Annotated in this window: 61 protein-coding genes and 2 pseudogenes (1 of these 63 running past the window's edge); 21 read left to right on the forward strand and 42 right to left on the reverse strand. The window is 62.6% G+C overall.

Going from position 1 to position 55,060, the window contains the following annotated elements; genetic code table 11:
• Window positions 1-45: 45 nt before the first annotated feature.
• The 4 genes from MAB_RS12810 to MAB_RS12825 all read right to left on the reverse strand — a co-directional run bounded on the left by MAB_RS12810 (window position 46) and on the right by MAB_RS12825 (window position 2,480).
• Window positions 46-810 carry a metallophosphoesterase family protein gene (locus MAB_RS12810; RefSeq protein ID WP_005111034.1) on the reverse strand — a complete coding sequence of 255 codons (765 nt, stop codon included), beginning with the start codon at window positions 808-810 and terminating at the stop codon, window positions 46-48.
• Entirely contained in the window at window positions 807-1,613 is an 807-nt protein-coding gene (locus tag MAB_RS12815; RefSeq protein WP_005111037.1) for a nucleotidyltransferase, read from the reverse strand. The genes MAB_RS12810 and MAB_RS12815 overlap by 4 nt, the downstream gene beginning before the upstream one ends.
• A 32-nt stretch (window positions 1,614-1,645) precedes the next feature.
• Window positions 1,646-1,945 carry a low affinity iron permease family protein gene (locus tag MAB_RS12820; protein WP_005111039.1) on the reverse strand — a complete coding sequence of 100 codons (300 nt, stop codon included), beginning with the start codon at window positions 1,943-1,945 and terminating at the stop codon, window positions 1,646-1,648.
• A gap of 100 nt (window positions 1,946-2,045) precedes the next feature.
• Window positions 2,046-2,480 (reverse strand): low affinity iron permease family protein, encoded by a 435-nt coding sequence (locus MAB_RS12825; protein ID WP_005111041.1) that lies wholly within the window; start codon window positions 2,478-2,480, stop codon window positions 2,046-2,048.
• A gap of 194 nt (window positions 2,481-2,674) precedes the next feature.
• On the opposite strand from MAB_RS12825, the gene mbp1 reads away from it, so the two are divergent.
• Window positions 2,675-2,911, forward strand: coding sequence for a microaggregate-binding protein 1 (gene mbp1 / locus MAB_RS12830; RefSeq protein WP_005058264.1), 237 nt, complete (start codon window positions 2,675-2,677; stop codon window positions 2,909-2,911).
• Between the two features lie 58 nt (window positions 2,912-2,969).
• Here mbp1 and usfY read toward each other — a convergent pair whose 3' ends face one another.
• The 5 genes and pseudogenes from usfY to MAB_RS12855 all read right to left on the reverse strand — a co-directional run bounded on the left by usfY (window position 2,970) and on the right by MAB_RS12855 (window position 5,305).
• On the reverse strand, window positions 2,970-3,269 hold the full coding sequence (gene usfY, locus MAB_RS12835) for a protein UsfY (RefSeq protein WP_005079565.1): 300 nt from the start codon (window positions 3,267-3,269) through the stop codon (window positions 2,970-2,972).
• Between the two features lie 8 nt (window positions 3,270-3,277).
• Window positions 3,278-3,900 (reverse strand): annotated as a pseudogene (locus MAB_RS12840) (flavodoxin family protein).
• Between the two features lie 46 nt (window positions 3,901-3,946).
• Window positions 3,947-4,312, reverse strand: coding sequence for a hypothetical protein (locus tag MAB_RS12845; protein WP_005093379.1), 366 nt, complete (start codon window positions 4,310-4,312; stop codon window positions 3,947-3,949).
• Between the two features lie 10 nt (window positions 4,313-4,322).
• Window positions 4,323-4,562 carry a hypothetical protein gene (locus MAB_RS12850; protein ID WP_005088225.1) on the reverse strand — a complete coding sequence of 80 codons (240 nt, stop codon included), beginning with the start codon at window positions 4,560-4,562 and terminating at the stop codon, window positions 4,323-4,325.
• A 62-nt stretch (window positions 4,563-4,624) separates the two neighbouring features.
• The gene (locus MAB_RS12855; protein ID WP_005088224.1) at window positions 4,625-5,305 is read right to left on the reverse strand and encodes a PAS and ANTAR domain-containing protein; all 681 of its coding nucleotides are present in this window, start codon (window positions 5,303-5,305) and stop codon (window positions 4,625-4,627) included.
• 289 nt (window positions 5,306-5,594) lie between these two features.
• Between MAB_RS12855 and MAB_RS12860 the strand changes: the two genes are divergently transcribed.
• Complete coding sequence (locus tag MAB_RS12860; protein WP_005111050.1) at window positions 5,595-7,061, forward strand: aminotransferase class I/II-fold pyridoxal phosphate-dependent enzyme; 1,467 nt, start codon at window positions 5,595-5,597, stop codon at window positions 7,059-7,061.
• 4 nt (window positions 7,062-7,065) lie between these two features.
• On the opposite strand, the gene MAB_RS12865 is transcribed toward MAB_RS12860, so the two are convergent.
• On the reverse strand, window positions 7,066-7,674 hold the full coding sequence (locus MAB_RS12865; RefSeq protein ID WP_021269121.1) for a phosphate signaling complex PhoU family protein: 609 nt from the start codon (window positions 7,672-7,674) through the stop codon (window positions 7,066-7,068).
• Window positions 7,675-7,797: 123 nt separating this feature from the next.
• Window positions 7,798-8,025: a hypothetical protein gene (locus MAB_RS12870; protein WP_005058245.1), complete on the reverse strand. Its 228-nt coding sequence runs from the start codon at window positions 8,023-8,025 to the stop codon at window positions 7,798-7,800.
• A 193-nt stretch (window positions 8,026-8,218) separates the two neighbouring features.
• Here MAB_RS12870 and MAB_RS12875 point away from each other — a divergent pair, with 193 nt between their 5' ends.
• Window positions 8,219-8,776: an LGFP repeat-containing protein gene (locus MAB_RS12875; protein ID WP_005111052.1), complete on the forward strand. Its 558-nt coding sequence runs from the start codon at window positions 8,219-8,221 to the stop codon at window positions 8,774-8,776.
• 85 nt (window positions 8,777-8,861) lie between these two features.
• Here the strand turns inward: MAB_RS12875 and MAB_RS12880 are convergent, their stop codons facing one another.
• The 4 genes from MAB_RS12880 to MAB_RS12895 all read right to left on the reverse strand — a co-directional run bounded on the left by MAB_RS12880 (window position 8,862) and on the right by MAB_RS12895 (window position 12,361).
• Complete coding sequence (locus MAB_RS12880; protein WP_005079526.1) at window positions 8,862-9,278, reverse strand: ChaB family protein; 417 nt, start codon at window positions 9,276-9,278, stop codon at window positions 8,862-8,864.
• A 30-nt stretch (window positions 9,279-9,308) separates the two neighbouring features.
• Window positions 9,309-9,575 carry a hypothetical protein gene (locus MAB_RS12885; RefSeq protein WP_005079524.1) on the reverse strand — a complete coding sequence of 89 codons (267 nt, stop codon included), beginning with the start codon at window positions 9,573-9,575 and terminating at the stop codon, window positions 9,309-9,311.
• 34 nt (window positions 9,576-9,609) lie between these two features.
• On the reverse strand, window positions 9,610-11,718 hold the full coding sequence (locus tag MAB_RS12890; RefSeq protein ID WP_005111053.1) for a catalase: 2,109 nt from the start codon (window positions 11,716-11,718) through the stop codon (window positions 9,610-9,612).
• 94 nt (window positions 11,719-11,812) lie between these two features.
• The gene (locus tag MAB_RS12895) at window positions 11,813-12,361 is read right to left on the reverse strand and encodes a DUF6328 family protein (RefSeq protein ID WP_005079520.1); all 549 of its coding nucleotides are present in this window, start codon (window positions 12,359-12,361) and stop codon (window positions 11,813-11,815) included.
• 51 nt (window positions 12,362-12,412) lie between these two features.
• Here MAB_RS12895 and MAB_RS25400 point away from each other — a divergent pair, with 51 nt between their 5' ends.
• Together MAB_RS25400 and MAB_RS12900 are read left to right on the forward strand one after the other, a co-directional pair.
• A complete protein-coding gene (locus MAB_RS25400; RefSeq protein WP_005079518.1) occupies window positions 12,413-12,748 on the forward strand; it encodes a hypothetical protein in 336 nt (111 codons plus the stop codon).
• A 22-nt stretch (window positions 12,749-12,770) separates the two neighbouring features.
• Window positions 12,771-13,091 (forward strand): hemophore-related protein, encoded by a 321-nt coding sequence (locus tag MAB_RS12900; RefSeq protein WP_005111055.1) that lies wholly within the window; start codon window positions 12,771-12,773, stop codon window positions 13,089-13,091.
• A gap of 8 nt (window positions 13,092-13,099) precedes the next feature.
• Here the strand turns inward: MAB_RS12900 and MAB_RS12905 are convergent, their stop codons facing one another.
• Window positions 13,100-13,795 (reverse strand): GAF and ANTAR domain-containing protein, encoded by a 696-nt coding sequence (locus tag MAB_RS12905; protein ID WP_005079514.1) that lies wholly within the window; start codon window positions 13,793-13,795, stop codon window positions 13,100-13,102.
• 153 nt (window positions 13,796-13,948) lie between these two features.
• Here MAB_RS12905 and MAB_RS12910 point away from each other — a divergent pair, with 153 nt between their 5' ends.
• Window positions 13,949-15,304 carry an amino acid permease gene (locus MAB_RS12910; RefSeq protein ID WP_005079512.1) on the forward strand — a complete coding sequence of 452 codons (1,356 nt, stop codon included), beginning with the start codon at window positions 13,949-13,951 and terminating at the stop codon, window positions 15,302-15,304.
• Window positions 15,305-15,612: 308 nt separating this feature from the next.
• Here the strand turns inward: MAB_RS12910 and MAB_RS12915 are convergent, their stop codons facing one another.
• The 5 genes from MAB_RS12915 to MAB_RS12935 all read right to left on the reverse strand — a co-directional run bounded on the left by MAB_RS12915 (window position 15,613) and on the right by MAB_RS12935 (window position 22,126).
• Window positions 15,613-17,412 carry a thiamine pyrophosphate-requiring protein gene (locus tag MAB_RS12915; RefSeq protein ID WP_012296561.1) on the reverse strand — a complete coding sequence of 600 codons (1,800 nt, stop codon included), beginning with the start codon at window positions 17,410-17,412 and terminating at the stop codon, window positions 15,613-15,615.
• Between the two features lie 219 nt (window positions 17,413-17,631).
• Window positions 17,632-18,792, reverse strand: coding sequence for a lipase family protein (locus tag MAB_RS12920; protein ID WP_005079507.1), 1,161 nt, complete (start codon window positions 18,790-18,792; stop codon window positions 17,632-17,634).
• A gap of 25 nt (window positions 18,793-18,817) precedes the next feature.
• A complete protein-coding gene (locus MAB_RS12925) occupies window positions 18,818-20,464 on the reverse strand; it encodes an AMP-binding protein (protein ID WP_005111060.1) in 1,647 nt (548 codons plus the stop codon).
• Window positions 20,454-21,431, reverse strand: a complete 978-nt coding sequence (locus MAB_RS12930; protein WP_005111061.1) for an SDR family NAD(P)-dependent oxidoreductase — start codon at window positions 21,429-21,431, stop codon at window positions 20,454-20,456. The genes MAB_RS12925 and MAB_RS12930 overlap by 11 nt, the downstream gene beginning before the upstream one ends.
• 14 nt (window positions 21,432-21,445) lie before the next feature.
• Entirely contained in the window at window positions 21,446-22,126 is a 681-nt protein-coding gene (locus MAB_RS12935) for a TetR/AcrR family transcriptional regulator (protein WP_005111063.1), read from the reverse strand.
• Window positions 22,127-22,284: 158 nt separating this feature from the next.
• Here MAB_RS12935 and MAB_RS12940 point away from each other — a divergent pair, with 158 nt between their 5' ends.
• The gene (locus MAB_RS12940) at window positions 22,285-22,737 is read left to right on the forward strand and encodes a TIGR03618 family F420-dependent PPOX class oxidoreductase (protein ID WP_005079498.1); all 453 of its coding nucleotides are present in this window, start codon (window positions 22,285-22,287) and stop codon (window positions 22,735-22,737) included.
• Here the strand turns inward: MAB_RS12940 and MAB_RS12945 are convergent.
• The 3 genes from MAB_RS12945 to MAB_RS12955 form a co-directional block, all read right to left on the reverse strand.
• A complete protein-coding gene (locus MAB_RS12945) occupies window positions 22,734-23,342 on the reverse strand; it encodes a TetR/AcrR family transcriptional regulator (protein WP_005079497.1) in 609 nt (202 codons plus the stop codon). The two genes, MAB_RS12940 and MAB_RS12945, sit on opposite strands and share 4 nt — an antisense overlap.
• Window positions 23,343-23,422: 80 nt before the next feature.
• The gene (locus tag MAB_RS12950; protein WP_005079496.1) at window positions 23,423-24,445 is read right to left on the reverse strand and encodes an agmatine deiminase family protein; all 1,023 of its coding nucleotides are present in this window, start codon (window positions 24,443-24,445) and stop codon (window positions 23,423-23,425) included.
• Window positions 24,442-25,425: a nitrilase-related carbon-nitrogen hydrolase gene (locus MAB_RS12955; RefSeq protein WP_005079494.1), complete on the reverse strand. Its 984-nt coding sequence runs from the start codon at window positions 25,423-25,425 to the stop codon at window positions 24,442-24,444. The genes MAB_RS12950 and MAB_RS12955 overlap by 4 nt, the downstream gene beginning before the upstream one ends.
• A 128-nt stretch (window positions 25,426-25,553) precedes the next feature.
• Here MAB_RS12955 and MAB_RS12960 point away from each other — a divergent pair, with 128 nt between their 5' ends.
• Window positions 25,554-27,380 carry an amidohydrolase gene (locus tag MAB_RS12960; RefSeq protein ID WP_005111066.1) on the forward strand — a complete coding sequence of 609 codons (1,827 nt, stop codon included), beginning with the start codon at window positions 25,554-25,556 and terminating at the stop codon, window positions 27,378-27,380.
• A 37-nt stretch (window positions 27,381-27,417) separates the two neighbouring features.
• On the opposite strand, the gene MAB_RS12965 is transcribed toward MAB_RS12960, so the two are convergent.
• Window positions 27,418-27,831 carry a cupin domain-containing protein gene (locus tag MAB_RS12965; protein WP_005111067.1) on the reverse strand — a complete coding sequence of 138 codons (414 nt, stop codon included), beginning with the start codon at window positions 27,829-27,831 and terminating at the stop codon, window positions 27,418-27,420.
• Window positions 27,832-27,854: 23 nt separating this feature from the next.
• Window positions 27,855-28,472: a class I SAM-dependent methyltransferase gene (locus MAB_RS12970; RefSeq protein WP_005079489.1), complete on the reverse strand. Its 618-nt coding sequence runs from the start codon at window positions 28,470-28,472 to the stop codon at window positions 27,855-27,857.
• A 137-nt stretch (window positions 28,473-28,609) separates the two neighbouring features.
• On the opposite strand from MAB_RS12970, the gene MAB_RS12975 reads away from it, so the two are divergent.
• The gene (locus MAB_RS12975; RefSeq protein WP_005111069.1) at window positions 28,610-28,819 is read left to right on the forward strand and encodes a hypothetical protein; all 210 of its coding nucleotides are present in this window, start codon (window positions 28,610-28,612) and stop codon (window positions 28,817-28,819) included.
• On the opposite strand, the gene MAB_RS12980 is transcribed toward MAB_RS12975, so the two are convergent.
• Window positions 28,816-29,799 (reverse strand): acyl-ACP desaturase, encoded by a 984-nt coding sequence (locus MAB_RS12980; protein ID WP_005093403.1) that lies wholly within the window; start codon window positions 29,797-29,799, stop codon window positions 28,816-28,818. The two genes, MAB_RS12975 and MAB_RS12980, sit on opposite strands and share 4 nt — an antisense overlap.
• A gap of 323 nt (window positions 29,800-30,122) precedes the next feature.
• Window positions 30,123-30,347, reverse strand: a complete 225-nt coding sequence (locus MAB_RS25410; RefSeq protein WP_306372185.1) for a hypothetical protein — start codon at window positions 30,345-30,347, stop codon at window positions 30,123-30,125.
• Between MAB_RS25410 and MAB_RS12985 the strand changes: the two genes are divergently transcribed.
• A complete protein-coding gene (locus MAB_RS12985) occupies window positions 30,238-30,597 on the forward strand; it encodes a DUF5994 family protein (protein WP_005082047.1) in 360 nt (119 codons plus the stop codon). The genes MAB_RS25410 and MAB_RS12985 overlap by 110 nt on opposite strands.
• A 42-nt stretch (window positions 30,598-30,639) precedes the next feature.
• On the opposite strand, the gene MAB_RS12990 is transcribed toward MAB_RS12985, so the two are convergent.
• Entirely contained in the window at window positions 30,640-31,692 is a 1,053-nt protein-coding gene (locus tag MAB_RS12990) for an acyltransferase family protein (protein ID WP_005093406.1), read from the reverse strand.
• A 612-nt stretch (window positions 31,693-32,304) separates the two neighbouring features.
• Here MAB_RS12990 and MAB_RS12995 point away from each other — a divergent pair.
• From MAB_RS12995 to MAB_RS13005, 3 genes are all read left to right on the forward strand, one after another.
• Complete coding sequence (locus tag MAB_RS12995) at window positions 32,305-33,186, forward strand: membrane protein (RefSeq protein ID WP_005111078.1); 882 nt, start codon at window positions 32,305-32,307, stop codon at window positions 33,184-33,186.
• Window positions 33,187-33,498: 312 nt separating this feature from the next.
• Window positions 33,499-33,687 carry a hypothetical protein gene (locus MAB_RS13000; protein ID WP_005093407.1) on the forward strand — a complete coding sequence of 63 codons (189 nt, stop codon included), beginning with the start codon at window positions 33,499-33,501 and terminating at the stop codon, window positions 33,685-33,687.
• Between the two features lie 207 nt (window positions 33,688-33,894).
• Window positions 33,895-34,323, forward strand: coding sequence for a cellulose-binding domain-containing protein (locus MAB_RS13005; protein WP_005082057.1), 429 nt, complete (start codon window positions 33,895-33,897; stop codon window positions 34,321-34,323).
• Window positions 34,324-34,342: 19 nt separating this feature from the next.
• On the opposite strand, the gene MAB_RS13010 is transcribed toward MAB_RS13005, so the two are convergent.
• Both MAB_RS13010 and MAB_RS13015 read right to left on the reverse strand, forming a co-directional pair.
• Entirely contained in the window at window positions 34,343-34,798 is a 456-nt protein-coding gene (locus MAB_RS13010) for a DUF1942 domain-containing protein (protein ID WP_005082059.1), read from the reverse strand.
• 122 nt (window positions 34,799-34,920) lie between these two features.
• Window positions 34,921-35,460, reverse strand: coding sequence for a cysteine hydrolase family protein (locus MAB_RS13015; RefSeq protein WP_005082061.1), 540 nt, complete (start codon window positions 35,458-35,460; stop codon window positions 34,921-34,923).
• 124 nt (window positions 35,461-35,584) lie between these two features.
• Between MAB_RS13015 and MAB_RS13020 the strand changes: the two genes are divergently transcribed.
• Complete coding sequence (locus MAB_RS13020) at window positions 35,585-36,685, forward strand: glutamate--cysteine ligase 2 (protein ID WP_005115262.1); 1,101 nt, start codon at window positions 35,585-35,587, stop codon at window positions 36,683-36,685.
• A 52-nt stretch (window positions 36,686-36,737) separates the two neighbouring features.
• On the opposite strand, the gene MAB_RS13025 is transcribed toward MAB_RS13020, so the two are convergent.
• Complete coding sequence (locus tag MAB_RS13025; RefSeq protein WP_005114376.1) at window positions 36,738-37,268, reverse strand: FKBP-type peptidyl-prolyl cis-trans isomerase; 531 nt, start codon at window positions 37,266-37,268, stop codon at window positions 36,738-36,740.
• 247 nt (window positions 37,269-37,515) lie between these two features.
• Between MAB_RS13025 and MAB_RS13030 the strand changes: the two genes are divergently transcribed.
• A complete protein-coding gene (locus MAB_RS13030) occupies window positions 37,516-38,121 on the forward strand; it encodes an LGFP repeat-containing protein (protein ID WP_005086809.1) in 606 nt (201 codons plus the stop codon).
• On the opposite strand, the gene MAB_RS13035 is transcribed toward MAB_RS13030, so the two are convergent.
• Window positions 38,116-39,963, reverse strand: a complete 1,848-nt coding sequence (locus tag MAB_RS13035) for a phosphoenolpyruvate carboxykinase (GTP) (protein WP_005111082.1) — start codon at window positions 39,961-39,963, stop codon at window positions 38,116-38,118. The genes MAB_RS13030 and MAB_RS13035 overlap by 6 nt on opposite strands.
• Window positions 39,964-40,087: 124 nt before the next feature.
• Window positions 40,088-40,456, reverse strand: coding sequence for an ArsR/SmtB family transcription factor (locus tag MAB_RS13040; protein ID WP_005082073.1), 369 nt, complete (start codon window positions 40,454-40,456; stop codon window positions 40,088-40,090).
• Between the two features lie 231 nt (window positions 40,457-40,687).
• Here MAB_RS13040 and MAB_RS13045 point away from each other — a divergent pair, with 231 nt between their 5' ends.
• Together MAB_RS13045 and MAB_RS13050 are read left to right on the forward strand one after the other, a co-directional pair.
• Window positions 40,688-41,104, forward strand: a complete 417-nt coding sequence (locus MAB_RS13045) for a DUF5313 domain-containing protein (RefSeq protein ID WP_005058165.1) — start codon at window positions 40,688-40,690, stop codon at window positions 41,102-41,104.
• A gap of 16 nt (window positions 41,105-41,120) precedes the next feature.
• Window positions 41,121-41,804 carry a carbonic anhydrase gene (locus MAB_RS13050; protein ID WP_005082077.1) on the forward strand — a complete coding sequence of 228 codons (684 nt, stop codon included), beginning with the start codon at window positions 41,121-41,123 and terminating at the stop codon, window positions 41,802-41,804.
• Between the two features lie 25 nt (window positions 41,805-41,829).
• Here the strand turns inward: MAB_RS13050 and MAB_RS13055 are convergent, their stop codons facing one another.
• Window positions 41,830-42,189 carry an Rv2640c family ArsR-like transcriptional regulator gene (locus MAB_RS13055; protein WP_005086804.1) on the reverse strand — a complete coding sequence of 120 codons (360 nt, stop codon included), beginning with the start codon at window positions 42,187-42,189 and terminating at the stop codon, window positions 41,830-41,832.
• 102 nt (window positions 42,190-42,291) lie between these two features.
• On the opposite strand from MAB_RS13055, the gene MAB_RS13060 reads away from it, so the two are divergent.
• From MAB_RS13060 to MAB_RS13070, 3 genes are read left to right on the forward strand one after another with little or no spacing between them, the layout of a single operon-like run.
• Window positions 42,292-42,735 (forward strand): ArsI/CadI family heavy metal resistance metalloenzyme, encoded by a 444-nt coding sequence (locus MAB_RS13060; protein WP_005111086.1) that lies wholly within the window; start codon window positions 42,292-42,294, stop codon window positions 42,733-42,735.
• A complete protein-coding gene (arsB, locus tag MAB_RS13065; protein ID WP_005111087.1) occupies window positions 42,732-43,847 on the forward strand; it encodes an ACR3 family arsenite efflux transporter in 1,116 nt (371 codons plus the stop codon). The genes MAB_RS13060 and arsB overlap by 4 nt, the downstream gene beginning before the upstream one ends.
• A complete protein-coding gene (locus MAB_RS13070) occupies window positions 43,837-44,256 on the forward strand; it encodes an arsenate reductase ArsC (RefSeq protein WP_012296564.1) in 420 nt (139 codons plus the stop codon). The genes arsB and MAB_RS13070 overlap by 11 nt, the downstream gene beginning before the upstream one ends.
• Before the next feature lie 329 nt (window positions 44,257-44,585).
• On the opposite strand, the gene MAB_RS13075 is transcribed toward MAB_RS13070, so the two are convergent.
• From MAB_RS13075 to MAB_RS13105, 7 genes and pseudogenes are all read right to left on the reverse strand, one after another.
• Window positions 44,586-45,344 carry an ABC transporter permease gene (locus tag MAB_RS13075; RefSeq protein WP_005082087.1) on the reverse strand — a complete coding sequence of 253 codons (759 nt, stop codon included), beginning with the start codon at window positions 45,342-45,344 and terminating at the stop codon, window positions 44,586-44,588.
• Between the two features lie 246 nt (window positions 45,345-45,590).
• Window positions 45,591-48,541: pseudogene (locus MAB_RS13080) on the reverse strand (MMPL/RND family transporter).
• Entirely contained in the window at window positions 48,538-48,999 is a 462-nt protein-coding gene (locus MAB_RS13085; RefSeq protein ID WP_025239448.1) for an MmpS family transport accessory protein, read from the reverse strand. Before MAB_RS13085 ends, MAB_RS13080 begins: the two are co-directional and overlap by 4 nt.
• A gap of 25 nt (window positions 49,000-49,024) precedes the next feature.
• Complete coding sequence (gene mhpA / locus MAB_RS13090; RefSeq protein ID WP_005111097.1) at window positions 49,025-50,581, reverse strand: bifunctional 3-(3-hydroxy-phenyl)propionate/3-hydroxycinnamic acid hydroxylase MhpA; 1,557 nt, start codon at window positions 50,579-50,581, stop codon at window positions 49,025-49,027.
• The gene (locus MAB_RS13095) at window positions 50,578-52,467 is read right to left on the reverse strand and encodes an acyl-CoA synthetase (protein WP_005111099.1); all 1,890 of its coding nucleotides are present in this window, start codon (window positions 52,465-52,467) and stop codon (window positions 50,578-50,580) included. Before MAB_RS13095 ends, mhpA begins: the two co-directional genes overlap by 4 nt.
• Window positions 52,464-53,402, reverse strand: coding sequence for a fumarylacetoacetate hydrolase family protein (locus MAB_RS13100; protein WP_005111100.1), 939 nt, complete (start codon window positions 53,400-53,402; stop codon window positions 52,464-52,466). The genes MAB_RS13095 and MAB_RS13100 overlap by 4 nt, the downstream gene beginning before the upstream one ends.
• Window positions 53,399-54,529 carry a VOC family protein gene (locus MAB_RS13105; RefSeq protein ID WP_005093421.1) on the reverse strand — a complete coding sequence of 377 codons (1,131 nt, stop codon included), beginning with the start codon at window positions 54,527-54,529 and terminating at the stop codon, window positions 53,399-53,401. Before MAB_RS13105 ends, MAB_RS13100 begins: the two co-directional genes overlap by 4 nt.
• Before the next feature lie 104 nt (window positions 54,530-54,633).
• Between MAB_RS13105 and MAB_RS13110 the strand changes: the two genes are divergently transcribed.
• Window positions 54,634-55,060 carry the 5' portion of a TetR/AcrR family transcriptional regulator gene (locus tag MAB_RS13110; protein WP_005111103.1) on the forward strand. The gene runs 227 nt beyond the window's last position, so 427 of the gene's 654 nt are visible here — the first part of the coding sequence; its start codon is at window positions 54,634-54,636; the stop codon falls past the right edge of the window.

Raw genomic sequence — 55,060 nt, forward strand, 5'->3', positions numbered from 1 at the left:
GTGCTCATTGCCAGGCAGGTCAAGGGAATTCATCGCGATCCTCCTTCACGGGGCACCCCGCATCGGCACGCTCGCGGCCAGCGCGGCGTGTTCCGTGGGGCTGGGCAGCGCGTATACCGCATAGGCCGAACGCAATACCGGCTGCGCCACATTGCGCACAGCCACACCGCCAGGTGTGCGTCCCTTCTCGGCGCCGGCGTGAGCGTGCCCGTGTAAAACGAGATCGGCGCCGGCTTGGTCGATAGCCTCCCCGAGTAGGTAAGAGCCCAAAAAAGGATAGATTTCGAGCGGTTCACCACCCAGAGTCTCCGGAATAGGGGCGTAGTGCAACAAGGCAATTCGAAGGTCGGTATCGAGCTCACGCAGAGCGCACGCCAGCCGGTTGGCCTGCGACATGGTGTGCCCGACAAACGCCTTCATCTCAGGCTCGCCGAAGCTGCTCCCGCAGCGCCCCGCGAAACCACCACCGAACCCCTTGATTCCGGCGATACCCACCGAGCTACCGGATATATCTACTCGGGTGCTATCACCGTCCAACACCGTAATGCCGTGATTTCGCAGAGTCGTGGTGAGCTCGGCCGCATGGTCGGCGTGGTAGTCGTGATTACCCAATACCGCCACCACCGGCACCGGAAGTTCGGCGAATTCGCCAGCCACCGTCATCGCCTCCGCGGCGGTTCCCGTTCTCGTGAGATCGCCTGCCAGTAAAAGAATATCGGCGTGCTGATCGATGTCGTCGAATGCGGGGCGCAATTGCATGCCCGAGTCCTCGCCGAGATGTATGTCGCCGACAGCCGCGACGCGGATCACGAGATCATCTCCGCCGGTCCGGGTTTGCCGGTGTCGGAGACTCGCACCATGTTTCGTATCTGTATACCGGGGGCGTACTCCCGGGCCACGACGGCGAGCATGTCACGGCGATGCGAGCAGTCGACCTCTCCGTCTAGCGCCACGGTGTCGCCGTTGAACGTCACTTGCACCCCCAGCTCGGCGGTGCGGGCATCTTCGGCAAATCTCCTTCGTAGTTCGGCCTCGTCGTATTGTCGGGTGTCATTCGTTCTTGCGTTCGTCGATTCGACGATCTCCAAGCCCACCAACAAGTTGAGAAATGCTGTGGCATAGGGTGATTGCTCCGTCGAGCGATGGACCTGGCGCCAGTCGACCTGTTCCCGGATGGCGCGGGCGATACTGAGTACCGGGCCAAAGTCGCAACGGTGCGAGTCCAGTACCAGGAGTTTGTCGACCATCAGATCAGTTGCGGTGACTACCGGGGCGCGTGTCGGCCCGATTTGCATGGGTTCGGCCCGAGCCAGAAAGTTCGCGTCGACGGGCCGGTCGTGGGGGCAGAAGATGAGGTCGACCAACACACTTCCGTCGTAGGCCTTGGTAAGCCAGTTCTCCGGTGGGTCCTCCAGCCGCAGACCTGCCTCGTGCAAGGCGGCTGCCGCGGACGGCACGTCCTGCTCTCTGAGGAAGATGTCGATGTCATGCGTGGTTACCGGGCCGCCTCGTGCGTAGACCGCACACCCGCCGGCCACCGCGAACGCGATGTCCTTTTGAGTCAGCGCCGTTACCACCCTGGTGAGCGTCCGGAGCAGTGCCTGTTCATTCATGGTGGACGTCGCCTACCCGCTGACCCGCCGGCTCAATCATGGACCTGCGCGGCGTCATCATGTGAATTCTGACCGGCCTCGTGGTGCAAACGACGATGTACTTCCTCCTGTTCGTAGATCTCCCGGTCCTCGATGTCTATTGCTTCCTCACGCGCAGCGGGGATCGCGCTGATGAGCTCGTCCAATTTCAGCAGCACCGCATTCGTGTCCCGGTTGGTGGTGTGCTGGATGATGAACAACATCAGGAGGCTGACCAGGGCTCCCGTGGAGTAGACCAGCGTCTGCCACCAGCCGGGGAAGGCGGTGGACAGACCGATGACCAGAAGTATCACGACTACGGCTATTGCTATCAACGACAACCAAATCGAGCCAGCCCATCGCGTGATAAGGCCGGGCACCAGCGCCAGCCGAGCCCGCCACGTCAACCCGTCGTTATGACGAATCCGTGCTCTCATGTTCTTCGAGCCCTACGGCGTCAAGAAGCTCAATCCGGTCTCGATCGAGCTGCGGGGCCAGCTGCGGATCCATATGCCCCAACGCGTTAGTGATGTCGGCGAGCGCGTCGGCTATCCCGTTGAGCTTCTGCTGGACCGCGTCATCGGACCTACGCTGCGTGTTCTGGAGCAATGCCACCAGCAAGAACGTGATGATCGTGGTCAAGGTGTTGATGACCAACTGCCAGGTATCGATGTTGAGGAAGGCGAAGCTTGGTGCCCACACGACCACAATCAGCACACACATGACGAAAAACCATGGCTGCGAGACGTGCCCCGACATGGTGGTCGCGAATCTGTCGAATGCCGAAACGTGTTGGCTTACCTCGGACGGATAAATGGCCTTATCGTGCGGGCTGGTGCTATTTCGCATCTGGGGGGCTCCTGCCTGCTCGCCGCATGAATTACCCCACACGGCAACCTTTAAACCGTCTGCCCTGTCGGTCCCACATGTTTGATCCGCGCAGGAGCGGTAATCATCAACCCGACGGGGTTCACCACTCGAAGCGGAGTTCACCCTGTCGGTCATCAGCCAACCGAGGGAAGCAACGCAGAAGGAGGACGCACATGACCGAGAAGAACAGTGGGCCACAAGAGGCCGTCCGTGGCGTGGTAGAAGACGTCAAGGGCAAGGCCAAGGAAGCGGCCGGAACCGTCACAGGACGGGACGACTTGATTGAGGAGGGCAAGGCTCAGCAGGACAAGGCTCAGGCGCAGCGGGAAGCTGCACAGAAGGAAGCCGAGGCCGAGAAGTCAAGGGCCGAGGCCAAATCCGACGAGAAGCGTCAGAAGGCCCACGAGTAGCAATTCACGTTGAGGGCGGCCACCGCGGTGGCCGCCCTCAACCGTTGCGTGACTTTGCCTAGTCGTGGTGAGGTACCGAATGTTCCTGGTGCCATTCGGCTTCCATCCGGCGAACCCGTCGGCGCTCGACGTGCATCCAGAGCCACCCGAGGAAGAAGAACACCAGGGCCGCGATGCCGGCCACCAACGTCCAGCCATAGAACATGTACGCGGCGGCAGCCAAACCGAGGACCACCGAGAGCACGCCGAGGGCAATGAAGGCAAGGCCCGGCCACGCCACCCGATCCTTCAGCGACTCGCCGGCATGCGGGCGAAATGTACGCGCGTGGTCAACGGGGTCGATTCCATCGTCGTGCATGATTCCTCCTATTGAGCTGCGGGATAGCGGTATTCACGCAGTAATTGCGCAAGATGTGTGGCGTTGTGTGCCGCGGAGGCCGTCGCCGACGCCACGGCCTCCGGCACGCTGTCCAGCTCGCGATAATCCTTTTTGTGCATGGCCTCGCCATTCCAATAGGTGCAGCCCTGGCGGGCACGCTGAAACCAATGTCGTTGAGCGCCTGGAAAAGATCGGCGGTGATTTTGTGCGCGCCATCCTCGTTTCCCACCACCGCGGCGACAGCCACCTTCCCCGAAAGAATGGGTCTGCCTTCTTCATCGGTCTCCGAGAGCTCCGCGTCGAGCCGCTCCAGGACGCGTTGCGCCACGCTCGACATATGGCCAAGCCACGTGGGTGTGCCCAGCACCAGAATGTCCGCGCCCAGCACCTTGTCACGCAATTGCGGCCACTGGTCGCCGTTCCCCATGTCTTGCCCGACACCGGGATGAATGTCGTAGTCGACGCACCGGATGCTTTCGCAGTGCACGCCGTCGTGGCCCAGCACTTCGGCCAATTGGTTGGTGAGCATTTCGGTGCTGGAGTGCTCTCCCGTGCGCTTCAGGCTGCACACCAAACTCAACGCGCGCAATGGCTCTTGGACAATGGTCATGCCTTAGCTGTACCCACAATTCAGCTCACAAAACCGGTCAGTCACCTCACGTCATCATCCGGCCGGACAGCATCAGTGTCACGACCATGAGTAGCAGCAGAAACCAGCCGGCGCCCTGCCACACCCACCACCTTCCGCGCCGCCGCCATACCCGGTAGGTCTGCACAAAGGCGATGATGCCGCCTATCATCAGCACTCCCGGTGCGGCCATGGCCATCGCGGGCGTGCCGTGTCTGCCGCATAGCGTCTTGTCGACCTCCACGCTGACCGAACACTGACCCATCCACACGATGGCGGTGACAAAGGTGACGACGGCAAGTGCCACGGTCGCCGCACTGAAACGCACCGCATGGATGTGGGTTCTCTTATCCCGGTCCTTTCGCTCCGCGTCGCTGTACATCGGGGCGTTCACGGGCTACCCGTCATCGGTCCGCATTGTCGGTGATGCCGGAGTGCCCTGCCTGGCGAGCGCAATGAGCACAGCAGTACAGGCGGCCATTGGCCTCGGCGCCGTGGCCCAGAATGCGACAGCCGCAGAGCGCACACGACGGTGCCATCTCCGTGATGGCGCATTCCAGGCTGTCGAAGGTCGCCGTCTTATCACCCCAGGTCACGGTGAAGGTGTTGTGATAGACATTTCCGCAGGTCGCGCATACTGCCATGGCTTCGTCCTTCCGTCGGCTCCCGTGTGATGAGCTTCCCGGAATGACGTGGCGCCAAACCCCTAGCGGGGGATCCGCTGGTGGGCGGTCAGGAGCAGACGGTCGTATACCGATCTCGCCGGCAGGGTCTTGTCAAAATCCAGGGTTCCGAAGTCCACGACCACCTGCTGGGCAAGCGCGCGTAGTTTGACGTTGTTTTCCTGCGACCGCCATTTGAGCACATCGAACGCGGCGTCGGCGTTGAGCCGATAGACAAGCATCAACATGCCCTTCGCCTGCTCGATGACGCTGCGGTTCTCCGCAATTTCGACAACGGCCACCGTCAAAGAGTTTTCACGCTCCTGCCGGATGGATGAGGTGACATCCACATAGAAGCCGTGGGTGCCGACGACAACGCCATTGTCGTCACACAGCTGGTCCCCGATGACCACCACGTGATGGACGTGCTGCTGCACGTCGATGATGCGATGGCGGGTGCTGAATGCCTGCGCCGTGCGCCGAATCTCCTGGAGGGTCGCGGCCACTTGGCGATAATCGTCCGGGTGTTTGTGCGAGAGGATGATCTCTGTAGTCGGTGTGATTTCGTCGGGCCCATATCCGTGCATCTGGGCTACCTGCGGGGACCACTCCCACCGTTCGTCGGCAAAGTAGAAGCGAAACCAGCCGACATGTTGTGGCGATCCACCGGCGAGCGCCTGCGCTAGTTCGCTGTCGGCCTCCTCTTCGGATAGCTCATCGGACATGACAGAACCGCTTCACCACCGGGCGCACCTCACTATTCAAATCCGCTGGAAAGCGGTACAACAAGCAGCTCTCGAAGTGTTTAGCGAATTACCTACAGGGTATTTGGCTCGCCATGCATCGCACAAGGCAAGCACACGGCGTGCTGCGGCAAGCATCCGACTCTGGATCTCCCTTTACCTATTGCGCATTCTGGAGTGGCCGTTGTGGACACTCGCGACACGTGGACTCGGCAGTTGTCGAGGCGGCGGGTCTTAAGTACATCGGCAACGGACTACCGGAAGGATTCTGATGGACCATACCCAGACACCATTCCTGGATGCCGTGGACCGTTACCACCGAGACAACCGTTACGGATTCACCCCGCCGGGCCACCGACAAGGACGCGGGGTCGATGCGCGTGTGACCGGGATCATGGGAATGGACCCGTTTCGCTGCGATCTTCTCGCCAGTGGCGGCCTGGACGACAGGAAATCGTCCGGGCACTACTTGGCACAGGCAGAGGAACTGATGGCAGACGCGGTGGGCGCGTCATCAGCCTTCTTTTCCACCTGTGGCAGTTCACTTTCGGTGAAGGCCGCGATGATGGCAGTAGCCGGTGGGTGCGAAGGCGGGTTACTGGTCGGGCGCGACAGCCACAAGTCGATCATCGCCGGCTTGATCTTCTCCGGCGTGCAGCCGCGCTGGATCACACCGCGATGGGACGCCCAGCGGCATATCTCCCATCCGCCCTCTCCGCGCCAGGTAGAGGAGGCATGGCAGCAGCACCCGGATGCGGCCGGCGCCTTGATCGTCAGCCCCAGCCCCTATGGCACCTGTGCGGATATCGGGGCCATTGCGCAGGTATGTCATCGTCGCGGTAAGCCATTGATCGTCGACGAGGCATGGGGAGCTCATCTGCCCTTCCATGAGGAACTGCCGACGTGGGCCATGGATGCCGGGGCCGATGTCTGTGTTGTCAGCGTGCACAAGATGGGGGCGGGATTCGAACAAGGCTCGGTGTTTCACCTACAAGGTGATCGTGTCGATCCCGCGCGCCTGTCGGCATGCGCCGATCTGTTGATGACCACCAGCCCCAATGTGATGGTCTATGCCGCGATGGACGGCTGGCGCCGCCAGATGGTCGAGCATGGCCACGAATTGCTTTCCCATGCTCTCGATCTGGCCGAGCAGGTGCGAGGCGAAATCGCCGATATCGCCGATGTGCAGGTCATGGAATCGGAACTGCTCGGAGCGGAGGCCTCCCACGATCTGGACCGTCTGCAGGTGCTCGTTGACATCTCGCAGACCGGCACCTCCGGCTACCAAGCAGCGGATTGGTTGCGCCAGCACAAACAACTGGATCTGGGGCTGAGCGATCACCGTCGATTCCTTGCGACGATGTCGATCGCGGACCGGGACTTGACGGTGGAGCGACTGCTGGGGTCGCTTTCTGCCTGGCGGGCGGCGGCCGAGGATTTTCCGCGCCCGCGGCCCCTCTATCTACCACCGCCGCAGCAGTTGCAATTGGAAAGTGTGATGTTGCCGCGCGACGCGTTCTTCGGTCCCACGGATACGGTGGCGATCGGCGATGCGGCGGGCCACATTGCGGCTGAGCAGGTTACGCCCTATCCGCCGGGAATTCCGGTGGTGGTGCCCGGCGAGCGGCTGACCAGCCCCGTGCTCGAGTACCTGCGTTCAGGTGTGAAAGCGGGCATGATGGTGCCTGACCCCGCGGACTCGTCGCTGGAAACCATTCGGGTGACGGCCGAACGCTAGCCGATCAGTGCGATTGCGGCAGTGGGGCCATGTGATCGCCCGTCGCTTGGAAATAGACCTGGCGTGCGATATCGACGGCGTGGTCGGCGAATCGTTCGTAAAACCGGCCTATCAGTACTAAATCGGCGGCCGCAGCGCAGCCGTGTGGCCACCGTGGCTGCATCACCACCTCAAACAATTCTCGATGCAGGATGTTCATCCGGCCGTCTTCCTGTTCCATCTGCCGAGCGAACAGCGGATCGCCGCGCTCGATGGCGCATCGCGCGTTCTGTGCGGAATGCCCTGCGGCCAAACTCATCTCGACCACAAGATCGCGCACGTCGCCGGGCAGCGTCACTCGGGGACTTTCCCGCAGTGCCATCCGCCCGACATTGGCCGCCAAACCTGCCATGCGGTCGATATTTCCGACGATATGGATCGTCGCAACCACTGCCCGCAGTTCGCTGGCCACCGGTGCCTGCAGCGCGAGCAGCGAAAACGCGTGATCGCTAATCGAGCGGCCCGCCTTGCTCACCGCGCGCAGTGATGTGTGCAGAGTTGCGGCGGATTCGGATTGGTCGCCTAACAATAAAGCCGTGGCAGTCGTGCACATGCCGGCGGAGCGTCCACACATATCTGCCGTGTCGGCCGCGAGCGCACCGAGTTGTTCATGAAATGTTGTACGCAGGGTCTCGTCCTCGGGAAGGCCTCACGGCCCCTTCGGATCCTCGTATAGGACCGAAGGGGCCGCTCAGCTTTACAGTCTGCTGGATAGCAGTGTCTTGGCCAGCTCCGCACCCTTACGGCTGTCCGATTGAGCCTTGCGGAACAGTTGTGCTACCTCGGTGTCGCCGTCGCGTTCCGCATCGCCGATAAAGGTCTGCAGCCGCAGCGCATTCTCCAGACAATCCTTGGTGAAGCGGATCAGATCGTAGTTCTTGTCCTTGGTGCCGGTCAGTTCTCCGGATTCGGTGGCCAAAGTCATGGTGCTCCCTTCTCGTGTGGCTGGCGACAAGGGCATACCCAGGTGGAATGCCGGTAAACACCACGTTTGCGGAACTCCGCGTCGGGTATGCCCCCTGACGTCCGCAACCTGTGCAAAGGGAGGAACGATGAAACGTCTTGTGAAAGTGCGTCACCGGCAACCGGTCGGGCCTGCTGCAACTCGCGTCGGAGCCGTGATCGCGGCCGTTGCCATCACAGGCGGTGGCATAGCCGCATGTAGCAAGGACGACGCCAAGGATGCGATGTCCACGGCCTCGAGCGCGGCCTCATCGGGTGCCAGCGCGGCCTCGAGCGGCCTTTCCTCTGCCACCAGCGCGATGTCGTCCGCGGCAACCGCACCGGAACTGCGGTACGACGTGCCGGGCGGTGAGGTGATCTTGGATGGCGACGTGGCGAATACCTTCACCAAGGCCGGGGGCGAACAAAAGGTCGGCCGACTCACCGCAAAGCCCGAACAACAAGGCGCCGGAACCGTTTTCACATTCGAAAACGGCAATATCTACTCCTCGACCGCGACGGGAACGCACCTGGTGCAGGGAGAGATACTGCGAGTGTACAACCAGAACGGCGGGCCCACGGGCTCTCTCGGGTACCCGACATCGGACGAAGCGCAAACCAACGGTGGGCCGCAGACAGCATCCGGTGGCTGGATCAGCAAGTTCCAGCACGGGGAGATTTCCTGGCTGAACCAGGGCGATGGCAACTTCCGGGAGACAGTCTCACCGAAGTAGTCACTTGAAATAACCCGCCGACAGGGCAGTGGGGCCGACCGGGCGTTCGCGCGTCAGTCGGCCCCACTTTCGCGAGATGGCCTGCTCAGTCCTTTCGGCTCTCGCGCCGATTGGCTTTTTCGATCGCGGCAACGAGTTCCTCTTTATTCATGCTTGAGCGGCCGCGGATTTCGAGCCTGCGCGCGATGGACAGCAGGTGATCCTTGGTGGCGCTGGTGTCTACGCCCTCGGCCGTCTTACCCCGCGCGTTCGGGCCGCCGCTTCGCGCCCGCTCGTCGGAAGGCCCCCGAGTTTCCTTCTCTTCCCAGTGGTCACCGACCTTTTCGAAGCTGTGCTTCAGCGCCGCGTAAGCGACGCGGTGCGCATGCTGACCCTCGCCATAGGTTTTGACCGCGGAGTCGTGAGCCTTGGCGAAGGTGCGCTGGGCCTTGTCGCTCGATTTACGCAGGGTGTCGGGCAGTTCGCTCTGCTTGGCTCTACCTTTGCTTGTGGTCTTGGGCATGGTGTTCTCCTTTCATGGACTACGCCAGACTCACTCGTCGGGCGCCGGGTCTTCGGCCGTCTCCCGGTCAACATCCGGGCGTTCGGCCCACAACTTCTTGTCGAGGGATTCGCCCTCCGACGCCTCGTTGGCGACCAATCCGAATTTCCCGGAAGCTGACCACTTTTGGGGCGGCTCGACGGGCTCGTCACCGTCGGCGTTGTGCATTTCGTCAGAATCGGTGGACTCGCTGACGTTCAATGTGTCGCCGGGTCCCGCCTCGTCATCGCCGACATCCTCGTATTTTCCGACAGACATGATGACCTACTTACCCGCCCAGCGACGCACCAAACTATGCGGGCACCATCTCGGTCTCGCGTTCCCAGGCGCGATGCCGGCTGATCGCTGTGACAAACGCGGCCACGAATTCGGCCGGCAATGCATTGGCCTCCGCGGTGGTCGTCACCACGCCGTCGTCAACCACAATCTCCGTGGTGGTGGCAAGTGTTTCGACCACAGAGGCTGCCCGGAGCAGATCGAGTCCGGAACCGTAGGCCGCGACGGGCTTGAGATGTTTGTAGGCCTCGGAAACGAAATGCACGGCGAAGCCGTTGCGCGCCAGCCGCCAGGCGGATTCGGCTCCGGAGGGTACGACTACGGCGTCGTATAACACCGAGGCCATCGTGGTCATCGCGCGGTCGACGCGGAGTTCGCCGCCGGATTCGCCGGTGAGCGTTCCGCCGCCAGTCGGTGCGAGTATCTCGACAATCGCGTCGCTCTCTTCCAGCGCCGCACGAAGCAACTCCACGCCGTGAATATCGACGCCGTCGGCCGCGAGCACCGCGATCCGTCGGGTGGCGATGCTGTCTCGGGTGGTGGAAAGCTGGGACAGCGCCGGGGACGGTGGAAGAGCCTCGTCGGCCGATTGCGGCGCTGGGGCGGGTAAGCCCAGCTGCAAGGCGACTTGAGAAGCAAGATCGTGTTCCACCAGGTTGAGTTGAGCGACAACACGTTCGCGAATCCCGGCCTCGGCACTCACCTTGCCCAGTTCGAACGAGAATGCCGAAACGATGTGCTGCGCCTCGACGGCGGACATACTGTTCCAGAACATCCGCGGCTGGCTGTAGAAATCCTTGAAGCTCTCGGCGCGCTGGCGGATCTTATGTCCGTCCACTCGTTGGGTGTAGTGGCGGAAGACATCTTCATGTGCCAGGGCCGGACAGCCGCCGCCGAGGGTGTTCTTGAAATAGCTGGACTTGCCTTGTGGGATGTCATGCTGCGCGAAGCCGTCTCGCTGGTTGTTGTGTACCTCGGCGATCGGTCTGTTGATGGGCAGTTGTGCGAAGTTCGGACCGCCCAGGCGGATCAGTTGTGTATCCAGGTAGGAGAAGTTACGAAACTGAAGCAGCGGGTCGTTGGTGAAGTCGATTCCCGGCACCACGTTGGCCGTGTGGAATGCGACCTGTTCTGTCTCGGCAAAGAAGTTGTCGGGGTTCCGATCCAGCACCATGCGTCCGACCGGCTGCACCGGAACCTGTTCTTCCGGAATGATTTTCGTTGAATCAAGAAGGTCGAAGGGGAATTTGAACTCGTCGGATTCCGGCACCAGCTGCACTCCGAGTTCCCATTCCGGAAACTGGCCGGACTCAATCGCGTCCCAGAGATCGCGCCGGTTGAAATCGGGGTCCTTGCCGGCGATCTGCTGACATTCGTCCCACAGCAGTGAGTGCACGCCCAGCAGCGGCTTCCAGTGGAACTTCACAAAAACGCCCTCGCCGGCGTCGTTGACCAACCGGAAGGTGTGTACGCCGAACCCTTGCATCATGCGGTAGCTGCGGGGCAGAGCCCTATCGGACATGAGCCACATGATCGCGTGTAGCGTCTCGGGCTGCTCGGCAACGAAGTCCCACAAGGTGTCATGCGCCGAGGCGGCCTGCGGGATCTCGTTGTCGGGCTCAGGCTTCACCGCGTGCACGAAGTCCGGAAATTTGATGCCGTCCTGGATAAAGAATACCGGGAAATTGTTGCCGACCAGATCGTAATTGCCTTGCTGTGTATAGAATTTCGTGGCAAATCCGCGTACGTCGCGCACGGTGTCTGCCGAGCCGCGGGACCCCGCAACGGTAGAGAAACGAACGAACACCGGTGTGCGCAGGCCGGGTGTGGTGAGAAATTTCGCGGCTGTGAAGTCCGATAGCCACGCGTCGTACGGCTCGAAGTAGCCGTATGCGCCCGCGCCGCGCGCATGAACCACACGCTCTGGAATGCGCTCGTGGTCAAAATGCGTGACTATCTCGCGGGCGTGAAAATCCTCCAGCAGCGTGGGGCCCCTGACACCGGCGGTGAGCGCGTCATCGGTGTGGTCGACGCGAACGCCTTGCTGGGTAGTGAGATAACCAGAGGCTCGGTCCACCCGGGACGTGTCGAGTTGCTCTTGTTTGGGATTCGACGTGCGGTCCACGATGTACTCCTTAGCGGCGCGGGAAAGACTGCCGCCGGGTACCCCGGTAGCCGAACGACAAACATCGGGCGGGGCCCGCCATGAAATTGTTGTTTTACAACGGAAGTCGAGGTTGTTCGGGCGCTTCTGGCATATATGTCGAACGGAAGTTGCTGGAACGAAAGGCCAGCGGCAGCGCCAGCCAGCACAAACCAAATGCGATCAGCGCGAACACGCCAGCGGCGATGCCCGCACGGCGTCCCGAGACGGTATCGAAGATAATGTCGGTAACCCCGGCCATGGCCAATCCGAGCAACAGCAGGCCCGCGAATGCCAAGCGGTGTGCCGCCGAAACCAGTACCGGAAGGCGGTGCTGGCGAAAGAGAACTCGATGCATGCCAACAGGCGCCACCAGCAGCATGGTAGAGGCGATTGAACAGCAGACGGTGGCCAAGTACACCATCCGCATCGGGTGATCGAGCATGTCGAAGCGCTGCTGAAAAGGAAGCGTGAGTAGTAGACCGGTAAGGAGCTGCACACCTGTCTGCATAACCCGCAGCTCCTGCAGGAGGCTGGTCCAGTTCCGGTCGAGCCGTTCGGTGACGGTTTCGTGGCGGGCCGACTGGTTCCACCTCTGATCGTCCTCCGGGTGGTCAACGTCCACGCTGTGATGATCCCCGGTTTGAACCGAACGAAACCTGGGTACGGGCACCGTATGCATACAAAAGCCAGGACTACGGTAGGTGTGGCCGTCGGATCGATGGCCCTGATCGCCTCGTTGATCGGTTGCGGCACCGACGCGCCACCGCGCAGCGTCGGGACCACCACCCAAACGCCCGCGCCCCCGCCTGGGGGCAGCGGCAGTGTGCCGGGCGGGCCGACGGGCGGAGGCGGCCCGGAGGGTGGCGCGGGCAGCATCCCAGGTGGGCCGACGGGAGGTGGTGGCCCAGGAGGAGGCGGAGGAGAGATCCCCGGCGGCCCCACCGGTAGCGGTGGTCCCGGCGGCGGAAGCGGATGCATTCCCAACGTGGGGTGCGTGAACGTGCCTTAGTCGAGTGCGAGGTGATTATCGAATGAGGAACACCAGTTTCATTGCGGCGCTTACGGTGTCTGTCGTGACGGCGGTTATGGGTGCTCCGCCGGGGCATGCATCCACCGACTGCAGCCAAGAAGGGATCGCCCAGGCGGTGCAGGCAACCAATAACGCGTTGAGCATCTACTTCGATAAGTATCCTGAGGCAAACGCGGTAATCACCGACGCGTACCTGCAGCCCGAAGCCGTGGGCGCATCGAACATCAGGGCATATTTCGCCGCACACCCGCAACAGGATCGCGAACTGAAGGACATCATGGCTCCGCTTGACGACAAAAAGCCAGAGTGCCGGACCGTTTGAGACGCGTGTCAGCCTAACGGGCGGTCTTCGACGATCGCCCGCGCGATCTCCACCAGTTTGGTGTTGAAATCCTGTGACAGCGTCCTGATGACGGTGAACGCTTCTGCGGCATTGATGCTGAAACGCTCCATCAGCATTCCCTTGGCCTGACCAATGACGTCGCGCGACGCAAGGGCTGAGGCCCATTGCGACTCACGCTGCGCCGCCACCAGCACGATCGCGGCGTGCGTGGCCAACGCCAGTCCAGCGTCATAGGAGTCAGCGCCGAACGCACCTGGCGACTGCGCGTAAAGGTTAAGCGCTCCAAGGTTTTCACCGAAGGTGAACAACTGGAAGGACAGCATCGACCGAACGCCGAGCTTCACCGCCGCCTCGGCGAAACGCGGCCACGGCGTCGTCTGGGCAAGATCTTCGGCATACACCGTCTCGTGTTCCCATGCCGACTGCACGCACGGGCCCTCGCGCAACTCCTGCTGAATGTCATCGAGTTTGCGTGGCGTTTCCGACGTCGCCGCCCTCGACTCAATTTCGTAGCGCCCGGTGACCAGCGTTATGCCGGCTTGCTCCACACCGGGCACGGTCTCGAGTGCCGCGGTGGTGATCGACCTGAGCGTCATTTCGACGCTGGAGTGCTCCTGCTGCATGCGGCGCGCGGCGTCCGCGATTTTCGCGCTGAACGCTCCGGCAGCCGCCTCATCGGTCACTCGGCCATCTTGCCAGTTTCTGTGGGACAGCGACCGAAAATGCCTGTTGGGCAGCTTCCGGTAGTGTCCGCTACCAGTGGAGCCCTTACACTCAGCTAATTTCGCGGCGATACCGCCCACCCGCTGCGTAGTTATGCGATAGGAGCCCCGCCCGTGAACAGTGCCCCCGACACGCTCACCCGGGGCCTCTCCGCTCGCCATATCCGTTTTATCGCGCTGGGATCAGCTATCGGGACAGGCCTGTTCTACGGTTCGGCGGAGGCGATCAGGCAAGCGGGCCCGTCGGTGCTGGTGGCCTACCTGCTGGGCGGGGCGGTGATCTACATCGTGCTGCGATCGCTGGGGGAGATGGCGGTACGCCGCCCGGTGGCAGGATCGTTCGGTGAGTACGCCACGCAGTACCTAGGGCCGTTGGCAGGCTTTCTCACCGGTTGGACGTACGCGCTGGAGATGGTCGTCGTCTGCCTGGCCGATGTGACCGCATTCGGGGTCTACATGGGTTTCTGGTTCCCCGGAGTGCCGCGCTGGGTTTGGGTGTTCTCGATCATCTTCTTCATCGGCGCGATAAATCTGCTCAGCGTCAAGGTTTTCGGGGAGGTCGAATTCTGGCTCAGCCTGGTGAAGGTTCTTGCCATTGTCGCGATGATCGCTGGTGGCATAGCAATCCTCGTGTGGGGCAGCTCAACTGGGCGCGAAGAGCAGCGCGGCATCGCCAACTTGTGGAATGACGGGGGCTTCTTCCCTCATGGACTGGCCGGGTTCGTGGGCAGCTTCATGATCGTGATGTTCGCGTTCGGTGGTACCGAGATCATCGGGATCACGGCGGGCGAGGCGAAGGATCCGGCGCGGACGATTCCACGGGCCGTCAACACCGTCCCCGTGCGCATCATCTTGTTCTATGTCCTCACCCTCGCTGTGATCATGGCTCTCTACCCCTGGCGGTCGATCGATTCGAACAGCAGCCCGTTTGTGCAGATATTTGAAGGGCTGGGATTCACATCGGCGGCGACCGTGCTGAACCTTGTTGTGGTGACTGCCGCGCTGTCGGCCATCAACAGCGACATCTTCGCCGCTGGCCGGATGATTTACGGCATGGCCCAGCGGGGTCAGGCTCCGGCGGTCATGCGGCGGGTATCGCGTAATGGTGTGCCGTGGATGACGGTGGTAGTCATGACGGTCGCGCTGCTGGTAGGCGTGGTGCTGAACTATGCGATCGAAGAGCGTGTCTTCGTCATCATCGCGTCCGTCGCCACCTTCGCGACGATCTTTGTTTGGCTGATGATCCTTCTGGCCCACTTTAGGTTCCGCGCCCAACAGCACCACGGCGAGGCATCGGTGGCGGACTTCCCGGTGCCGGGCTGGCCGTACCTGCAGGTGTTCGCTACGGGGTTCCTGATGTTCGTTGTGCTCTTACTCGGCTTCGGTGCGGACACGCGTGTCGCGCTCATCGTCGGAGCAGCGTGGCTGCTGGTGCTCGTGGGTGCTTTCGCGATGTCCAGAAGACGGTAGATTGCCGGCGCTCCAGCCTGCTGGGTCTTGCGCGTTTCGGGGCTGTCCGGCCCGGGTACTCGGCGTGACATTCGACAGCCAATGGGCGATACGAGGGAGCGGACAATGGCGGTATTTCCGGGAAGCACTTTTCAGCGGTCTCTGCCCGGAGGGCAGTCGGTGACCTACACGGTCAGGGCTGTGCGCTTCGCGCCAGTACCGTATGCAGAGGTTGAACCGGTTGGTGGGGGAGCACGTGAGGCGCTGTCCATGTGGACCGTCGAACGCATGCAAACCAATCAGCCTCTGCCTGATCGGTGACGCAGGTTCTATGGCCGGTCCCGCTTTGGGAGCGGAACATACTGCTGCAATTTCTGTTTGATGCCTTGTCGGGTAAACCCGGCGGTGTCTTCGTCGCCGCCGACGACGGCGCCGACCAGCGATGTGACCTCGTCGACCGTGGCGTGCGGGGGAATGGGCGGAACGTCAGGATCGCAGCGTACGTCGAGTACGGTGGGCCGATCCGCGGAAAGGGCTCTGTCCCATGCGCCGGCGATCTGTGCGGGGTCCTCGATGTTGTCGCCGCGCAAGTCCAGACCCCGCGCAAATCTCGCATGGTCGACATCCGGAAGAGTCTGTGATTCAGCGAATTTGGGCGAGCCTTCCATGGCCCGCATCTCCCAGGTGACCTGGTTGAGGTCGTTGTTGTGCAGGACCACGACCACCAGGCGCGGATCGGCCCACTGCCGCCAGTACCTCGCGATGGTGATGAGCTCGTTCATCCCATTCATCTGCATCGCGCCATCTCCCACGAAGGCGATTCCAGGTCGGTCGGGATGTGCCCATTTCGCGCCGATGGCATACGGCACACCAGGTCCCATGGTCGCGAGCGTGCCCGACAGCGAGCCACGCACGCCGTCGGTGAAGCGCAGATGACGCGCGTACCAATTGGCCGAGGAGCCGGAATCCGCGGTGATGATGGCATTGGGCGGCATACGTTTCGTCAGCTCCCAGAAAATCCGCATGGGATTGACCGGATCGGCGTTCGTCATGGCGGTGCGTTGCACGGTTGTCCACCAGCCGCGGGTCTTCTTCTCTATGTGCTCGCGCCATGAGCGATCGGGCTTGCGCTCCAGAAGGGGGATGAGGGCTTGCAGTGTGTCTTTGGCGTCGCCAACCAAGTTGAGTTCATACGGGTAGCGCATACCGATCCATTTGCCCGAACGGTCGATCTGCACCGCGCGGGCCTGCCCGAGATCCGGAAGGAATTGAGTGTAGGGAAAGTTCGATCCCACGGTGAGCAGGGTGTCGCAGTCGCGCATGAGATGCCAACTGGCGGTGGTGCCGAGCAGACCGATAGATCCGGTGACCCAGGGAAGATCATCGGGCAGCACATCCTTGCCCAGCAATGCTTTTGCGGCGCCTGCTCCTAAAAGGTCGGCAAGGGCGGTGAGCTCGGCAACGCACCCACGGGCGCCCTGCCCGACAAGCAGGGCTACCTTCTTGCCCGAGTTGAGCAAGTCGGCCGCTGCCCTCAGGGCGTCGGGAGAGGGTATCGAACGGGATCCCGACATGCCAAGGCTTGACGGAACCTGCTTGAAGGCATGAACAGGCGCTTCATAGCCGAGGTTGAATACGTCGGAGGGCACGATGATGGCCGTCGGTGTGGCCTCGGACAGCGCTATTCGTATCGCTCGATCCACCAGGTTGGGCAACTGCTGGGGCACCATGCACTGCTGCACGTAGTCACTGCAGACGTCTTTGTACAGGCTCAAGAGATCGACCTCTTGCTGGTATGAGCCGCCCATTGCGGAACGATCGGCCTGGCCGACAATGGCTAGCACCGGGACGTGATCCAGTTTGGCGTCGTAGAGGCCGTTGAGCAGATGTATCGCACCCGGGCCGGATGTTGCCGTGCAGACACCGAGTTGGCCGGAGAACTTCGCGAAACCCACTGCTTCGAAGGCGGCCATCTCCTCGTGACGAGCCTGGACGAATTGTGGGTCGTTGTCGGCGCAACGCCAGGCCGCCAGTAATCCGTTGATGCCGTCGCCCGGATATCCGAAGACCTGTTGGACACCCCATTCTCGCAGGCGGGAAAGCAGGATGTCGCCGACCGTGCTGGACATGGTTCCTCCTCGCAGGGATTCTGTGCGTGACGTGCGTCCGGGCGGCGATGACAAGATCTCCGATCGCCTCGACGCTCGATCGGCATTCCCTATCGGGCGTTGCGCAAACCTGCCGACACGCTGTAAGTCGCGGGGAACATCTGGCGGCGAGCGGACGCAGGCTCCTGGCCGGCTGCCGCTAGATTGCGATACCGGTTGCTGTGCTCCGTGGTAACAGATTCACCCTGCCTGTCTTTCCTGCACCGGCGCTCTGGTTTCGGGGTTGCTGAGGTGCTCTGCCAGGAAAGCGAATCCAGCCTTGGCGAATTGCGGTGCCGCCGTGAGATGTTCGCCAAACCGGATGGGATGTTCCCGCACGTTCGCGCCCAGCGCAGTCCAACGCCGTAACAACAGCTGTGCCTGCCGGTAGGGGATCACTTGGTCCTGGCGGCCGATGCCCACCAATACGGGAGCGGCTGGTGCGAGATATCCGAGGCTGTTATCGCGCAGTTGTGCTGCCCAATCGGGTTCGACGAAAGGATCGGCGGACAGGTATCGTCCCCGCCTCTTCGGCAGAATCAGCCCCAGAACAATCGCGGCCAGGATATGAGTACGGCGCAGGACTGCTGCGGCAAGGCGCCCGCCCCGGTTGAGGTAGTCGTGAAATCGAAGATCTGGATAGGCACTGTTCAAGCCGAGACCGGCATAGAGCAGGAGAAACGAAAACAGCCCGCCGTCGAGGTCGGTGACAAGCTCTGGAAAGTCCACCGGCGCTGCGCCCACTGCCACCGCCCTCAGACGCACATCCGGGGCATAGCCCGGCTCCAGTTGAGCCGCCCAGCCCGCGGAGTTGCCGCCCTCGGAGTATCCATAGATGCCGGTAGCACAGTCGGCCCGCAGGCCGGTCTGTGGCAGATTTCGGGCGGCCCGCATGATGTCGAGCACTGCGCGTCCGTTGGTCTTGCCGACGACATACGGGTGCAGGCCTGGAGTGCCGAGTCCCGGATAGTCGGTAACCGCCACCACCCATCCGCGCCGCACCGCGGCGGCCAGGAACCACGCCTCATACTCCAGTCCGACTTCCAGCTGACGGGATAGTGCTGCCGCCGATCGCGCGAGTCCTTGTGTGCCCGGTGCGAATCCGAGGAGAGGTCGGGGAGACGCCGGGTTTGCGGTATTGGGAACGAGGATCACGCCCGACACGGCGATTGGCGAGCCGGCGGCGTCGGTGGAGCGGTAGAGCACCCGCCAGGCGCGCGCCGACATCGCCAAGCCCGGAAGCAATCGCGCTGTCATCGGAGCCGCGCGCAGTAGATCTCCGGGGGCACCGCCATCATCGAGATGGGGCGGCTCGTAGAACCGGTCACGGTCGCGGCGGGTGATCGCAGGGGTGTCAGACATCGTTGTCCTCAGGCGTCGGTGGCGCTCAGCACGCGCCAGGTGAATTCAGTTTTGCGCGAAGCACTTTGCCGCTCGCGTTGCGCGGTATCTCGTCCAGCACGATGAACCGCTTCGGAACCTTGTAGCGTTCCAATCCTTGTCGGACATGAGTCTTCAGTACTTCCTCGGATGGAGCGGGTGCTCCGTCAGCAGCGACAACGAATGCATGCAATACCTGCCCGAAGTCGTCATCGGGTACCCCGATGACGACGGCATCGGTAATACCGGGGTACGTGGTCAGGCGGTCCTCCACTTCACCGGGGAAGACATTTTCGCCGCCGGAGACAATCATGTCGTCGGAACGGCCATCGATGTACAGCCTGCCGTCGGCATCGAAATGTCCCATATCGCCGGTATTTACATGCCCGTCAACGATCTCCTTGGCGGTCGGCCGCGTGGCCTTGTCGGGGGTGTATCCCTCGTACTCTAGCCCGCCACGTACGAAGATCATCCCGGTCTCGCCGGGCGCGGCCGGCCGGCGATCCTCCCGCAGGATTCGCACGGATACCCCAAGGGCAGTGCGCCCGATGGTATTCGGCGAGGCGACCAGGTCTTTGGGGGAGGCGATGGCCACCACGCCGGCCTCGGTGGAGCCGTACCCATTGACCAGAATCGGCCCGAACGCTTCCAGCACGCCGGATACCGTTGACGAGGAGATCGGGGCCGCTCCGGTGACGATCATCCGCAGTGACAGTTGCCGCGCATCTCGACGATCGAGGTCGGCGAGCGCAAGTATCCGCTGCAACATGACGGGCACCGCCATCAGCACCGTGACGCGCTGCCGGCGGATGTCCGTCATGGCCTGCTGAGCGTCGAATCGTCGTCGGCACATCACCGTTCCACCGAGCGCCAACGGGCCTAGCAGCGCGGCCAGCCCGAAACCATGGAAGAACGGTGGCGCCACCAACACACGGTCCCGGGAGCGCAGCCGCACCGTGGCCATCGCGGTTACGCACATGAGTGCCAATTGGCGGGGCTTGATGGCACGTGGCACGCCCTTGGCCAACCCGGTGGTGCCGGAGGTGAGAAGAGTCAACTTGACGGGGCGGCGTACCGGCGGCGGTTTCGGATGGTGCTGATCTGCCAAAGAATCCAGCGTCAGGCGATTTTCTTGCGGGTTTTCACGCCACGCCAATACTCGCAGTCCCTGGTACTGAGATTCCTCGACAGCCTGCGAGTATTCGTCGTCGTACACCAGCACGTCGGGTTCATGACGTTGCAGGATCGCCCCCAGCTGCTGGGGTGTCAATTCGGTGTTGATGAAGACCAGCTCCGCCCCGAGCTGGGCACCGGCCAGCATGGATTCGGCGAAGCCCCGGTGGTTACGGCAGATGATCCCTACCGACCTCGGTGCCGACGGGGTGCGCGCGTACACCGCAGCAGCTACGGCCTCGGCCCGCCGTTGGAGGTCACGATAGGTGAGCTGCCCGGAATCGTCGATCAGCGCGGCCCGGTCAGGAAAACGAATCGCACTGGCTGCCAACAACATCGCGGGCGTGGGCCCGAACTGCCAAAAACTACGGACCAGCGAGGCCAGGGCGCGGGGGCTCACCGGAGTAAAGGCGCCCGAGGTAACGGCAGCAGGTATCGCAGCACCCCACTGCCGCAGGCTCTCGCGCAGGTTATTCGGCATGTACGCCGATCCTTTCCGGGGCGTCAATGCGCGTGGTGGTCGATTGTCCGGCCGTTACCCGCGCCAGTGAAGCCTGGGTATCGCCCAGCCGGCGATAGACGAAACCGAGGATCGGTTCCAGCGGAAAGCGCAGCACCGGAGCCAATATCGCAAACGGGTGTCCATAGGCCGGAGTCAGCGTTCGCGGCTTGTCTACCACGGCACGGGCTAACACCTTTGCGGCATCCAGTGGTGTCTGGCCGGGAAGCAACCGCATCCAGCGGCTCGGGGCACTCATCCGTGTATGCATGAGTCCGGCGTAGAACGTGGTCAGAGTGACGCCGTCGCCGCGAGCTTCCATTCCGACCGCACGCATCCAGATATCGAACGCCGCTTTGGAAGATAGATAAAAGCCCCACTTGGGCACCACACCAAACATCACGCCGACTGTCGACACATTCACGATGTGCCCGCTTCCGCGAGCGCGCATCCCGGGCAGCAGTGCCAGGGTGAGCCGCATGGGACCCACGTAGTTGGCGCCGGACGTCGCATTGACATCTTTGGGTCTGTCATAGGAAAGGTGTATCGACCGGCGCAAGGACTTCCCGGCATTGTGGATGAGATAGTCGACCTCGCCGAAGTCGTGCAGAACCGCCTCCGTGAATTCGGTGATCGATTCCTCGGAGGTCAAGTCCAGTCGGTAAACCGCTGCCTCGCCGCCTTTTTCAGCGATACCGGCGGCGACCAGCCGAAGCTGCTCGAGAGAGCGCGCGGCCAGCACCACCTGAGCACCTGCCTGCGCGAAGAGCTCAGCGGTGGCGGCACCCAATCCGTAGGAGGCGCCTGTGATGACGACTATCTTGCCCGCGACTTCGCTTCGTAATCGCTCCGTGCCGCGCAGGCCACGCGGACCGATCAGATACGCCGCGGCGCGTGCCAGCGGATGGTGTACGACAGGGGACGGCCCAGAGGGCAAAACCGTTGACATCTTGGTGCTTTCGACTATTGGGTGTTGTTGGTTACAGGAATGAGCGAAGCCGGGTCGGCGAACACAGACAACAGCCGGGCGTCGGGCAACACTGCCTCGACGACGCGTTGACTCAGCTCGATATCTGGGTCCGACCGCACAGCGCTGAGGATCGTGCCGATGAAGTTGGCGGTGATCAGATCTCGGATGGCGTCGCGAGAGACCCCGTCGGTATGCATCCAATGCAGCACGATTCCCTCCATGAAGGAGAGCGACCCACTGATGGCCGCGCGCAGTATCGGGGTGGACTCGGTGCCGGTGATTTCGACCGCCAGCGCATGCGCGAGGCGCTGGCGGTGCTGTTCGCGGATGCGTCGTACCTCCGCGTCGGCCACATCGGCGAGCAGCGCCTCAAAGGCACGTGGTTCCTGCTGCGCGCGGTCCAGAAACTTACCGATGCCGTCGGCGAGCCGTTCCAGCGCCGGTCCTCGCATTTGGATGAGATCGCTCCAGAATTCCTCGGCTGCCTGCTCCACAACCGCCAGGTAGAAGCCGCGCTTGCCGCCGAAGTGGTAGCTGATCGAGCCTGCGGCCACGCCCAGGGACCGCGCCACATCGACGATCGATACTTCGTCATACCGCTGCGCGCTGAAGGCGGTCCGGCCCGCCTCGAGCAGCGCAGCACGTGACGCCACGCCCCGACGATTGCCGACCATCACACCTCCAGTATCTGAATATGATTCAAAAAGTAACGGGATGACGAGGCGGCGTCAAGAAGTTTCTGAATTCGATTCAAAGTGTGGCTCGGTGTCTGTGGAGCTGCGGCCTACAGTTGGTGGGGCCGCTCGTGGCATCTGACGGAAGGAAGCTCGTCGTGACAGGGATATCCGCGTTCTCCGACTTAGTCGCCCGGGATCACGGTCTGTGTGTGTTGAGCACGGTGCGCCGCGACGGCAGCGTCCAGTCGTCAGTGATCAACGCCGGCGTCATGCCGCATCCGCGCACGGGTGATCCGATTGTCGCGTTGGTGGCAGCAGGGGGCACCCGCAAGTTGGACCATCTGCGCACCGACCCGCGTACCACCATCGTTGTTCGCGCCGGATGGCAATGGACGACTGTCGAAGGAATCGCGGAAATCATCGGTCCGGATGATCCAGCGCCCGGCGTCGACGCCGAATCGCTGCGGCTATTGCTGCGTCGTATCTTCGAATCCGCAGGCGGTACCCACGACGACTGGGATACCTATGACCGGGTGATGGCAGCGGAACGACGTGCCGCCGTACTCATCACGCCTCGCCGCATCTACTCCAATCCGGCGGAGAGCTAGGCTCTGACAGCCTTCCTCGGGCCGCGGTCACTTCTTGGAAGCATCGCCTCGGCGGTGGCGCGGAGATGGGCACGTGCCTCCGCGGCGGTGATTTCCTGCGAAAGCCACCGGGAGACCAGCCCCTCGGTCAGCGCATTGAGAACCGAGGCGACGCATTCGGCGTCCACGGATTCGGATACCTCCCCGATGTCTTGGGCGGCCCGTATGGCTGCGGCGGTTTCGCGCGTCCACTCCTGAGATGTTCGCGCCAGCGGTTCACGCATCGCTTCCTCGTAGACCGCGCACGCACGTAGCTCGTTCCAGACCAACGAATTCTCCAGCACCGCAGGGGAATCCTGAATCTCGCCGAGAATATGTTCGATAAGCTGTCGTCGTGATACTCCGGAACCGCTGGCGGCCTGCCGGTATTCACGCGCCTGGTCATTGATGTAAGTCAGGGCCGCCGCGAGTAGGCCATCACGGTCCTTGAAGTGGTAATAGAGCAGACCTGACGAGACACCGGCCACCCGCGCGATATCGCTGACACGCAGGCCCCGAACGCCGTTCTCGGCGATTGCAGCGGCACTGGCCTGCAGGATCGCTTCCTGTCGACTGGTCACCGACACACACTTCCTTCCGCTCTGCGCAGTCCGCTACATGCTAGGGAAGACGGTCGCGCAGGGCCATTTCCCTGCGCCCACCGAAGTCACGATGCAGTCGGCTGTTGCTGCGTGATGCAATGGATGCCGCCACCGCGCGCGAAGATCTCGCGCGCATCCACGGTAACCACGCGGCGCCCCGGATACTCATCGGCCAGAATCGCTGTGGCGGCGTCGTCGGCGGAGTCACCGAACCGACAGGCGATCACCCCGTCATTGACAACCAGGTGATTGATGTAGCTGTAGTCCACCCAGCTCTCGCTGTCTCGAAGGACCGCCGGCGCCGGGATAGGTGTTATCTCCCATACCTTTCCGTTGACGTCGTGGCTCTGTGCCAGCAGGTCGACGATTTCCTTGGTGATCGCGTGGTCAGGATGTGCGGGGTCGTTCTGCACATGAACCAGCAGCCGTCCGGGAGAGGGAATGGCGACGAGGATGTCCACGTGTCCACGTGTGCCGAACCTCTCCGCGTCTCGAGTGAGGCCGCGCGGCAGCCAGATCACATGTCGCGCCCCGATCGTGCGCGCGAGCTCGACCTCCACCGCATGCCTATCGAGCCCGGGATTACGCGAGGGATCGAGCTGCACAGTTTCGGTGACCAGCACTGTGCCCTCGCCGTCAACCTGGATGCCCCCGCCTTCGTTGACCAAGGAGGACGAGACGATCTCGACCCCGGCGAGCTGGCCGACAAACCGGCCGATATGCGCGTCATTGTCCCAACGGGCCCAGTCACGCGCACCCCATCCATTGAACACCCAGTCGACCGCCGCCACGCGACCATCGGTGCCGCGCACAAAGGTGGGGCCGATATCCCGCATCCAGGCGTCGTCGAGCGGTGCTTCGACCACGTCGATTTCGCGCGACAGATACTTGGGCGCTACCGCACGATCGGCCGGGTCGACGATCATCGAAACCGGTTCGAAGTCGATGATCGCGTGCGCAACAGCGGCCCAGGCGGTGCGTGCCTCGTGTGCGGACTCGGCGTTCTCGAAGACGCTCGCCCCTTGCGGCGGAAACGCCATCCAGATACGTTCCTGCGCAGCTGTTTCAGGCGGCATGAGCCAGTTCATGACGCCTCCGAACCATGGGGGTGTGACGTGTCGACGGGCGCTGCCAGCCGAGCGTAAGTATCGGGTCGGCGGGTCGTGTTGAACGGGAAAAGATCTAGCCAGTCCTTGCGCTGTTCAAGATCCAGATCCGCTACCAACACCGCAGGTGCGTCGCGCGGTGCCTGCGCGAGAATCCGGCCGTACGGGTCGGAAATGAACGATGAGCCATAGAAGTTCACGGTTCCCTCATCACCAAAACGGTTGGGAACAACCATGAACGTCCCTGCGGTGATCCCGTTGCCAACGATCACATGCTGCCAGAGCGGCTGCGTATCAAATGAGGGGAAGGCCGGTTCGGAACCGATCGCTGTCGGGTAAACCAGGATTTCCGCACCGGCCAGCGAGTACATGCGCGAGACCTCGGGAAACCATTCGTCCCAACAGGTGGGCATCCCGACCGCCGCACCGTCGAGTTCGGCGGGGCGATATACCGGATACGCGTTCTCCGCGGGTCCGGGTCGAAAGTAGGTGTCCTCGTAGTAGCCCGCGGTGACGGGAATGTGTAGCTTGCGCGTGCGACCGACAAGCTCTCCGCTGGGCGATACCAGGATCGCGGTGTTGTAGCCGAGACCGTCAGCAGCATCCGCACGCTCATACAGCGACGCGTGGACCAGCACGCCGTTCTCCGTGGCGGCGTGTGCGGCAAAGCAGAACGTCGGCCCGGTTAAAAGATCCTCAGCTCGATCACCCGGATTGGTGCCCGCGCGTACATCTGCGGGGTAACGCGACAGTGTCAGCTCCGGCAGGAACACCGCGCGTGCGCCCTGGGCGACGGCAAGCCGCACGCCCTCCAAGAGTTGGTCGCGCAACTGGTCCGGATCGGCAAGCCAGCGGTGCTGCACCAGACCTACTCGTACCGGGGTGCGAAGGGGGGCGCTCACGCGGGCCGGCGAGCTCATGGGTGTGAAGGCGGTTGCGACGACAAATCCCGATGTGGGCACTGCTTAACCTCCTGGGGCGGAAGGCGACTTGGTAGGCGGTGGGGTAGGTGTGCCGCCTCCGCATGATCGCCATTACGGTGACGGTAGAACAAACTGAAAATTCAGTCAAGATTTGATATGGTGCCTCTATGTGCACCGCATGTGAGTGGGCCCCACACTTCGCGGCGCTCAGCGCCAAGAGCACCCGCCGGACCGCACTGCGTGCGGCCGTGGCGCTCACGCTCGCGGCGGGCGCTGCCGCATGTTCGGCAGGGACAGTTCCGGCACCCACGACAGGTAGTGCCGGCCCGCAGAACACCCACGCGGACTTCGTGTTCCGCAACGGGCGCGTCTATACGGTGGCCGGCCCCACGGAATGGGCCCAAGCGGTTGCCGTACAAGGCAATGCCATCACGCACGTCGGTGACGAGGCGGGTGCGATGGCATTGGTGGGCCCAAACACTAGAGTGGTGGATCTTGCGGGCAGGCTATTGATGCCCGGCTTCGTCGAAGGTCATATCCACCCTTTCTTCGGTGCCTTTCTGAGTGGTGGTGTGAATCTGCAAGTTTCGACCAAAGAGGCGGCGCTGGCAGCTATCGCCAAGTACGCCGAGGAAAATCCGGTTGGTCCCGTACGCGGATTTGGCTGGCGCGTCGACATGTTCGGGCCGGAAGGTCCAACCCGTCAGGAATTGGACAGCGTGCTGCCCGATCGTCCCGGATTCTTCTTCGCTGTCGACGCCCACAGTATGTGGGCCAACAGCAAGAGCCTTGAGGTTGCCGGAATCAATCGTGAAACCCCAGATCCGGTACCGGGTTTCAGCTATTACGCAAAAGACAGCCATGGCGAACCAACCGGTTTCATCTTGGAGATCAGTGCGATACTGGACTTGGTCAATGCGATCGAGCCGGTGACCGCACAGAGCCTGCAGCGAGCCTTAGAGGACTGGCTGCCCAATGCCGCGGCAGCGGGCATTACGTCGGTTTTCGATGCCGGTGTTCCGGCTGTCGCCAGTCAGGCAGCTCTTATCGGGTTATATGGCGACATTGAGCGTAGGGGCAGATTGCCGTTTCGTGTGGTGGCGTCCTATACCGTCAAAGCGCCCCCGTTTGGCGACGTGGTGGCGAAGTTCGCCGAGACGCGCGACCAGGTATCCACTGACCTGGTTCGCGTGGGCGCAGTCAAGATCATGGGCGACGGCACGCAGGGCGGCTACACCGCGTGGCTCATCGATCCCTATGCCGACAAGCCCGATTCAATTGGTACGTCGCCGTTCACCGAGCAAGAGTGGGGCGAGCTGGTCGGCCGAATCGACTCGGCGGGAATTGATATGCACGTGCATGCGTGCGGCGAGCGCACCGCCCGGGTGGCGCTGGATGCGTTCGAGGCGGCTATCGCGAACAACCCGGCCCGCGACCGCCGCCATACGGTTGCGCACCTGATCTACGTCGATGACGCGGACAGTGCGCGGTTCGCCAAACTTGGTGTTGTTGCGCAGTTCTCGGCGAACTGGTTCTCCGCCGACCCTGACACCGTGGTCAACATGGCAGCCCGCTACGGCGCGCCTCGCAAGGACAACTTCTACCGGATCCAGGATATTCTCCGCACGGGCGCGCACGTGGCCTTGGGAACGGACTGGCCGGCGGCGGGCTACTTCTCCACATACAAGCCACTCGAATCCATCCAAATCGGTGTCACCCGTCAGCTCATCGGCGATCCCGGTGCCCAAGTGTTGCGCCCCCATGATCAGAAGTTATCGGTGGCCGAGGCGGTGCGCGCTAACACGCTGGGTGCCGCTTACCAGATCCGGATGGACAACAAGGTGGGCTCCGTAGAGGTCGGCAAGCTCGCTGATCTCATCGTGCTCGACCGCAATATCCTCGAGTGCGACCCACAGGACATCCACACGGCCACCGTGTTGATGACCATGATGAACGGCCAGGTCCGCCATGAGCTCCAGGGTCTCAAGAGCTGAGCGGCGTTGTGGCGGAGTGACTTACCAGCGCTCGCCGTTATGTGGCCAATACTAGGAGCGGCTTGTCCTTATCGACTACATAGGTCGCCAGTTCCGACCCCTCGCCATCGCCGACATTCCGGACCGAGTGGAACGTTTCAGCGGGTACGAACAGTACATCACCGGCCGTGACAGTCTTGGATCCCTGACCGTCGATGTCGTAGATGAGCGTGCCCTTGAGTACGTAGATGATTTCCTCGCCTGGGTGCTTATGGCGGGCAGCCTGGGCGCCGGGCTGAAAGTCGACTCGTGTCTGCAGGGTTTCGCGGCCCGGCGTACTCAAGTCATGACGCTGTAAGTCGTGGCGGTTCACGGGCTCACGTTCGGGTGGGGCGGTCGATGATCCGCATGCCGCGGTTAACGCGGCAAACCCAGCGCCGACCGCCAGAAAGACTGTGCTACCGACTTTCATGCCAGCAGTCCTTTCGGGAGAGTTCACGATGGAGCGTCATCGCGTCGAAGCAGCGCGACAAGAAAGTCCGACTTGTCGGTGAACGGCCGCAGATCCCAGGTGGACAGCAAGAGGTCGGGGACTAGGCCGGCTGCGTCTGCGTCGCTGAGAAACTCGCTGAACTCATAGTCGCGACCGGCGCCAAAGCCGATCACCGCCCGTCCAGGGTCGGCGAGATGCGAGCGTAGCCGCCTTAACACCTGCCGACGGGTGCTTGGAGCAAGGAAGGCCATCACATTGCCGGCCGACACGATGACGTCGAATGGCTCGCTGATGCCGCGGGAAGGCAGGTCGAGTTCGGCGAGATCGCCAACGAGCCAACGCGGTCCGGGATGGTCGTGTTCAGCGGCTTCGATGAGCGCCGGGTCGACGTCGACACCGACGACGTGGTGACCGGCCGCGGCCAGGAAGCCGCCGACCCGGCCCGCGCCACAACCAGCGTCGAGGATGCGCGCGCCGCGGGGCACCAGTGCGTCGACCAGGCGGGCCTCACCGGCCAAATCCGCTCCGTCGCGAGCCATCGAACGAAAGCGGTCGATATACCACTGTGAATGGTTTGGATCGGCCGCGACTTTCTGCATCCAGAGGCTCTGTTCCACCATGCAGCCATTGTCGCAAGAGGCAGATCTGCCAGCCCAGGCGGCGCGTACGCACGTGCGGAATGGCACGCAACGTCCCGATCGCGGTGCTAGTCTCGAGCCAACCCGCAGGTAGTCTGCCCCGCAGAACGGTTACCGGAATGCATCACTACGCTTGTGTCTCAGCGGTATTGGTCGCCGCATTCGCCTTGGCGGCACCAGCCCGCGGTGAACCTGCCTGCCAGTTCTCCGGGGGTCTTGGGCCCGACGCCGCGTGTACGCAAAGTGTCGATGAGGACGACTTCTATTCGCCATGGATGTGGCCGGGCGATGACGGTTTTGGAGTCGGGTACGGATACGGCTGGCGTTAGACGAGCACCTTGGCGGCCTGGCGTTCTGCGCGCTTGGCCTGGCGTTCCAGGTACTTGGCCTTGACCTCTTCGAAGTCCGCGGACGTCTTCTTGAGGTCGGTGACAACACGTGCCAGATCCTCGCGGTACCACTCGCCCTCGCCAGTGATGTCGTCGCGTTCGAAGATGCGCCACTTGCGCAGCACCGGCATGACGACCTCATCGAGGTGCGACTGCGGGTCGTAGACACCGCCGGTGGCGATGGTGACGGCATTGCGGCGGAACCCCGGAATCGTGTAGCCGGGCATCGTGAAGTTGTCGAGCACTTTGTGCACAGCCTTGACTGCTTGATTAGGGGCAATCTCCAGGCCCGCCGACACCATGTTGCGGTAGAAGATCATGTGCAGGTTCTCGTCGGTGGAGATGCGCTTGAGCAGCTCGTCGGCGACGGGCTCGGCGCAGGCCTTACCGGTGTTGCGGTGCGAGACGCGGGTGGCCAGCTCCTGGAAGGTCACGTAGACCACCGAGTCGAACAGGCTCTCCGAGAAGGGGATGTTCTGGCGGTTCTGGCCGGGGGAGAACCCACTTGTCATCTGCGCGATGCGCAGTTTCTCCAGTTCCACCGGGTCCACCGAGCGGGTGACCACCAGGTAGTCGCGGATGGCGATGCCGTGCCGGTTTTCCTCGGCGGTCCAGCGGTTGACCCAGGTGCCCCACGGGCCGTCCATGGTGAAGTTCATGGCGATCTCGCGGTGATACGAGGGCAGATTGTCCTCGGTGAGCAGGTTGGTGATCATCGCGATCTTGGCGACCTCGGAGAGCTTGGACTGCTCCGGATCCCAGTCCTGCCCGCCCAGGGCCTTGTAGTTCTTGCCCTCCGACCACGGGACGTAATCGTGCGGGTTCCAGTCCTTGGTGACACCGAGGTGGCGGTGGACATTCTCCTCGACCACGGGCTCCAGCTCGTACAGCAGCTCGAGGTCGGTGAAATCCTTCTGCATGGATACATTCCTTGTGTCGGGGGGCCAGACAGAAACCGCAACTAGCAGTACCCGTATCCAGCAGTTACAGAAAGCTACCATCTTTCCGGCGGTCTGTGGGGCCGTTCCGATACAGCTCACTCAACTGAGGCCGTTCCGTGACCGCGTTTGCTCGCCGACTGTGCGGCGGCGGGCAGGTGGTCACGGCCCCCTTTCCTGCATGGCCATGCCCTAACTTGTTGTGTACCAGTGATTTACGAATCTGTCTAAGCGGACGCACGCAAACGAGGTAGCGTAATGAGGAGGTTTCGCTGGAGCCCGTGTCTAGCGTCGCCTGATTTGGCTCATACGGATTCCGTTGTTTGAGTCCCATCGAGGATCAAGGAAGTCTGTATGACACCGGTTGAACGCTCCCGTCCATCGATCCGCTTTACTCTGGGCCCCCGCAGCACCGGACGCATGAACGGGGCTTGGTGGCCGCAGGACGACGGGCTGATCGCGCGGGAACTCTCACCGTTGATCGAAGAGCTGTCCGGACGCATCGGCACGGTGCGCGAGGTATCGCTCAACTGGAAGGCGGGGTCGCCGCGGTCCAGCATGAGGTCGGTGGTCATGCCTGTGCATTTGACGAGCCGCCCATTCCATTGGGTGATCACGCTGAGGGGGGAGCGGCGAACGGTCCGCATGCTCTTGGTTCCGGCGCGTACCCACAGGATGCTCGCGATGATGGTTATGCGGTTGGCGGCACAAATGCCTATCGTCGAGTCGCCCAAGGAGGATGAAGTCACCGCGGCGCTCCGAATAGTTATGGCCGCTTGAGGGAGTCGGGGGAGGGAACAGCGCAGGGCTGTCCGTGGGCGCTCAAGGCACTGTGGCGCGTTGGGCGGCGGGCTTCCTGTTGGACCTGCGGAAGATCCGGGCTTTGAGTGCCATGGCGCGCTTCTCGACCACGAACCAACTCAACGCGGCAATGGGAAGTGTGGCCGTGGCAGCGAGGAGGAAGAACAAGAACGGATTGAGCCGAGCAAGCCCAAAGGTGGCCAGCAATTGTTGAATCGGGAATGCGTAAATGTATACACCGTATGAAAAGTCGTTGCGCAATCGTGTCTTCCGGATGAGCGCTCCAGAAACGATCACGGCGTAGGCCAGCGGCAGCGCGCCGAGGACTCGGTAGTTCTGCGTGAAGCCCGACGCCACCACAAGTCCGACACTCAATACGACTAGCGACCAGTGGGCGGGGATCTTGTCTTGGTACTGGTAGAACAGCGCGCCGGCGAGAAATACAACGAAGAACCGCGAGAGCATCTGTGGCCAGGTGTACGACTCGGGTGTGTACGAGAAGTGGGCGGAACAAAATAAAGCGCTGATTAGCAGGATGGGAATTACCCAGTGTCGCTTCAGTAGTCCTGCCACACCAAGCACGGACACCATCACATCGCACAACAGGACGAAGAACAGTGTCCAGATGGACCCGTCCCACACGCCGGGGTACGGCACATCTGCCGGGGTCTCGTCGATGTCCAAATAGGCCACATTGAGCAAGGCGTTGTTGACCACGTAGCCGAGTTCCGACGAGAAGGTGATTGACGTGTGCTTCACCCGTGCCGCAATCGGTGCGATCACGAACGCGATCACCATGAGGCATATCCAGAGGCCGGGGAAGATCCTCAGGGCGCGTGAGGCCCAGTACTCCTTCAAGTTCGGGCGCCGTACCCAGGCTGCGGTGATCAGGAACCCAGAGATGACGAAGAAGCCATCGGCGAAAATATCGCCGAGTAATCGAGCCGCCGGCGCGTAGCCGATTTCGCGCCCGGTGAGCGGCCACGAATGCCAGAAGACCACGCCAATAGCGAGAACCAGGCGCCAGGAGGTGAGTGCGTTGCGACGTGGATCGAATACCTGCCCAAGACTCATAAAACCCCCTTGGGCGCCGATGTGGTGTCTTTACTTTGGCAAAAAGAACATACTGCACAATGCCCGTCGGCGCCTGCGTTACCTGCTTCGGGAGGCCGAGGCAATCTGAACGTTCAAGTTACTTACCTACTTGCCCGACTTTTCTGAAATCGAATGAGCGAATGCGATTGGCTACGTAACATCCTTTAGGAATGCGATGCGGCGAATGTGGATCTTATATTCAACAAGGGGATATCTGGCAAGCTCAGTGCCGGGCTTCATATGATTGCGTTCGAGATCGGCGAAGCATATGGCAAATTTGTGCGCGGACGAAGCGCTCATGGCTTCATTTGCTGACGTTGTACGTCGTAATCGTCTTGAACGGCAGAAAAGGCAGTGTCAGAATTTCGTGAGCGGGGGCCAGACTTCGGTGCCAACCCGCGACGCGATTCGCCGCAGTCATGGGTCGGGGTGGGCGTAGCCGTCCGCGCTGATCCAAACGCGCGAGGATCCGCTGTCCTTTCGTGATGGCTGCGGGAGCCGATCTCGCCGAGGCTGAGCCTCATTGTCCGGCCGCCGCAAATACAATCGATCGATGCCGGGAGCCGCTTCGTGCGATGACATGACGGTGCCATGCTGATCGGCATCGCGGCGGCGATGCTCGCCTGCTTCGGATATGGCACCGCATCGGTATTGCAGGGTTACGGTGCCCGGCAATCCTCGACGGAGGTCGGGGTGGCCGCGGATCATGGTCCGTCGCTGAAGTCGACTGTCGCGGCCGCCCTGACCCCAGCTTTCATCGCCGGCATGGTCCTCGATCTCGTCGGATTCGCGGGCAGCTTGGTATCGGCCCGATTGATTCCGCTATTCCTGTCCCAAACGATCATGAGTGCGAACCTGGCGGTCACCGCTGTGCTTGGCATCGCGGTCTTGGGGGTTCGATTGCAGCGAAGGGACTGGCTGGCCATCTGCGCGGTCTTGCTGTCGCTGTGTGTTTTGGCGGCGACCGCGGGGCCACGCGGTGAGGATTCCGCGCCGCCGGCCATTCATTGGGGTGTGCTGACCGTCTCGATCTCCGTCCTACTCACTGGGATCGCCCTGATTCGGCTACTCGGGACCCGAGCGGCTATCCCGGCCGGTTTGTTGGCGGGCATCTTGTACGGGGGAATGGCCGTCGCCGTACGGGTGGTCGGCGGCGTCGATCCACTGAGCCTCACGGTCCTACTCGCTGATCCGGCGGCCTATGGCGTGGTCATTGCCGGAGTGGGCGGGTTCTACTTGTTCACCGTCGCACTGCAGATCGGTTCGGTCAATGGTGCGGCGGCCGCGTTGGTAGTGGGCGAAACGGTGGTGCCTGGGGTCATCGGCGTCGTGCTGTTGGGCGATAGCGCACGACCCGGGATGGGTTGGCTGGTTGCGGTGGCATTCCTCGGGGCGGTCGTCTCGGCGGTAGCCGTCGCCGTGTTCGGCGCCGCCGAGCACAGCCGGCCCGTGGCGCCCGACCCAGCGCGCTGAGCAGGTCGACAAAGTCCGGCTTATAAGAGAATCGCCTCGACGATCCAGCCCGGCACGGCCACCGCTGCCGTCGCCGCGCAGCAGACGACCAATGACCTGGCGGCCATACGGCGATCGCTCTCCGGTAGTCCCGATGGCCCTCCGTCGAAATCTGTTCTCGCCAAGGCAAAGCGCTGATTCCTAGCAGCCCGCAGTCGGGTGATTCGGTGGTGGCCGGAGGGCGGCACATACACTTCCGCTATGAAGTGGTTCGCGCGGAGGCGGGGCAAGAGAGAAGCGGCTATCCAGCTCAGCCCCGACGCTATTGCGTTGGTGGATCAACTCATCGACCACCATCACGACCGGGAGTGGCCCACCGCGATTGGCTGGTACTTGCCTGATCAAGAGCCGCCATGGGGCGCACTTGAGGAACTATCTCGCGGTGGCTACTGCACGATTGAGCGCGATGGCGAGGAGATCGAGATGGATTTCACCGAGCTCGGCCGCCGAATCTTCGTGTGATACCGGGATCCCGACTTTGGGATGTCAAGGTGCCGACGATTCAATGTCACCTGAGCCGGTGCCACTGTCGATGCGCTGAGTAACTCCGAAACGTCGGCGATCATGGGTCGAGATCACGTCTCGTGACGGTCTCAGTTGGGCCAAGGTACGGCGCCATACCCGCGATACAGAGCTGATATCGCAGGTATGGCGTTAATGTGGGCTGCTATGGCAGGACTCGGCAAGCGGCTGATGCGTTGGCGCGCAATACTTCACACTGCGCTGGCGGCGTTGATGTTTGCTCTCCTCGCGCTGCCCGGTGCGCCGATAGCTCGTGCGGCCGCAGCTGCGGCGACTTTGACGGTGACCTCGACATGGCAGACCGGTTTCATCGCCCGCTTCACCGTTACCAACATGAGCACTGCGCCGATGTCGGATTGGCGGCTCGAATTCGATTTGCCTGTCGGGGAATCCATCCGGCATACATGGAGCAGTGCCATCACGCAGTCGGGCACGCACTATGTGCTGACCCCCGCGAACTGGAATCGTGTTATCGCACCGGGCGGTTCAGCCACGGGAGGCCTGCGGGGCGTACTGAGCGGTTCCTACATACCGCCATTGAACTGTGTGCTCAATGGTCAATATCCCTGCAGTTAGACACTGAGCCCCACTGCGGTTAGTCCTTCCAGACCACTTTGTCGGTGCCTCCGGCGTCTCGGTAGACAACGCTGTCAGGGGCGGTGCCGCCGCGTACGTCGAAGTAGATTCGCCCGGTTGTTTGGCTGCCCGCCGTCAGCGGTTGGTTGGGAAGCCCGTCCGGTTTGTCGCCCTTCATGACCGCATACGTTGAGCTGTTGACTGCCCGCGCGTTGAAATCGGCGATGTTCGGGGTCGGCGAGCCACTCACGGCACGGGCCGTGACATCGGAGTACCAGACTCCGTCGTTGTGACCGCTGGGCTCCAGGGTGCTCACTGTGTAATCGATGGCACCGCCGGGGCTGGGGATCTCTGCCTTTTGACCGAAGTCCAGATCCTCGGGGTCTGCCAGCGCCGGCGTAGCCGCCAGCATTCCGGCCACCACGAAGCCGGCCGCAGCCACCCCCGATTTCTGCGCGATCTGGGATAATTGCATGTCAGTTCCTTCCGCCGTGCTCCTGTCGTCTAGGAGTTCTGCGTTTAGTTCCGACCCGGGTGATATCCAAACTCGGGGAGTTCAAACCAGCCGGCGCGCGGTTTTCTCGTCGGCCGGGGTGGTCAGTGGATGCACCGAGTGCTGGTACACAGTTCGGCGCGCATGTTGCGACGCATCATCTCCACCGCAGATTCGCCCAGGGACGGGTCGATGGGAGCTACCGCGTCGGTCGGGATAACCACATCGAAGTGGCGCACGTATGCATCGAGCGCGCTGTAGAGCACGCACTGCTCTGTAACCTGGCCGCACAAGATCAATTGCCGCGTCCGGAGGCGCCCTAGCAAGTACTCCAAGGGGGAGGCATAGAAAATGCTATGCCTGACTTTGGTCACAAACTGGAATTCCCCTTCCGGCACAAGCGGCCTCACCAATTCGGGGTGGGCGCCGTGCAGTGCCGCGCCCACGATGGCGGATGGGCCTGCGGCGAAGTCGCCATGGTTATCGTTCACGTAGATCAGGTCCATATCGGTGTGGGCTTGGGCCCGGGAAACCAAGCCCGCCAACGGCTCAACGATTGTCGCAACGTTGGCTGCCAACTGGTCGGCATCGGGATGCCGGTACGTATTGAACATATCGATGACGAGCAACGCAGTTTCACTCATACCCTGGGGTACCCGTTGCGCAGCGGTTGCAACCAGGTCCATTTCTGGTGGTATCGAACGTCGAGGCGCACGCAAACTGCGGCACTGGGAGTTTAGTGTCTCGTAAGTCGGGCAATCTTCGGCCATGGATGGTCACCCGACCGTGGGGGTAGAGGAGGAGTTCCTTCTCGTTGATCGGAACACCGGCGAGCCCGTCGGCCGCAATAGAGCCGTCGCGCAGGTTGCCTCGACGCATGGTGTCGATTTGCAGCTCGAGCTCACCAGTTGTCAGGTCGAGACCACCACCGCGGTGATGTGCACCAGCAGCGCGTTACGTACGGAGCTGATCCGGCTGCGCGGTATCGCATCAGCAGCAGCAGCGAGTCAACGAGCACACCTACTGGCCGTGGCTTTGCCGCCGACTGTGCCGCATGCCTTTCCGGTGACGCCCACCGCCCGCTACCGCCGGATGGCTGACGAGTTCGGCATGCTCGCTCACGAACAAGGCATCTGCGGATGCCATGTGCATGTGGCAGTGCCCAGCCGCGAGTCTGCCATTGACGTGAGTAACCGGTTACGGCCGACGCTGCATCTTTTCCTTGCCTTGACTGCCAATTCGGCGGTCTATCGCAAGGCCGACAGCGGTTATGCGAGCTATCGCAACATGCTGTGGACCCGCTGGCCAAGCTCTGGACCACCGCCGTACTTTGACTCGGTCGACCATTACGACACCACTGTCCGGGAGCTGAGCCGCAGTGGCGCCGTGCTCGATGACGGCATGGTCTATTGGGATGTGCGTCCGTCGGCCAACTTCCCGACGGTGGAAGTCCGTGTTGCCGACGTTCCCGCAACTGTGGCCGAGACGGTGCTGCTGGCCACACTCGTGCGGGCTGCGGTGATGAGCGCCCTGGAAGCACAGAAGCGCGGCGACCCGGCGCCGCGGCTTGAGGACTGTGTGCTGCGCGCTGCCCACTGGAGATCCGCACGCGATGGGCTGGACGGCATGGCAGTGGACCTGGTTGGTAGTTCCTCGACGGCGCCGGCGCGGACTCTGCTGAGCCGGCTCATCGATCACCTTCGGCCGGCTCTGGAATCGCTGGGCGACTACGACATGGCGCGCACGGAGCTGGCGCGCGTAGTCGCGCAGGGCAACGGCGCTATGAGACAACGACGCACATGGTGCACGTCCGGGAACGTCAAGGACGTGATCTCTGAAATAGCAACAGCAACAACAGATTTCAACTAGGACTAGAACAATCCGGGTTAGTCAACCGCGTGCTGAAATCCGCCCCAGCGGATCAGTTCGTGGCGTTGAGGACCTTGATCGCGAAGACAAGGGTGTCGCCGGCACGGATCCCAGCGCTGGGCTGACCTGCGGGATAGCCGTCGGCGGAGGTCATTGCCACAGCGACGGTCGACCCGACCCGTTGTCCGGCGATGGCCTTCTTGAAGCCGGGTACGACGCCGCCGAGCGGGAACTGCGCGGGCGTACCGCGTGTGTAGCTGCTGTCGAACACGGAGCCATCGCGTCCATTGACACCCATGTAGCAGACCGAGACCGTGGCCAGGTCGCCGACGATCGGTCCCGAGCCGGCCTGCAACGTATGTACCTGGGTCTCGGCCACACTGAACGGCGCGGTCACGGTGATCGCGGGCGCCGCCGCGTCCGTGGATCCAGTGACAGCAACGCTGCCGGTGGCCCCCGCCAGCGTCCACTCGGGCGTACCGCCGGCTTGCGGGGCCGCGGTGGGGCACCCGCTGGCTGTGCTCGGCGGGTCGGCTGGCGCCGAGTTTGCCTCCGTGTCGGATCCGCACGCCGCGAGTGCCATGACGAATGAGGCTGTACAGGCCGCAAGTGTGGCGGACGGTGAGACGCGGAAGAGGTTCACGGTCGTTACGCTAACAGCTGCGGTGTGTGGTCATTCCTGCAGTGACACCTGGGAACGCTGCTTCTCTCGATGACCGCCAGCCTTCGCGAAGTGCTCAGACGGGCGTGCCCAGTTTGGGTATAGTCCGGCCGGACGAGGGTTCAGCGGTCATGTGACCCACCCCGAAGCAACAGGCGAGAGGAACTCTATGAGGACGATCGCAATCCGCCACAGGGCAGTCATCGGCCTGAGCGCCGTAGCGCTGATCACTGTGGGCTGCAGCAATGGCACGAGCGTTGACGTGCCCTCGCCCGAGGTCGGGCTGATCGCCACCACCTCGTCCGCGGCGCCTGCGCAGCCCGCCGAGGTCAAGCTGATCGGGGAGAGGGACGTCGAAGTGACGCTGACCGGCCCGATTGCTGCCAAGTATTCATCGGCGAGTGAGAGCCAGAAGCAGGCTCTCGGCAAGCCGCTGACGGGTGACCACAACGCGGGTACACGCGAGAGTGGCGCGGTGTTCCAGCAGTTCCAGGGTGGCGCCATCATCGCCAAGAACAACCAGGCGGGCACGCCGGCCTTCATCGTCGTGGGCAAGATCCGCGATGCCTGGAACATCCAGCGCGACGCGGACGGCACCCCGTCGATCACCGGCAACAATGGCTCGGCCGGCCCGTTGGGCCTGCCCACCAGCGACGAAAACACCGAGGGTGATCAGCTCGTGTCGACCTTTGAGCACGGCAAGATCGAGTACAACGCGAAGAGCGGCGAGGTAGCGGTCACGGTCAACGGCAAGGTCGTGCCCTCCGGCCTATAGCCGGCTCGTCTGCCGTGCCTCGGCCAGCCGCATTCGTAGCGCACCGAGTTCGACCCGCAGTTCGTCGGGTAGCCGATTGCCGCCGATGCTGGCATACCAGTAGTCGATCGATTCAGCTTCGGTGACCCATTCGTCGATGTTGACGGCCAGCGCCGCGTGTAGATCCTGATCACTGATATCTAGGCCGGTCCGGTCCAGGGCGTCGCAGGTGGGCACAAAGCCGATCGGGGTAGCGACCGCGTCCGTGGCGGCATCGAGGCGATCAAGCGCCCATTTGAGTACGCGCGCGTTCTCCCCGAACCCGGGCCACAAGAACTTGCCGCCGGAATCGCGGCGAAACCAGTTGACGTAGAAGATCTTCGGAAGTAGGTCTGGATCGGAGCGGGTACCGATATTGAGCCAGTGCTGAAAGTAGTCACCCACGTGGTATCCGAGGAAGGGGCGCATCGCCATGGGATCGCGGCGCAGTACCCCGACTTCGCCCGCGGCGGCCGCGGTGGTTTCCGAGGACAAGGTGGAAGCCAAGAACACTCCGTGACGCCAGCTCAAGGCTTCGGTGATCAGCGGCACCGTGGAGGCGCGGCGGCCGCCGAAGAAGATCGCCGAGATGGGTACCCCGGTGGGGTCATCCCACTCGGGTGCGACGGTCGGGCACTGCGCAATGGGTGTGCAGTACCGTGAATTCGGATGTGCCGCAGGCTCAGTCGACTCCGGAGTCCACTGCCGGCCTTGCCAGTCGATCAGATGTTCCGGCGGTGTCTTGGTCATTCCTTCCCACCACACGTCCCCATCATCGGTCAGCGCGGTGTTGGTGAAGATCGAGTTGCCGAGCTCGATGGTGTCCATGGCGTTCGGGTTGGTGCTCTTTCCGGTGCCCGGCGCCACCCCGAAGAACCCGGCTTCTGGGTTGACCGCGTACAGGCGCCCATCGGCCCCGAAACGTATCCAGGCGATGTCGTCGCCGATCGTTTCGGCCGTCCAGCCCGGTAGCGCGGGTTGCAGCATCGCCATGTTGGTCTTGCCGCACGAGGACGGAAATGCTGCGGCCACGTACTTCGCGGCACCCTCGGGGGAGGTGAGCTTGAGGATCAGCATGTGCTCGGCGAGCCAGCCCTCATCGCGCGCCATCACCGATGCGATGCGCAGGGCGAAACACTTCTTGCCCAACAAGGCATTCCCGCCGTATCCGGACCCATAACTCCAGATGGTGCGGGTGGAGGGGAAATGCGAAATGTACTTGGTTGCATCACACGGCCAGGGCACATCAGATTGTCCCGGCGCAAGCGGAGCACCCACCGAGTGCACGCATTTGACGAACCGGCCGCGCAGCCCGAGACGGTCCCAGACGTGCGAGCCGGAGCGCGTCATGATCTGCATCGAGACGGCCACGTACTCCGAATCAGTAATCTGTACCCCGAATTTCGGGTCATCTGAACCCAGCGGGCCCATGCAGAACGCGATCACGTACATCGTGCGGCCTGCCATCGCACCGCGATATTCCTCGGTCATGATCGTGGTCATGTCGACCGGGTCCATCCAGTTGTTGGTCGGCCCAGCATCGGACGCGTCGTCGGAGCAGATGAACGTGCGGTCTTCTACCCGTGCCACATCCGCCGGGTCAGAAACGGCCCAAAACGAATTCGGCTTGCCTGTCAGCGGCACAAAGGTGCCCTTGGCGACGAGCTGCTTGGTCAACCGATCCCATTCAGCGCGCGATCCGTCGCACCACACCACCTTGTCCGGTTCCAATAGTTCGGCCATCTCGGCCACCCACAACAACACCCCGGCGTGGGTGGTTGGCGCGGGCGCCAATCCTGGCACTGCCTGTGCCGCACCGGTCATTTCCACCGAACTTGCCACAACTGCTCCTCACCGTTCATCACGGACCTCGACTACCAATAAAGCGTGCTAATTAAGAAAACAAGCAATTAGAGGGCGCTAGCCGGAGATGCCCCAACACCTCCGGCTAGCGCCGGGCCCGCGTCGCCTCCGCGGGACCCACGGGGACCGGACCGGCGCCGTCGAGCCATTCGGCCTGATCGGCTACCACTCCGGTCAAGATGGTGCGTGCGGTCGCCAGCAGCTGGGCGACCTGGGGGGAGGTCAGCGTGTACAGGACCGACAGACCCTCCCGTCGCGCGGTCACCAAACCGGCACGCCGCAGCACCGCCAACTGCTGGGACAGATTCGCCGCCTCGATCCCGACTTCCGGCAGCATCTCCGAGACCGCCTGATCGCGCTCACTGAGCAACTCCAACACCCGGATCCGCACAGGATGTCCCAGCGTTTTGAAGAAATCCGCCTTCATCCGATACAGCGGCTGACGCGCATCCATCAGAAAACCACCTCACTGAAACGACAACATGCAAAGATTAGCAACCCGGCAATATTGCAGGCCAGCCGTGGTCTATAGTTCGGTTTGGTTCCCACCGCGGTTACCCTATTCAGCAGGGCTGTCTGCTACACAGGCCCCGGTGGGAACCTCCCAACCTGCCGCATTCCCTGCGAATGGCCTGTTCAGGCGCGCCGGGATTGTGGACGATCAACAACGCCCAGGAGTTCGTCTATGACCGCCGACCGTCCCACCGGATGGCAGTACGTTGCCTACTGCTACGGCAAGCGGCTGCCGGAGAGCATGAATGACTGGGTCGCCAATGATCTGGCGGGCCCGGGAGCCATCCGGCGGCACATGATCCGTTATGTGATTCCGCCGCATTTCATCCTGGCCCCGTTTTGGCTGTTGCCCGGCGGGCTGCTGCTCCATACCGCGATCACACTGCCGATCTATGTGTGGGCGATCCTCATGACACATGCCCTGAACAAAATCTGGCGGCGCCACCGGCTCGCCACACACGGCCTCGACCCCAAGCTGGCCGACAATGTCAATAGGGAAAAGAACGCGCGCAAGCACGAGGCCTACGCACAACGCTACGGCGCGCGCCCGGAGACAACCGATAGCTACTCCAGCAGCGACCCCATCTAGGGATAAAGGTGCCATTGTGAACAGGCGGGCATTGCTGCTGAGCGGGATAGCGCTCGTCGCCGTCGCCGCGTGCGAGCGCGATAGCACCACCGAGCCGTCACCCGGACACCCTGATCCGCTGGAGGCCCTGAAGGCAGGTAACGCCCGTTTCGCGGGCGGGCAGATGGCACACCCGCATCAGTCGCCGAGCCGGCGTGCAGAGCTGACCGGGGACCAGGACCCGATGGCAATCGTGTTCAGCTGCATAGATTCTCGGGTTCCACCAGAGATCGTCTTTGACCAAGGCCTTGGCGATCTCTTCGTAGTGCGCACCGGGGCGCAGGATTACGACGCCCTCATCGAGGGCAGTATCGAATACGGCGCCGTCATGGATCACACCCCGCTGATGGTGGTTCTGGGGCACCAACGCTGCGGTGCGGTGACCGCGGCAGTGAAATCCCTTGAGCAACACAACCCCGCACCTGCGCACCTCGCCGACGTCGTCGAGGCGCTTAAACCGGCGTACCTGCGCGCCAAACAGGCGCCGCAGAACTCCTTGGATGATCTGATCGAAGGAACCATTCGCGCGCAGATCCAGTTGACGGTCAACGCCTTACGCGCAGACCCTCCATTGGCGTCGAACACCAAGAACAACGAGCTGCGCATCGTCGGCGCGTATTACACCCTCGACACGGGCGTCGTGAGTTGGCTTGATCAGTAGGTGCGCCGCGATGCCCTTCCCGTGCTTAGCGGCAGCAGTTGGGGTCCAGCACCGTGCAGAGGGCGGTGAGTGCGTCAGGTACCGGTCGGTGGAAGACGTTCATTCCGCGGCGGTCTGATTCCACCAGCCCGGCTCTGCGTAGTTGGTTCATGTGGTGGCTGACGGTCGATTCGGTCAGCCCCAGCAGCTCGGCGAGGTCGCCACTGATGACCTCGCCGTCGGGGGCGCCGAAGAGCTCGGACATGATCTTGACCCGAACGGGATCGGCCAGGGCCTTGAGGCGCAGTGCCACCTCGAGTGCTTGGTCATCGCTCATGGGGCCGGCCGCGACGGGCGCACAACAGACCGGCGCGGAAGTGTCCACGAGGGGGAGTGCCTTGGGCATGGTTCCAGCATCCCGAATGGTTTGACATATGTCAAAGAAGTGGCAGACTGGCGCCGTTGGACTAGTTCGATGAATATCTCATTAGTAGTGGAGGTGGCTCCGATGTCCCGTATACAGCTAGCGCTGAATGTCGACGACCTGGATGCGTCGATCCTGTTCTATTCCAAGCTATTCGGTGTCGATCCAGCGAAGCGTAAACCGGGCTATGCCAACTTTGCCGTCGATGAGCCGCCTCTGAAGTTGGTGCTCATCGAGAACCCGGGCCACGGCGGCACCATAAATCATCTGGGGGTGCAGGTGGACTCCAGCGAGCGCGTGCACTCAGAGATCGCCCGGCTGACCGCGGCCGAGATGTTCACCGAAGAGGAGATCGGCACCACGTGCTGTTTTGCCACCCAGGACAAGGTGTGGGTAACCGCACCGGACCACGAGAAGTGGGAAATCTACGCGGTGTTGGCCGACTCGGAGACCTTCGGTGACACCCCACGGCTGACCGACAAGAATCCTGGCGGTAGTACGGCGCCTTCTTGCTGCGCCACGTCATGAGCCAGGCGACGGCCGCGCGCAATGCGGACACCACGGTAGGAAAGCTCTCGACGCTAGATCGCTACTTGCCGCTGTGGATCGGACTGGCAATGGCTGCCGGACTGCTGCTTGGACGAAACGTTCCCGGCCTGAACTCGGCGCTGGAAAAGGTTCAGGTCGACGGCATTTCACTGCCCATTGCTGTCGGCCTACTGATCATGATGTACCCGGTGTTGGCCAAGGTGCGCTACGACCGCCTCGGCTCCGTTGCCGGTGACCGCAAGCTGCTGGCCGGGTCCCTCGTGCTGAACTGGGTGCTGGGCCCGGCCCTGATGTTCACCTTGGCGTGGCTGTTGCTGCCAGATCTGCCGGAGTATCGCACCGGACTGATCATCGTGGGCCTGGCCAGATGCATTGCCATGGTGATCATCTGGAACGATCTGGCGTGCGGAGACCGCGAATCAGCCGCCGTGCTGGTGGCCCTGAACTCACTGTTCCAGGTGCTGACGTTCGCGGCCCTGGGCTGGTTCTATTTGTCGGTGCTGCCCGGCTGGTTGCACCTGCCTCAAACAGCCATCACGGCCTCACCGTGGGAGATCGCCACATCAGTCTTGATATTTCTGGGAATACCGCTGATGGCCGGATATCTGTCCCGACGGTTCGGCGAGAAGGTCAGAGGGCGTGGCTGGTACGAGTCGAAGTTCCTGCCAGCGATCAGCCCGTGGGCGCTATACGGATTGTTGTTCACCATCGTGATTCTCTTCGCGTTACAAGGCGCCCAAATCACCTCCCATCCCTGGGACGTGGCACGAATCGCGCTGCCGCTGCTGGCCTATTTCGCCATCATGTGGGGCGGGGGATACCTGCTCGGCGCATCCCTCGGCCTCGGGTATGCGCGTACCACCACGCTGGCATTTACCGCCGCGGGAAACAACTTTGAGCTGGCGATCGCGGTGGCCATCGCCACTTATGGTGCGACCTCCGGTCAAGCCTTGGCCGGGGTGGTCGGGCCACTCATCGAGGTGCCGGTGTTGGTGGCGTTGGTGTACGTCTCACTCGCGCTGCGACGGCGATTCGATCCTGAAACTCAGCACGCTTCGCATACTGAAGAGGATCCGAACGATGACCGATAAGCCGACGGTGCTGTTCTTATGTACCCACAATGCCGGGCGCTCCCAAATGGCACTGGGGTACTTTACGAATCTGGCCAGAGGCAACGCGGTCGGAATGTCGGGTGGTTCCGAGCCGGCCGACCAGATCAACCCCGCCGCAATCGCAGTCATGCACGAAGTGGGTATCGATATCACCACCGAGTATCCCAAACCGTGGTCGGTCGAAACTGTGCAGGCCGCTGATGTCGTGGTCACGATGGGCTGTGACGACAGCTGCCCGTATTTTCCCGGAAAGCGCTACGAGAATTGGGAGCTCGCCGACCCTGCCGGACAATCCGTAGAAGCTATACGGCCGATTCGTGACGACATCGAACAGCGAGTGAGGGAACTGTTGATCAGCCTCGGCGTTGCCGGCGTTGTGGAGCCCTGAGCTGTTGTCGCCGCACTAATCTGGTTGGGGCACCGAGAGAAATCCAACTCGATTTCGCCTTCGGTCTTGACCTGCTCATCAAAGGACTGACGCAACGGCGCTGAATCATCGGGAGCGAAAACGGCGAGAATCTGGTTTGGACACTGAGACATTGGTTCTGTCCGTGGAGGTACGGCTGCCGCTAGTTGGCCGCGGTGCTGTCGGCTTGGACCGAGCAGCACGACCGTCGGAAACCCTTCCAACGCAACCAGCCCTGACCAGGTCGTCCGCCTCACCGCCGTGGGCACTGCCGGTCGTGCTTCGGGCCTGCTCCTGAACATCTATCTCTGTTAGCCTGCCGTGCGGGGCGCGCGGCCGATGATGCCGCGGGCGATCAGCTCGATCGTCACCGCGACAGCGCACGTCTGGGACAGCAGCAGCGCAATCAGAATGAGAATCTGCACGGCCGCAGCCTGCGCCGCTGAACCGGTGCTCAGCAGCACACCCACGAACGCGCCCGGCAAGGTGACCAATCCGACGGTGCGGGTCGAATCGACCGTCGGCAGCAGGGAAGTGGCCGCCACCTGGTCGATCACCCCCATCCGCGAATCGCGCTGACTCATACCCAAGCTCAACGCGGCCTCTACCTCACCCGCACGCGCCGCGATAGCGTCCAGCGCCAGCCGTGCCGCCACTGAGATACTGGTCATCGCATTGCCCAGCACAATGGCCGCGATCGGAACCACCGCCACACCGGTCAGCGGCACCGCACCCGACACCAGCAGCAGCGGCAGCACCGACACCCACCCCACGGCCAGCGCGCCGACCGCCCACGCCGCACCCCGGCTCGCACCAATACGTTTGGCGGCAGTCACACCGGCCACCACAAACATGCCCGCCAGCACCAGCGCCGAGGACCACAGCCGGGCCATCGCCGCCACCAAAACACCAGCGACGGCCGCCAACTGCACCACACCCCGCAGTGATGCCCACGGCACCGTCCACACCGATCCGATAGCGGCCACCCGGTACACCGCGGCCGACGCCAGCACCATCACCACACACACCGACACCAGTACCGGACCAAGAACAAGCTGCGAGCCATTCACGGCAACAAGTCTCCGCCGTCAACGACGATCACGCCTCATTGACAACATCCCAGGAACAACGCCACCAATTCCGACCGCTGACCCGATCACCGACAACACTGGCATCCTCTGTGGCAACGGACACCCAGGGAGGGGGAGAGAGGTCGTACATCCGCTGGAGTGTGCGCAGATCACGTTGCTCAAGTTCGGATGCCGGTCGGGACTGCTCGCCCTTGCACGTGGATGCCTTTGGTCATGACCGTGCATCTACACGTGGGGGCCGGCCTCGCTGATGGCTTGTGGCCCGGGGCCCGGTGTGCCCCTGAGTTGAACGGGCTGGCGCCGGGGTAGTTTCTGCGGCCACCAGAACCACGGGCCGAGTAGCCGGGCCAGCGGCATGACCAGGAAGAGGCGCACGATCATCATGTCGAAGACCAGTCCGATGCAGATGGTTGCTCCGGCCTGGCCGATGTTGACCACGTCGCTGGAGAGCATGGCGAGCATGGTGCCGGCGAGTACGAACGCCGCGGTGACAGCGACATTGCCCGAACCTGCAATAGTGCGGATCAGGCCCGTGCGAATACCCGCCGACAACTCTTCCCGATACCGGGAGAGCAGCAGCAGGTTGTAGTCGCATCCCACGCCGACGAGCACGATGAAGGCGATGGGCAGTGTGAGCCAATGTAATTCGATACCGAGCAGAGTTTCCCAGATGAAGACTGCCAGTCCCAGTGAGCCGAGAAAAGACAGCACCACAGTGATCAGCACGATCACCGAACCGGCCAGGGTACGGGTGATGGCCATCACGATCAGGAACACCAATCCGAATGTGGCCAGCATCATCGTCAGGATGTCGTTCATGGAAAACGCTTGAACATCGCGGAAATTAGCGGATGAGCCGGCCATGAGAAGCTCTACGCCCGACAACGAGGTGCCCTTGATGGCCTCGTGAGCGGCGGCATCGGCGCGCCGGATCTGATCGATGCCCTCGGGGCTCATCGCTTCACCCTGGTGATAAATCATGATGCGGGCGCCCTTGCCATCGGGTGTCATCATGAATTTCAACCCAGACTGAAAGTCCTTGGTTTTGAAGGAATCCGGTGGCAGGAAGAAGAAATCGTCGTTCTTGGCGTTGTCGAACGCCTGCGCCATGTCGACCATCGGGTTGACCATCGGCTCCATCTGGGTGACGGTTGCATGGAGCAGGCTCTGCGTGGTCAGTGTCAGCCGTTGCATGACGGTCATGTTCTGCACCATTGCGTTGAGCTGGGTGATCATCTGCGGGGTGGCGGTGGAGATCTTTGTCAGACCATCGACCATCGGCCCTAAGTATTGCGTCGTTTCGTCGATGCTGTCGAGCGACTCGTTCAGCGAGCGCATGGCCCAACACATCGGGATGTCGAAGCAGTGTGGCTCCCAATACAGATAGTTGCGTATCGGGCGGAAGGAGTCATCGAAGTTGGCTATGTTGTCGCGCATCTTCTCCATTACTTCCTTGAGCCCCTTAGCGGCCTCTGTGGAGATCTGGGCGCCTTCAGCCAACTGCCGTGTGAGGCCCGCCATCTTTTCGGTCGAGGCAATCATGTCGCCCATGCGGGCGGCGATGGCGTCGATATCGGCGACGCGGTCTTTCAAGAAGCCGAGATTCTGACCGATCTTGGTTCCCATCGAACCCATCGCATACGGCAGTGACGCGTGTTCCAGCGGCCGTCCATTGGGTCGGGTGATGCTCTGCACCATCGAAATACCCGGTGTGCGCACGATATTTTTGGCGAGGCGATCCAGGCTGATCATGTCGGTGGTGTTGCGCATATCGTGGTCGGCCTTGATGTACAGGGTGTCGATGGAGAGCTGGCTCGGCTGGAAATGCCGGTCGGCTGCCGCATAGCCTTGGGAGGATTCGACGCTCTTGGGCGCGTAGTCGCGATCGTTGTAGCTCACCGTGTAGTTGGCCAGGTTGGCGATGCACAGTGGGATCACCAGGGCCGCAACCGCGATCATCGCCGCCGGCCACTTGGCGATCGCCGTACCCAGCTTGCGCCAGGCCGGGCTGGTTTTTGCGGGCTCGGACAGCCACGGCACCTTGCTGCCCAGCGTCAACAACGCCGGCCCCAGCGTGAGTGCCGAGATAACAGCCACCACCATCGCTGCGAAGCACGGCGGGCCCAGGGTGCGGAAGTAGTCGAGCGTAGTGAGGCTCAGGCACAGGCACGCACCCGAGATCGCCACACCCGATCCGATGACGACGTGCGCGACGCTGCGCACCGAGGTGTAGTACGCCGACTCACGGTCCTCCCGGACCGGAGGGCCTCCTGAAAGCGACCAAGATAGAAGATGCCGTAATCGGTGGCCACACCGAGAACCAAAGACACCGCCATGTTCATGGCGAACGACGAGATTCCAATGATGTGGTTTTCGACCAGCAGCGAGACCACGCCGCGCGCGGTGGCCAACGTAATCAACACGCCAACAAGAGGAATGATCGCCCGTGTGAATGATCGGTAGGCGATGAGCAGCATGATGATGATCACCACAATGGTGACGATCGTCAGCATGAGCATGCTCTCGTCAGCGGCGGTGAGGGTATCCGAGGCCAGCGGCGCCGGCCCACTGACGTAGACCCTGAGGCCGTCCGGTTTTTCTTTGTCGAGCTTTTCCACGGTGCCGCGGATTGCCTTGATCGACCTGTTGGAGTCAGCGTCAGCCAAATCTCCGGTCGGCCGTACCGTCAAGGTTGCGGCCCGTGCGTCCGCGCTCTGCTGGCCCGACCTCGTTACCGGATCACCCCACAGGTCCATCAGCGACTGCACATGCTCTTTGTCGTCGAGCAGTCCACGGACCAATTTGTTGTAGTACTGGCGGTCCTGCTCGCCGAGCGTGCGGCCCTGGGTCTCGAGCACGATGACCGCAGCGCTGGTGTAGGCAGACTCCTGGAAGTCCTGGCCCTGGGTGATCGCGGCCGCCGAGGACGGTGCATCACGCGGAATCATGGCCTTGGCGTTAGCGGCGGTCGTTTCTTCCAGGGAGGGCACGAAGATGTTCAGGACAGCGGCGGCAATGACCCAAAAAAGCACCACCGGAATCGCCAGTACACGAAGCCAGCGTGCGGCGGCTGGATGTTTGTGCGTTTCGTGCCTCATCGCGCGTTGGGTCGGCACCGGAACCGGTCCCGTGTCGGCATCGTCACCGGGCAGCGGCGGCTGCTGGCCCGAGGTCATGCTGCCGTCACCGTGCATGCGACCGCGGCGCCGGTGTGGTTGACGACCTGTTCCTCACGAACCTCGCCATTGACCCGGATACGGCATCCCAACGAGTCGCCGTCCACCTGTGCGACCAGGCTCAGCGACACCGCGGACGACGTGGTGGTTTCAGAAACCGACCACGGCAATGATGTCAGCACGACATCGACGGGTTCGCTATTGAGATTGGCATAGGACACTTTCCCGCTGGTTCCCAGATTGCCGAACACCTCATAGGTGACGTTCTTGGGATTGATCTGGACAACTGTGGCCGGAATCGGACGCGTCGTCGGCGGATGGCTTATGGCCTGCGACTTCTCCCGAATCCGGTTGACCCCGAAACCCACGACCGCGATGACGATCAGCGCCACCAGGGGCATCCACAACGCGCCCAGAATTCGGCCGGCTTGCCCTCTTGGTTGTTTGCGTCGACTCATAACCGAGACCTTTCGGTGCGGTGTTTCATGGGGTCTCCCGGTAGGTAGGGGCGGGCTGGTGGGTTGGGGCAAATAGCGTTGTGGTGAAAGCTATCTGGCTGGGGCTGCGGGCCGTCTGCATGACGGTGCGGTCGGGGCGGATCAGGGCCGCGCGGGCACCGCCGCGGCGCAGCCATCGATCGAGCTCGGATCCGCGGGGTTCGACGATGATGGCTGCGCCGCGCCGACGCAGCTGTGCTTGCTGATCGGCGTCGACGGTTTCGGAGGCGACGAGCGCGAACCCGCTGCCCAATAAGGTGTCGATCCGATGGCCTTGGCTCAGAACAAGATTAGGGATCTGTGTGCCAGCTAGTTGTCGGCAGCGTGGGGTCTTGTTCACCAGTGCAGACCGTGTGAGGGCTGGCGTGCCTGAGTGCTGTATCCGCGACCGTAGCCCTGGGATGTACTGCAGGCGTGGAACAAGCAGGTTCCGTATAGCCGTGGCAGCTGTGCCGCGGGCGGTCATAGCCGCTCCAACGGCCAGTGCGATGGTGATCATTTTCCAGGCGTGCGGTTTTCGTTCTTGTTCGTAGGTATCCAGCACGCGTGTAGGCAGCTGGCCGTCGAGTACTCCGGCCAGTTTCCAGGTGAGATTGGCCGCGTCTCTGATTCCAGCCCCCATGCCTTGTCCCACGAACGGCGGTGTCAGGTGAGCGGCATCGCCGAGAATGAACACATTGCGATCACGCCAGTGGCTGGCGACGTGGGCACGGAAGGTGTATTCGGTGACCCGAATCAGGGTCAGCTCGCTGATCGCGCTCGCACCCGTCCAGACAGCGATCAGTGGTCGCAGTTTCTCGACGGTGTCGTAGTCTGCGGCGGTCTCGCCGGGGTGCAGTTTGAATTCCCAGCGATAGCGACGTTCCCCGACTCGCATGAATGTGGTCGCTCGGTCTGGGTCGCACAGGTGGTGCACGCCGTCCCAGTGGCCTAGGTCGGCGTCGGTGTTCAGGTCGACCACGAGCCATCGTTGCGCGAATCGCCGCGCCGTCATGCTGGCGCCGATCGCGGCCCTGACCACGCTGTTGGCGCCGTCGCAGCCGAGTACGTAGGTTGCTGTGACCTTGTGCTCGTCGCCGCTGTCACGGTCGGTGAACGTCACCTGCACCTGACTGGCGCTGATGTGTGCGATGGTCGTGACTTCGACGCCGCCGCGCAACGAGACCTGCGGATAGTTGGTGAGGTTGGCGCGCAGCAGCTGCTCGAGTTCGGGCTGGTCGAACATGTTGGCTTGCGGGTATCCATGCGTGCCGATCGGGGCGCGTGCGATCTGGCTCAGGATCTGCCCGCGGTGATCGAGCAACCGCATGCCGGCGCCGGGCCGGGAGATGGTGGCGAACTGCTCGGCGATGCCCAGCTGGGCCAGAATGCGGTAGATCTCGTCGTCCAGATGCACTGCCCGCGGCTGGGGGTACACCGTGGCCCACCGCTCAAGGAGCAGGCACTGCACGCCGTGCTGAGCCAACAGCGTCGCGGCGGTGACGCCGGTTGGTCCCGCGCCGATGATGACAACCGGAAACGACAGCTGTGCTGAGGCGTTCACGACGGGCGCCGGATCTGCGCAGTGACCGCGTAGCAGTCGAGGATTGTCTGGATGGCGGTAGTGTCAGCGTCCTCGCCGACGGTCACCATCGCGGTGACGGTGCCGTCCTCGACGCCGGCCTCAACAGCATGTACACCACCGATTCCGGTCAGTGCATGCTGTAGTGCGACCCGGGTGGCGTCGGCGCGTAGTGGCAATTTGTGCGGTTTGCCGATTGCCGTGACAGGAAGTGCGTCGACAATGGTGACCACTTTGGGTGCCGCCGTTGGTTCAGTGACATGCGTTGTGGCCCAGTCTTGTAACTGTTGATGGCTTACCTGGGTGTTGGCGGCGACGGTGACGTACGCGACCGGGATCTCGCCGGCGTGCGGGTCGGGTCGGCCGACGGCGGCGGCACCGGTTACCGCCGGATGCGATAGCAGCGCATCTTCGGTGGTAGCTGGATCGATGTTGTGGCCGCCGCGAATGATCAAGTCCTTGGTCCGTCCCGCCAGGAACACGTAGCCTTCGGCATCGATCCGCGCCAAGTCCCCGGTGTCGAGCCAGCCGCCGTCCAGCACCCCGCACCCATCGAGTTCGAAGCCGATGTCGGTACGTGCGGTGACATAGCCTGGAAAAACGTTGGGCCCATTGATAAGTAGGTGTCCGACAGAGCCCGCCGGCAGATTCTGCCATCGGGCCTCGCTCTTGCGGGCAATTTTGACCTGTTGGTATGGCAGCCGTTGACCTACCGATCCGGGGCGAAGATGATCCGGGAAGCTGCGGATGCTCGCGCAGGTGGCTTCGGTCAACCCGTATCCCTGCACCAGCGGCACGCCGGTGTGGGACTGAAAGCTCCGGCGCACCGACTCCGGTAGTGCCGAGGCACCTACTAGGGCGAATTGCAAGCTGGTGATGTCGGCATCGACCGGGAGCTGAGACAGCACCGAGTAGACCGTGGGCACGGCGCTGATGATGTTGATGTCGTAGTGCTGCACGATCTTCCACAGATGCGCGTAGAGCGCGGGGTCGCGAAAGCCCAGTGGGCCGGCCCACACCGTGTGCTGGCCGCGCAACAGCGGTGCCAGGATCGTCACGACCAACGCGTTGACGTGGAACAGCGGTAGCGCCGCCAAGGCCACCGAGTTCTCATCGAGCAGTGAGCTCGCCGCGATCATCCAGGCGTCGGACACTTCGTTGGCGTGAGTGTGGGCGGCCAGCTTCGGTGTTCCGGTGGTGCCGCCGGTGTGAAAGAGCGCCGCCAGATCAGCCGCCGCCGGCAGGGTGCCAGAGAACCTGGTGCTGTCATAGGATTCAGCGAGTTCGGCAAGGTAGCCCACCCTGGCGTGACCGATCACCGCAGGCACAGCCGCGGTGGGTTCGCCTTCTGACGCCGCCAAGACCAGCACGGTATCGACAACGCCGCGCCGGGCCAACTGTTCGGCCAGATCCCAACAGTTCTGATCGAGCTGCGGTGCGGCGGCGATGAGAACTCTTGCCCCCGAACGCTGCACCAGTTCGGTGACGTGGTCGGCGGACAGGGCACCGTTGATCGGTGCCGCGATGCCGGCGAGTTGCGCGGCCAGGGTCGCGGTGATGAGTTGGGCGCAGTTGGGGGCAATCAGCGCGACCGCGTCGGTACGGCCGACACCGACATCGGCGAGCAGGTTCGCCGTGCGATGCACGTCGGCGAGCAACTGGCTGAAGGTGCGGCGCATCGGTTCACGCCACCGCGTGGTATCGGGGATCACCGTCACTGCCGATCTATCTGGCCACATCCTGGCTGCCCGGTGCAGCAGCGCATAGGTCGATACCGGCAGGCCGCGCTGCGACAACGGGATCGATTCGATCGCGGCCAGATCCTCGGGCCCGCGGTAGCAAGGCCACAATAGATCGTCGGACTTCACGAGAATCTCACCGTGGTGCGCTGGGTTCCCAGGCAGATGCTGCCGTCATCGGTGGCCACCGAGGCCTCCACCACGTCGCCGTCGTGCAGGTACTTGGGGTTTTTGCCCTGAGAGGCGAAGAACAGCCGCCATTTGAGTGCGGGCGGTAGCAGCGCACCGATCTTTTCGACCGGTTTGGGTGGGGCGCTGAGTGCGGTGCCGACCGGTGTTCCTGTCAACAGCAGATCTCCGGCGTCAAGACGTTGGAATCGGGTCAGCGCCTGTAGCGCCTGCAGCGGCGAGAAGATCATGTCGGCGCCGACCAGCATGTTCTGGCGGAGTTGCCCGTTGACCTTTAACTGGAGCCGCAGCTCGTTAAATCGTTGCAGTTCAGCAGGATCGATCAGTACCAGTGACGGGCCAACCGGTGTGAACGTTGGATATGATTTGGCTTCGTAAAATTGGGTTTTGGTCAGTTGCACGTCGCGGGCCGACACATCATTGGTCACCACCCAGGCCGTGATGTAGTCGGCCAGATTGTCCCGGGTGATCACCGAACCCACCTCGATGGTTTGTCCGATCACGATGCCGATCTCTACTTCGTAGTCCAGGTACTGCACGTGGGCGGGTTTGACGATGTCGTCGAAAGGTCCGCTGATCGAGCTAGAAGACTTGCGAAAAAACGTGAGCGGGATGGTCTTTGGGTCCATGCCGGCGTCTTTGACATGCGAGGCGAAGTTGGTCATCTGAGCGACCACACGGCAGGGAGCGGTGACGGGGGAGAGCAGCTCAAGGGCGTCGATAGGCACTGCGTCGCCGCCACGCGTCGCGGCGGCTATGGCGGCCCGATCGGAGAGTAGCCCGCCGGTGGTCGTTGCCGAGCTGTCGATTCGCACGGCGCCGGTGGCGGTGTGCACCCACCAGGCGTCGGCGGTGCGCAGGATTGCGATGGTCATGAGTTCGCTACTTTCAGTAGGCCGATGAGTCGGTTGATATCGAATTCGTTGTCGCCTCGCAGGGCCGCGAAGATCGACTGTGCTTCGTGAGGTAGGGATTTCGGGTTGGTCCCGAGGAAGTCCTTGCTCACCGGCGGTCCCCACTGCGCTAGGCCGGAGGCCGTGAACGGTGCCCAACCCGGTTGAAGGGTCGAGTCGAACAAGTCGCCATCGGTGAAGTGCTCGACCATGAAGCCATCAGGGTCACGCCAGTAGTCGAAGAGCTGACTGCCCTGGATGTGGCGCCCGATTCCCCAGGACCGGAAATATCCTTGCTCCGTGAGGTATTCGCCGCCGGCGGCCAGCGCGTCCAAATCGCATACCTGATAGGCCGAGTGCACATAACGGTTCTGGGGACCCAAGGCCAGCGCCAGCGTGTGGTGATCGGCGGGCGTCGAACCACGATCGCATCGGATGAAGCTCATGGTGGGCCCACGATCGCGCTGGCCTGGGAAGTACAGGAAGTCGCTGACGATCATGCCGAGGGTGTCGAGATACCAGTTCAGCGTCTCGAGGTATTTCGTCGACTGCATGACGAGGTGACCGAGCCGTTGCACGGTGGTCGGCTCCCGACGCGGGCGCTGAGTGGCGTTGATGCGGCGAAAATCGTGCCCCATGTTGTAGCGGTGCAGAGCCTGCGTCGGCAGCGCGCCGAGGGAGTGCATTCCAGCCACCACATGCACCGGCACACCTCCCGGGTCGACGAGATCGACCGCCATGCCGCCGATGGCTGCGGGCAGCGGCCTGGTCCGTGCACCGGTCGCGGTGGCCAGCCGCAGCAGATCCGCTCCGTCGACAGCGGCAAACGCGACTCCCAGAAACCGGCTCCGGTTTCCGCGCCGCACGATTACGCACGGCGCGGTCGAATCGCTGCCACGCAGATGCAGTTCCTCGCCGGTTCGTAGGGAGGTGGCAAAACCGAACGCGCGCGCGAACGCCTCGGCCCGCTGAAGGTCCGGTTTCTCGAATTCCAGCCAGGCGATATCAGTCACTTTGATTACGGGGTTGCGGGCGCGCCCGCAATGCTCGCCTTTCAGGCCGCCCTGCTCGCTGTGGAGCTCGTTATGCGCGCCGATCAGGTCATTCATCCCTAACCCTTTCATTCTGAGGAAATCGTCACATACGACGCAACGCTCAGTCAATAGGTTCTGATGAAATCATCAAAACTGATCGATGCTGCTATTCTGAGCTGGTGAGTGCATCGCAGGACGAGCCGGCCAACCGCCTGGAACGGCGAAAACAGCGCACCCGCGCAGCGCTGATCCAGGCTGCGCAGGCACTGATTGCCGAGGGCAAGCTCAACGTGCCGGTCCTGGAGATCACGCAGGCGGCAGACGTCGGAATGGGTTCGTTCTACAACCACTTCGACAGCAAGGAAGCGCTTTTCGATGCGGCCGTGGCCGATGTGCTCGACAACCACGGTGCGCTACTCGATCGACTCACCGAGTCGATCGACGACCCGGCTGAAACATTTGCCTGCAGCTTTCGGCTTACTGGCCGACTGTTTCGGCGCCGCCCGCAGGAGAGCCAGATCCTGCTGGTCAACGGTCTCAGCCTTATAGGCTCAGACCGTGGCCTGGGTCCACGCGCATTACGGGACATCACGGCAGGCGTCGCTG

The sequence above is a fragment of the Mycobacteroides abscessus ATCC 19977 genome (assembly GCF_000069185.1).
In the GTDB taxonomy this organism is placed as follows: Bacteria; Actinomycetota; Actinomycetes; order Mycobacteriales; family Mycobacteriaceae; genus Mycobacterium; species Mycobacterium abscessus.

Bases quoted from the DNA above. Each gene is read 5' to 3' on its own strand.
- MAB_RS12815 (WP_005111037.1), bottom strand. From the start codon at position 1,613: ATGAATGAACAGGCACTGCTCCGGACGCTCACCAGGGTGGTAACGGCG.
- MAB_RS12825 (WP_005111041.1), bottom strand. From the start codon at position 2,480: ATGCGAAATAGCACCAGCCCGCACGATAAGGCCATTTATCCGTCCGAG.
- mbp1 (WP_005058264.1), top strand. From the start codon at position 2,675: ATGACCGAGAAGAACAGTGGGCCACAAGAGGCCGTCCGTGGCGTGGTA.
- usfY (WP_005079565.1), bottom strand. From the start codon at position 3,269: ATGCACGACGATGGAATCGACCCCGTTGACCACGCGCGTACATTTCGC.
- MAB_RS12850 (WP_005088225.1), bottom strand. From the start codon at position 4,562: ATGGCAGTATGCGCGACCTGCGGAAATGTCTATCACAACACCTTCACC.
- MAB_RS12855 (WP_005088224.1), bottom strand. From the start codon at position 5,305: ATGTCCGATGAGCTATCCGAAGAGGAGGCCGACAGCGAACTAGCGCAG.
- MAB_RS12860 (WP_005111050.1), top strand. From the start codon at position 5,595: ATGGACCATACCCAGACACCATTCCTGGATGCCGTGGACCGTTACCAC.
- MAB_RS12865 (WP_021269121.1), bottom strand. From the start codon at position 7,674: ATGTGTGGACGCTCCGCCGGCATGTGCACGACTGCCACGGCTTTATTG.
- MAB_RS12870 (WP_005058245.1), bottom strand. From the start codon at position 8,025: ATGACTTTGGCCACCGAATCCGGAGAACTGACCGGCACCAAGGACAAG.
- MAB_RS12880 (WP_005079526.1), bottom strand. From the start codon at position 9,278: ATGCCCAAGACCACAAGCAAAGGTAGAGCCAAGCAGAGCGAACTGCCC.
- MAB_RS12885 (WP_005079524.1), bottom strand. From the start codon at position 9,575: ATGTCTGTCGGAAAATACGAGGATGTCGGCGATGACGAGGCGGGACCC.
- MAB_RS25400 (WP_005079518.1), top strand. From the start codon at position 12,413: ATGCATACAAAAGCCAGGACTACGGTAGGTGTGGCCGTCGGATCGATG.
- MAB_RS12900 (WP_005111055.1), top strand. From the start codon at position 12,771: ATGAGGAACACCAGTTTCATTGCGGCGCTTACGGTGTCTGTCGTGACG.
- MAB_RS12915 (WP_012296561.1), bottom strand. From the start codon at position 17,412: ATGTCCAGCACGGTCGGCGACATCCTGCTTTCCCGCCTGCGAGAATGG.
- MAB_RS12920 (WP_005079507.1), bottom strand. From the start codon at position 18,792: ATGTCTGACACCCCTGCGATCACCCGCCGCGACCGTGACCGGTTCTAC.
- MAB_RS12925 (WP_005111060.1), bottom strand. From the start codon at position 20,464: ATGCCGAATAACCTGCGCGAGAGCCTGCGGCAGTGGGGTGCTGCGATA.
- MAB_RS12930 (WP_005111061.1), bottom strand. From the start codon at position 21,431: ATGTCAACGGTTTTGCCCTCTGGGCCGTCCCCTGTCGTACACCATCCG.
- MAB_RS12935 (WP_005111063.1), bottom strand. From the start codon at position 22,126: ATGGTCGGCAATCGTCGGGGCGTGGCGTCACGTGCTGCGCTGCTCGAG.
- MAB_RS12950 (WP_005079496.1), bottom strand. From the start codon at position 24,445: ATGAACTGGCTCATGCCGCCTGAAACAGCTGCGCAGGAACGTATCTGG.
- MAB_RS12960 (WP_005111066.1), top strand. From the start codon at position 25,554: ATGTGCACCGCATGTGAGTGGGCCCCACACTTCGCGGCGCTCAGCGCC.
- MAB_RS12965 (WP_005111067.1), bottom strand. From the start codon at position 27,831: ATGAAAGTCGGTAGCACAGTCTTTCTGGCGGTCGGCGCTGGGTTTGCC.
- MAB_RS12970 (WP_005079489.1), bottom strand. From the start codon at position 28,472: ATGGTGGAACAGAGCCTCTGGATGCAGAAAGTCGCGGCCGATCCAAAC.
- MAB_RS12975 (WP_005111069.1), top strand. From the start codon at position 28,610: ATGCATCACTACGCTTGTGTCTCAGCGGTATTGGTCGCCGCATTCGCC.
- MAB_RS12980 (WP_005093403.1), bottom strand. From the start codon at position 29,799: ATGCAGAAGGATTTCACCGACCTCGAGCTGCTGTACGAGCTGGAGCCC.
- MAB_RS12985 (WP_005082047.1), top strand. From the start codon at position 30,238: ATGAACGGGGCTTGGTGGCCGCAGGACGACGGGCTGATCGCGCGGGAA.
- MAB_RS12990 (WP_005093406.1), bottom strand. From the start codon at position 31,692: ATGAGTCTTGGGCAGGTATTCGATCCACGTCGCAACGCACTCACCTCC.
- MAB_RS12995 (WP_005111078.1), top strand. From the start codon at position 32,305: ATGCTGATCGGCATCGCGGCGGCGATGCTCGCCTGCTTCGGATATGGC.
- MAB_RS13005 (WP_005082057.1), top strand. From the start codon at position 33,895: ATGGCAGGACTCGGCAAGCGGCTGATGCGTTGGCGCGCAATACTTCAC.
- MAB_RS13010 (WP_005082059.1), bottom strand. From the start codon at position 34,798: ATGCAATTATCCCAGATCGCGCAGAAATCGGGGGTGGCTGCGGCCGGC.
- MAB_RS13015 (WP_005082061.1), bottom strand. From the start codon at position 35,460: ATGAGTGAAACTGCGTTGCTCGTCATCGATATGTTCAATACGTACCGG.
- MAB_RS13020 (WP_005115262.1), top strand. From the start codon at position 35,585: ATGGATGGTCACCCGACCGTGGGGGTAGAGGAGGAGTTCCTTCTCGTT.
- MAB_RS13025 (WP_005114376.1), bottom strand. From the start codon at position 37,268: ATGGCACTCGCGGCGTGCGGATCCGACACGGAGGCAAACTCGGCGCCA.
- MAB_RS13030 (WP_005086809.1), top strand. From the start codon at position 37,516: ATGAGGACGATCGCAATCCGCCACAGGGCAGTCATCGGCCTGAGCGCC.
- MAB_RS13035 (WP_005111082.1), bottom strand. From the start codon at position 39,963: ATGACCGGTGCGGCACAGGCAGTGCCAGGATTGGCGCCCGCGCCAACC.
- MAB_RS13040 (WP_005082073.1), bottom strand. From the start codon at position 40,456: ATGGATGCGCGTCAGCCGCTGTATCGGATGAAGGCGGATTTCTTCAAA.
- MAB_RS13045 (WP_005058165.1), top strand. From the start codon at position 40,688: ATGACCGCCGACCGTCCCACCGGATGGCAGTACGTTGCCTACTGCTAC.
- MAB_RS13055 (WP_005086804.1), bottom strand. From the start codon at position 42,189: ATGCCCAAGGCACTCCCCCTCGTGGACACTTCCGCGCCGGTCTGTTGT.
- MAB_RS13060 (WP_005111086.1), top strand. From the start codon at position 42,292: ATGTCCCGTATACAGCTAGCGCTGAATGTCGACGACCTGGATGCGTCG.
- arsB (WP_005111087.1), top strand. From the start codon at position 42,732: ATGAGCCAGGCGACGGCCGCGCGCAATGCGGACACCACGGTAGGAAAG.
- MAB_RS13070 (WP_012296564.1), top strand. From the start codon at position 43,837: ATGACCGATAAGCCGACGGTGCTGTTCTTATGTACCCACAATGCCGGG.
- MAB_RS13085 (WP_025239448.1), bottom strand. From the start codon at position 48,999: ATGAGTCGACGCAAACAACCAAGAGGGCAAGCCGGCCGAATTCTGGGC.
- MAB_RS13100 (WP_005111100.1), bottom strand. From the start codon at position 53,402: ATGACCATCGCAATCCTGCGCACCGCCGACGCCTGGTGGGTGCACACC.
- MAB_RS13105 (WP_005093421.1), bottom strand. From the start codon at position 54,529: ATGAATGACCTGATCGGCGCGCATAACGAGCTCCACAGCGAGCAGGGC.